We start from the raw sequence: 57,671 nt of genomic DNA, 5'->3' as shown, positions 1-57,671 counted from the left end.
GTTCGGGCCGTTCAATCGGGATGCGTGATCGCCGAGGATTTGCTGTCAAAACTCAACACGTACGTGAACGAAGGTGATGTGCTGATGGTGGTTGCGACGCCGACGGACAAAGAAGTCTTGGCGGTGATCAATCAGTCTCAGGTCGAAGACGTACGACAGCAAATCGGGGAACCGGTGCGGTTGGTTTCGGCTGGACGGCAGACGTTTTGGGGCACGCTCGATCAACTTCAGCCACGAGCATCCGACCGAGTGCCCAACGCATCGTTGGCCGCCACTCACGGGGGACCACTGGCGGTTCGCATGAAGGATGAGTCCTCGGCGGTATCCTCGAGTGATGATCGTTTAGGAGAGGCAACGATCGATGCGATGCGATTGCTGCAACCGCATTTTCGAGGCGTCCTGAAACTGTCGGCAACCGAGGCCCAACGCGTGCCAGCAGGGATGCGTTTGGAAGCGCATTTCGGTTGGCATCAAGCTCCCATCGCCACGCGACTGAAACGCTGGTTCCAAAACGCTCTGGCGGAAGCCGCCGAGGCCACGAACTGAGCTGTTGTTGCAGCAGGAAGCAGGAATGGAGCCTGTTTCCAGTCCTGAATCACGGTTCAGATGTTGCGTGGGTTCAGCACCGGGAACGCTTCACCAGCCGCTGGCAGCGTCCGCATGGAATCGAATTGCGGGTGTTTGATCAACAGCAACGGCAGCATCGGGCTGCGGGTTTGAAGCAGTCTCGCCAATCGTTGCTCGGCCGGTTCTCGCGTTGGAACATCGGTGCGGCGGAGCTGCAGAATGGTTTCGTTCAAGGAAGGCCCGTAGGGACCATACGGGAGCGTTTGCAAACGCGTCTCGCGTTGTTCCCAGTAGCGATCAGCACCGTCGGTTGCAGTCCACTTGAGTTCTGGATCCAAGTCCGCCGCGGATTTGAAGTCGCTGCTGTGTTCGTATAAATCAATCAGCAGACCACGAGTGAAACTCTCGGGACCGATTTTGTCCCCGTCGCTCTTGGGCATCACGGCCTTGGCTTCATTGACCGCGCGAGTCTTGTTTGCAATGAACCACTGGGCACGTGCCAAGTCCGACTGCAACAACTTGGAAGAAGGGTGCATCGACGCGGCAATGCGAAGGGAACGAACACCGGCCATCTCCTCGTACAACATCAATTCGACCCAGCCGAGTTGGTGGTGCACTTGCCATGAGTTTCTCGTCTCGTTCGCCAAACCACGCAGAATATCGCGAGCTGGCATCAGATCGCCGAGACTCTGATACATCAACATCGCCGACGCCAAGCGAGCTTCCACGTTTGATGTATCGATTTCCAATGCGATCTGAACGGATTGCCGGGCTTGGATGATCAACTCTTGAGCCTCTTCGTCGCCAACGCGGCCTGCCAGGGTCAACGATGTCAGGCCTTTTCCCGCGTGTGCGGGTGCGTAATTGGGGTCTTCTCGAAGCGCACTGTCGAAGCACTTCAGTGCCGAACGCATTCCGTCGATGCTGTCCGGGTCGGCTTGAGTTCGTCCTTTGAGCAAACAGGTGAAGGCGCCCGGGTCACGCGGTTTGGATTCGCCGGGATGTTCGAGCAAGCTCCGATTGATCGCGGTCGCGACTTGCCGGGCGAGGTCGGTTTGTTCAATCAGGTTGTCGCCCGCGGTGGTGCGAATGACTTTGCCCCAAATCTGCGTGCCGGTTTCGGCACAAATGATTTGGACATTGACATCCATCACACCGCCTTGAGCGCCCGTTGCCTCGGTGAAGGTGCCGGCGACCAAGGCATCCACTTCGAGTCTCGATGCCGCATCGCGATATTGATCGGGGAAGCTGGCGGTCATCGGCACATACTTGGGTACCGACAACCCTTCCAAGCGGCTCAGTTCATTGGCGACCAAGCCAGCCAACAGTTCACCGCGTTGCAGCATGCGTCCGCCGGCGGGTTGAGGATCAACCTGCGCGGTCGATTCAGGTTGTGTGGCGGGAGTGAAGCTGAGCACGCCAATCGAGCGAATCTGGTTCAACTTGCTCCAGTTGCCGCTCAGTCCAGACATCCCAACCAACGCGCCCGCGAAACTTCCGCCGACCATTTCAGCGAACCGACGACGAGAAATGCCGCCAGCCATGTGAATCGGCTGCGTGAGCGACACGCCGTCCATTGGCAATGCCAGCGTCTCGCCCTCCTGAGGCGGCATGGTTGCACCGCCACTCGAAAGCGCGGTGACCACCGTCGCCGCCGTGGGACGTTCTGCAGGAGTTTTTCGCATCATCGCCATGATCAAATCTGCCAGCGCGATGTCGTCGCGACGGCGGCCAGGATCAGGCAAGGGAGTCTTCTCCAAAACCGCTGCGTAACGGCTAGCCGGTGATTTTCCGGTGAAGGCGGGGCGTCCGTAGAACGCTTCGAACAACACGCACCCGAGCGAGAACACGTCCGCGGCAGGCGTGACCGTTTCGCCGCGAGCCTGTTCGGGCGCCATGTAACCTGGCGTCCCCAGGATCATGCCCGCACGGGTTTTCGCGTCATCTTCGTCATTGCTGGCGTCGTCGTGTTGATTCTCAGGATCCGATTCCCCAGGGCCAAACACAGCGCGACCGACACGCGACAACCCAAAGTCAAAGAGTTTGACCGATGGCAAGGAGTTTTCGCTCGAAGGCTGTGTCGCCAGGGAATGACTGCTGATCGTGTTGGTGGTCGCTGCTGACGGCGTGGGAGAACCACTGCGACGTCCAACCAACATCACGTTTTCGGGTTTCAAATCGCGGTGAATCACTCCGGCCGCGTGAGAGGTTGCCAGGGCTTCGGCCAGTTGCCTGCCCCAGACCCGGACCATTTGCGTGGTGACCGGTGCCACATCCGTTCGCCGCTGTTCCATCCGTCGCATCAGTGTCTCGCCACGCAGATGCTCCATCACGGCGTAGGGCATCCCATCGTGCACCCCGACATCGAACAGTTCGACGATGTTAGGGTGGGTCAACGAAGCCACGGCCTTGGCCTCGCGTTGAAATCTTTCGACCAAGGTGGGATGCCCGTTGGTCGAGAGCATTTTGACGGCGACGCTGCGTTCCAGTCGGGTGTCGGTGGCACGGTACACCACGCCCATCCCGCCACGTCCCAGAACTCCATCCAAGCGGTACGGGCCGATTTCGGTGCCCATCGGCGGCAGTGAATCGACCGGGTCGTTGGACGATGCCTTCGCCAAGGCCTTTTGGACGCGTTCTTCCGCCGAGGCAGGCGATCCAAAGCCGTTGGAGGTCCCGTTCGCTTCCAGGGCGGGTGTGTTCAGCAATGCCAGGTTATGCGACGGCGTGTCATTGGAAGACGCCAGGACCTGCGTCAGCTCCCCTGAATCACCGTGGATACCCAGGTTCCCGTCGATCTCGGCTCGAATCGCTTCCAATTCGGAACGCAGCAGATCGGCGTGCTCACCGCCATGTCGTTCGACAAGCGATTGAATGCTGACCAAATCGGAGGTTGCTGGTTCTCCATCCGCGATTTGCCGAAGAGCGGACTCATATTCCAAGCACACCGCGTCGAGGCGGGCTAATTCGCGGGCAGGCAGATCACTCAAATTCATCGGGAATCACTTCCGTAGTGTGCTCTGATCGAAGCGTGTGTGCGAGGAGCTTGGCAACGCTTCTATGTTTGGTCCGGCACGGACTCCGCCGCTTCCGTCCATGTTTTTCGTATCAATTGCAGGCGTCGTTCGACCGCTCGCTTGCTCACGCCCAGTTTGGTCGCGATCTCATCTACCAAAAAACCGTCCATTCGCATCACTGCGATTTCCCGCAATTGCTCGTCCGGTAGATCATCCAATAATTTCTCACATGCCTCGGCCAGTTCCAGTCTCAAGTCGGGCGGGGCGTTGTCGGATTCGCCTCGTCCGGCGAACTGCTCCAACCCTGCACGACCGGAATCCCCCGAAGCGTCCAGAAAGACTGACTCACCTCGAACCTGGCCGCCACCCCGTTTTTGTCGCGTTTGACGACGCAAATGAGCGTTCACCTTGCGACTGGTCAACGTGATCAGCAGTCCCCAGAGATTATCCGGGCCTGACAAATCAGGGAACTTTTCTCGCCGAACCCCCGCAATGAAACTATGGAACGCCGAAAGCGCAATGTCTTCTTCGTCGCCAGACCGCCGAAGGTTCTTGGGCAATCTGGTTCCTGCCAGCCGAACGAGGGGTTGGAAGTAGCGTTCCCATAGAACGGCGGTGGCATCGTCGTCGCCTTGCCGAACGAGTTCCAGCAAATCGGCGAACTCTTCGAGCGTCAAATCGTTCATTCTGGCGATTCTCCTCGCACTGGCGGCAACACTTCTGCGGTGTAGGTCACTTCGCCCACATCTTCCGCCAATCTCGAACCCGCCAAAACGGATCCCGCCTCAAAGTGGCTGCGGCGAGCATATCCCATGGCCAAACCTTCCCCTTGATCGTTGATGCGTCCCACACTGGTGATTCGCCCCACCGGTTTGGCATCCGCGGCCGCGTCTTGAGCACGAAGTTTGTCGTCCGCCTCGGGCTGGGTCCCCGCTGGCAATCCAGACAGCTTCCAACGCACCAGTTTCTTCTGAACTTGCCCCAGTGCGTCCAAGCGAGCGACCGTTTCCTGCCCTAAGTAACAGCCTTTGGTGAAGCTGATCGTTTGCGTCTCTCGGTCGGCTTCCTGAGGCAAATGAGCGTCCGTCAGATCGATTCCAAACCAAGGGAACCCGGCCGCAAGACGATGAGCGTGGAAATCGTTTTCGTCCCCCGCAACCAACGAATCGGACTCCACTCCCAATCGTTCGGCAATCACCGAGGGGTGTTCCGGGGCGGTTTCCACGGGCAGCAAGAACAACGTGCCGGACTTCACCCAAGGCAAGCGATACGAATCGATGCCGTCTTGGGTCGTCATGCGTGGCGACGGAGTCGTCTGGGCCGGTTCTTCGTTGCCATCGATGACCATCCAAGCGGCCAGGTCTTCGTCGCGAATCACCGGCGCCGCGTCTTCGCGGATCGTGTAGCGGTCGGCGTGCTCGGCGATGGCTTGCGATTGCCGCATGCTGCTGACGCTATCCGCGGTTGCGATGACGCCAGGGGATCCGATCATTCGGTACCCGTTTTCAGTGGCAAAGGCGACGACGTGGCCCAAGCACTTGCCGCGAACATTCGTGATGAACGTCTCCAATCCGAAGCGGTTCGGACTTTCAGAGGTCAGCTTTTTGACATCGTTGGTGGTCAAGTTGTGCAGGATCGCGGTGGCGTCTGCACCGACCAAATCCACAACGGACAAGGCGGGCAAACGGATCAGCAACGAAGAAGATGGCATATTGGCGAATTGAAAAGAGGGCTGATGAGGCTGTTCATCTTACCGTGAAGGTGCCCATTCGCGATCCAGGAACAGCCAGCTGAGGGGGCAATGTGTCTCATTTGACCACCCAAAAGCTGATTCTCACGCCAAACCTAGGTCACAACCGCTTTTGCGACAATCCAACGCAGAGTGGGCGTTTCCGCTGACCCCCATTTCATGGACTTGGACCATCACCTCCGAGCTGGTTCGCAGCCGGACGGATGATTTTCAATCCGGGCCACACTTCGCCCCCCGACGCTTTTCTCACCTGAACAATTGTGTGACAATTTGAACGGCGTCCCCGTTCGGGTCGACGCCCAGCTCTTTTCTAAAAAACGAATCAAACAACAGGTGCGGCATGCGTTGGCGTGGACGACGACAAAGTGACAATGTGGAAGATCGTCGGACCAGTGGCGGTGGCGCGGTCGTTGGCGGTGGGATCGGCGTGATCGTGATCGCGATCATCATCGGCTTGCTGGGCGGCAACCCTCAGCAGTTCCTGCAACAAGCCGCCCAGCAACCTGCCCCGGGTGGTGCTGGTGGCGAGGTCGAGCTGACACCGCAAGAAATCGAAGCCGGTGAATTTGTCAGCACCGTCTTCGCCGACACCGAAGACGTCTGGACGGATCTGTTTGCCCAGGCCGGCCGCGAATACAAGAAACCGACACTGGTGCTGTTCAAAGACCAAGTCAACAGTGGATGCGGCATGGCCAGCAGCGGCACGGGACCGTTCTATTGCCCGGCGGATGAAAAGGTTTACCTGGACACCTCTTTCTTTGGCCAGCTCGCTCGCCAACTCGGTGCACCGGGGGATTTTGCCCAAGCGTATGTGGTCGCTCACGAAGTCGGCCACCACGTCCAAAACCTGCTTGGCTACACCGATCAACTGGATCAAATTCGGCAACGGGTTCCGGAAGTGGAATACAACAAGTATTCAGTCAAGTTGGAACTGCAAGCCGACTTCTTCGCCGGCGTGATGCTGCACCATGCGGAAAAGAAATACCGCATCATCGAAGACGGTGACATCGAAGAAGCGATGACGGCCGCGCGCGCCATCGGCGACGACACGCTGCAAAAACGCAGTCGAGGTTATGTCCAACCCGAAACGTTCAACCACGGCACCAGCGAACAGCGTCTGCGTTGGTTCACCAAGGGCCTGCAAACCGGCGACCTGAACCAAGGCGACACCTTCCAAACCGACCAGCTTTAGAGTGCCACGATCAAGCCGCTTCGGTGCCGCTCCGGCAGTTCAGAGTAGAACAGTTGTCCCCAACTGTTTGCGTGCCAGCTTCGAAGCTTCGAAAGGCTTAATGCGATTGCGATTGAAATTGGACGCAAAGGCGGAGAATCGTCAGGGACATTGCCCCTGCGATGGAAAGAAACAGGATTGGGTTGGCCGATGGCCTTCTGGCTTCTCGACGCGTTGACTCGTCAGTTCATCTCTTGCGTCAAAAATCAGTGTCAATAAAAACCAGTGTCAATCAATTCACCTTGATCGCGAGTGCCGAGTGCACCCCACAATCCAAAGTTGCTGGGATTCCCTGGAGCCTGCTCGCCTTCTCCGCCAAGAATGACCGAGGGGATTTCGTAACCGGCGTCGATCGAGTCGGTGATGAACTTGATCGCGCCGTCCGCCATCGCGACATGCGCGCCACCCTGGTGACGGCTGCTCATCGTCAATGTTCCAATCGTGGTTTCGTCCCCTCCAAAACATAGTGCTGCATTGGGAGGCAGCGTTGTGTTGAATCCAGTCATCAACGGCAGTGCGTCGGCCCAGCGGAAACCACGCCCCTGAGCTTGGTTGGATGAAAGCTGAGCCGAACCCGCTGAAACATCCCAAAACATGGGCCGGTCTACATCTTGCTGTGACCTGCACATCCCCGCGTCATCCAGCACGCCACCGCCCCAACCATTGTTCAACGAAGGAAACGTTCGGATGTCTTTGTCGCCCAAGTCGGTGCAGATCTCACCCAACATGATCGTCGAGGACAATCCGTCCCTCACGTCGTCGTAAGAGGTGATCATGCGTGGCACGAACATGCCGCGACCGGTCGCTTCCATTTGCAATTTGCCACTGGGTGACCAAGCGGTTCCGTCGTGTATCCACAAGCCTTCGTCCAACCCTTGGATCGCGTCGCCAAGACACGCGGCGTAGTTCGTGCGTCCGAGTGCAGGGAGTCCTATTCCCGGATCGGACGGACAACGAAATGTCCCCACCTCATTCCGCCACGGTTCGTAGGCGGAGATGGAAGGTGCGGGGCCCATGGGCGGGTAGGTGTGTCGCACTTCGCCCTCGCCCAGGTCTCCGAAGTCCATCTCGTCGTAGAACTCCATCTCGTCATAGTCATATCCAGAGTAGTAGTTCTCTCCCTCATTGCTGTCACCCTGCGGCGGATCACCCTCATGGCTTTCGTTGATCGCTTCCCAGAGAGGAACCTGGCCAACGAAGGGTGTGATGGAAACCAGAAAGCTCAATCGAAACTGATTCGTTGTCAGCGGATCATTGGCGTTGTTGAAGGTCCCCGTTCCATGCGGCGGCAGATGCCCGAACGCATCGTGGTACTGCGCCACGCCCAAAGCGATCTGACCGAAATTGTTGGAACAACTCATCCGTCTGGCTGCCTCTCGTGCCGCTTGCACCGCTGGCAACAACAGCGCGATCAAGATCCCGATGACGCCCGTCACAACAAGCAACTCCAACAGCGTGAATCCGTTTCGACGTTGTGATCGCGTCATGTCATCCTCGCACAGATAGAAAGTGGGATCGGCTTCCAGCCTGTCGTTTTGTTCGAAACTTTTTAGGCTCATCGCATACTTCCCTCGGGGGAATCCGCTAGTCTAACGTTCCGCGGCGCGTGGCGGTTTCGTGCCCAAGATTTTCGCAGGAGAACTTTCATCGGTGATCAGCCCCGCGTCTCGTCTGTCCCCCATGGATCCGAACTTCGCCACCGAAGTGATCCAGAACTGCTTGACCTCCGCGATTCAGCGCGGTGCCAGCGACGTGCACCTTCAGCCTCGCGCGGAGTCATGGGAGATCTCCTTTCGAATCGATGGCGTTCTGCAAACGGTCGAGTCGTTTCCGAGAAGCGAAGAAAGCGATCCGGTGGCACGACTGATGGCGCTCGCGGGATTGCCGTCCTATCGAATGGGCGTGCCCCAAGAAGGTCCGCTGCGATGGCGAAGTGGTGACGCAGATCGCAACGCAAGCGACACCGAACGTGAAATGCGTTTGGGTGTCTTCCCGACCGTGCATGGCAATCGGGCTGCCATTCGAATCATGGAAGACCGCGAAAACGTTCGGCAATTGCATGAACTTGGTCTCGATGAAAACACTCGGATTCGTCTGCAAACAATTTGCAACGCTCGCGACGGTTGGTTGTTGGTGGCCGGTCCTGCGGGAAGCGGGAAGACGACGACTCTGTACGCTTGCCTGTCACACATCGCCAGCGGGGACTTCCGACGCAGTGTGTTGACGATCGAAGACCCGATCGAATCGGTGATCGACTCGATCAGTCAAAGCCAGCTGCAGTCCAGCAGCGGTTTGACGTTGGCGTCCGCCATGCGGGCCGCTGTTCGCCAGGACGCGGAGGTGTTGCTGGTCAGCGAAATCCGCGATGTGGAAACCGCCGAGGCTGTGCTGGCAGCGTCGATGACAGGTCACCTTTGTTTCTCGTCGATTCATGCGGGAACCGTGGGAGGAACTTTGCGTCGGTTGGTGCAAATGAACCTGCCAACGTTCGCGATTCAAAGTGGGCTGCGTGGCGTGATGTGCCAACGCCTGCTGCGGCGACGATGTGATGCCTGCCATGCCGACGCAAACCGTGATTGCCATCAGTGTCACGGAGCGGGCTACGCCGGGCGGATTCCGATCGCTCAAATCGTGGAGCTGAACGATTCCCAATGTGGATGGGCCATCTTCGACGCGTTGGCCAATCAGCTTCCCGCATCCGAGCTGGATCGAATCATCGAAGACGCGGGCATCGATTCCCTGCGAGCCCAAGCCGAACGCTTGATCGAAGCGGGTGTGACGGATCGAGAAGAAGTGTTCCGCGTTTTGGGACACCGTTCATGACCAGCGGCCCCGCTCCAACGCCTGCCTCCACCGCCGACTCGATCCAACTCAACGACGAGTCACTCGCGATGTTGTTGGAGGAAGTTTCCGCGATGGCCAACTCTGGACGTTCGCTCGTATCAGGATTGGCTGGATTGAATGACGTGGCGCTCGGGCGTCTCGGTCGTGCAGCGGATTTCGTTCGTGCGCGAATCGAACAAGGTCAGTCTCCTTCGGTCGCCATGGCTTCGCTGTCGTTGCCCTACCAAACGTCCATTCGAATCGCCATGCAGATCATGGCGGAAACGGGATCGACGCTGCCCATTCACGAAACGGTTCGCTTGATACGGCAACGCGAGGACCAACGACGACACGTTTGGTTGGCTGCGATCAACCCGCTTCTCAACATGTTGGTCGCTTCGGTCGTGGCGTTCTTCGTGTTGCCATGGATCTTGATAGCGATATCGGAATCGGAACCCATTCCATCGCCCTTTGCTCCTTCCGTCACAGAAATCTGCCAGACATTTGCGCAGAACTATGCCCTCGCCGCCGTGGTTGTGATTTGTATCCTGGCGTGCTTTGCCGTTTGGATTCACTGGGGAATCAGACGTTCGATTCGACGAGCCCAGCCCTCTCGCGTCCTGGCGACGTTCTGTCGATGGTTGGCCATTCAAATCGAGATCCCTGACGCGAAAATCGACACCGCTCGAGCGATCGAGTGCGCCGCAGAAGTCGCTGCTTCCGGAGCACCGGGAGGCTGGAAGGCCGTCGCCACCAACGTTCGCCGTGGCGCTACCTCCGAGCACTCGCTCGAGATTCCTCAGCAGGCTCCCGCTCCTATCAAGGAGTGCGTCGTGGACTTGGTGGCTGGAAAACGCGATCCGCAAGCGATCGCCCATGACTTGCGCAAACTCAGTGAACTGCACGAACAAAGAGCGAATCAACAGCAAACTTGGTGGCTGCAGAACGTTCCTCACTGGATCGCTTGGATCCTGATGATTGCCATCATCATTGTTTTGTTGCAGGCCGCGATTTCGCCACTGCTCCATGCCATCGGGGAGGTCCCCCGATGAATTCCTGGAGCATTGCCGACCAAGCCGAAGTGGAGACCTGGGCTGCCATCCGTGACAACGGGCGTTCCAGCCTCGCTCGAGCTGCCACACTCAGCCTGCTGTACCTGCTGGCGGCGTTGGCAGTCGGAGCGTTTCTACTTTTCGCGGTCGCACAGATTTGCGAAGGAGCGGTCTACTACGTCGGTTGGGAAGAGGAAGAATTCGTGGTCACTTGGATGTACACCCTGATGTGGATCTATGCGGGGGCGGCGGTGATCGCATTGGCGGGATGGTTGTTGGTTCTGCTTTCTTTGCAAGGTCGTTTGCCCGTTTTCCTTTCAGTGGTTGCGGCGAAGATCCCTGGTGTCGGACGAGCGATACAAACGATTGCTCTGGCGGATTTTTGCGAATCGATTTACCGGTCCGTGGTTGGGTCGCAAACCTACGGAGATGCGTTTCGGTTCGCCGCCCAGGAAGCGCGTTTCACTCCGCTTCGGAACTGGGCCGCTCATTCGGCTCTGCAGCTCGATGCCGGACAGTCTTGGGAACATGCCCTGAGTCACCCGCCGATCAAGGATCATCCGTTGGCAGCCGTGACGGCACTCGGACAAGGTCAATTGTCGCGGGAGGAAACCATTCGTATGTGGTATCAGGCGGCCTCGGACAGTCATTCTCTGATTGAGTCCAGATCCCAACGCAGTGTCAGACATCTGTTTCGGATCGGACTGATTGGGGCAGTGTTGACGGCGGGTTTCGCGATTTTGGCTGCGAACACAGCCATTGTCTCGGTGATCGAAGGCCTGACCTACTTTGGATGGTGGTGAGAAGCAGTGTCACATCAATTCATTTTCATCGGCATTGCCATCGTCTGCGGACTGTTCGCTGCGACCTTGCGGACCATCAAGCGGAATCTGATCGCAAAACCAGCCTCGCAGTTCCGCCCGAAAACGGTTCGTATTTTTGCGTTCTTTGAATGGTTGTTTTGGTTGGCTTGCGTGGTGGCGTTGGCAATTTCAGCGCCTCATCCCGTCACCTTCGTGTTGTTGGCCATGCTGATGGGGACGCTGTTGGTTGCCCGGCGTTGGACTTACCTTGACGAAGCGGAATCGCTGAATCGTTGGATGCGATTGGCGGCGGGCACACGCGCGTCCTACCCCGTCTTGGCGGAATCGCTCGCCAATGGTTCGACCAGCCGCATCGCCTGCCAAGCCAAATCATTCTCTGCCCGATTGATGCGAGGCGAGTCGTTGGTCAAAGCCGTCCGGCGATCCAAACTGCCGGTTTCCGCCGACACGCTGGCGGCGATCCAGCATGCCCAGCCGCAATCGACTGCCGCGTCCGCGAAAGAAACGTCGCGATTCGAAGACATCGACGCCACCACTCCGGCGTCCGCCCCCATCATTGCCGAACAATTCATTTACTTGCTTGCCACCATGTTCTTGGCATGGGGCATGGGAAGCTTGTTTCGGTCAAACTTGATCGAACTGTTTGATGAATTTGGGGACGAGTTCGTCAGTACGCGATCGAGTTTCGGTGGTGTGCTGCAAACGATCACGACGGTCTATGAAGCGATGATGATCGTCCTTTCAATCTGGTTCTTGATGGCGATCCTAATTCGTTGGCAACCGACCTGGTTGATCCGCTGGATCCCTTGGTTTGGGAAAGACGCGATCGAACGCTGGCGTTGCGAGATTCTGCGGTCGCTGGCCATCGGCATTCGTGCCGGGAACGCCGAACCAGAGTTGTTGTCGCTTGCGTCGCAATCCTCTCGGGTTCCTTGGATTCGGAATCGATGCCGCAAGGCATCCCGGTTGATCGAAAATGGCACCACCTTGCCGGATGCTCTCCACCGTTCGCGAGTGGTCACTTCAAAAGAGCAAACATGGCTGACCAGCGCCGCCGGCAACCATCATCTGCCCTCCGCGATCAATCAATTGGTTGACAATCTCACGCGTCGTCGATCGTTACGATGGAAACTTCGCATGTCGTGGTTGGTCCCGCTGGGGACCGTCTTGGTGGGAGTCTACGTGATGGCCCACATCATGGCTGTGTTTTTGTTTCTGACCACCCTCACCCAAGCACTCAGTTGAACGAATGAGAGCGGCTTCTTCCAACCGATCACGCACGAACGCACACCATGGTTTCACGTTGATGGAAACCATGGCTGGGGTTGCGTTCCTCGCCATTTCGACTGGGTTCGCGGTGCAAATGCATCACAGTGGACGAGCGTTCGATCGTGTCTCCACCGATCGTTTGGAACGCCAGCTTGCGATTGAAAATGAAGCCCAACGATTGTCATTGATTCCCTACGAAGACTTGGCGGGCGTCGTCGAGCAACGTGACCCGGATTCCAGTGTTCAGATCCAAATGGAGCCCTTTGAAACGGATTCCCGAGACGGTTTGCATTTGACGATCCAAACCACCGTCCATTCGCAAACGCTGCAGCATCATGTGTGGCGAATGGAGCCGAACGAATGAATCATCGACACGGCTTCACCCTGATTGAAACGCTGGTCACGCTGGCCCTCGTCATCGCCATGCTGGGCGGGACGTTGGGGTTGGTGTCGTTGATGCGCACCAGCAGCCAGCACGCAACGACGGCCGCGCTCGACCGGCAAGAGATTCGACGATTGGCGAATGACATCCGGCGGGATGTTGCGGATGCCAACCAAGTCGAAGTGGAGGGGGCGCAGTTGATCCTCGACTTCAGCGATTCCGATTCACGAATCGTGTACGACTTCGGTTCCGAACCCGCTTTCGCTCGCACCGTTGAGTCCACTGCCCAATCGATTAACGATTCGTTGATTGCATCCGACCGCTACCTGATCAGTGAACGTTCGCAGGTCCAACTTCAACTGCAACTGCTATCGGAGGATGATGCCGACTCCGATCGAGAAGCATCGCTCGTCGAGCTAACCGTTGCACTGCCTGACCGCCCCACGGAACCGATTCAAATCCTAGCCGCCCCGAGGATGTCCCCTTGATTTTGACACACGCCCGTCGCCGGATTCATCGCCGACATCCTTTGCCAATTCGCCGCGGTTTGGCCGCCATGGGGTTGGTGCTCGCGCTGGCCTTGTTGGTTGGAACGTTCGCCATCGCGACGGGAGGACGAGCCACCCAATCACGACGACATGACCTGCATCATCAATCCGTCGCGTTGCTCGAATCCGCGATCCGGACCGCTCAGACGCTGGGCGACGAGCTCGAATCCGACCTTCGGCTGCCTGTTGACGAAGACGCCGGAGTTTGGATCGATGTGAAAGTCATCACCTCCAGTGAACCACCCAACCAAATCGAAGCCACTTTGGTTCGCAACAACCGGCCTGGCATGTCGATCCGACGTCTACAACGAGGCAACTCATGAACGTTCGCCAGTCAAAACCTCTCGCTTGTTTCGGCAGCACAAAGCACGGCTTCACCTTGGTCGAATTGCTGGTCACGATCGCGATCATCGGGGTCCTGGTTGGGATGCTCACTCCGGCGCTCCAATCGATTCGCGAAACGTCCCGGCGTGCGTCCTGCCAATCGAAAATGCTCCCGATTGGTTTGGCAATCCAAAGCTATCACGATCGTTGGATGCACTTTCCCGTGGGAACGGTCTTGGATCCAAACGATGGGATCGCCGGACCAATCGCCAGCACCGCGGTGGGGAACCATCACAATTGGTTAGGGCGGTTGATGGACTTGATGGACCAACCCGTCATTGGTGATCGCATCCTTCGTTCGGTCAGTGTTTACGACGAGGCCAATCGGCCTGTGTTGGCATTGAGTGTCCCGCATGTTCAGTGTCCATCTGCCGCGAGAACGCCGGACAACGCCAGCAGTTATGTTGGGTTGCACCATCCGACTGAAAAATCCATCGATGAGAGCGACCATGGCGTCTTCCTTCTCAACGTCGCGATCACGCGTGACGATGTGACGGATGGATTGGCGAACACCGCCTTCGTTTCAGAGAAGTTGTTGCCACTCGATGATCTGGGATGGTTGAGCGGGACCCGCGCCACGCTGCGGAATGTTGGTGGGGGAATCCAAACCGTCGACGATCGCTTTGCCAAACCACCTGCATCGGCGGTGGGTTCGGTCGGCAGCCGCCATCCCGGCGGTGTCCACTTTTTGTTTGGATCTGGCGAAGTTCGTTTCCAGTCGGCGCAAACCGACCCGCGGATCTTGCAGCAAATGGCCGACCGTCGTGACGGTGAATTGCCCCTGCAGTTTCAATCGATCGAGTCGCTTCGCGAGCAGAGTTTGGAATGAATGACTCGTTGCCGGAGGAGGATCCAGTCGATGGGGTGCTGTTGGGATGGTGCTTGGTTTGGTCGGTCGTTCTCTCGATTGTTGCGGCAAGCTTCGGCGGGTTGCAGGATCTGGAGGATTTAGCGGACGAGAACCAGTTGTTTCTGGCGTGTTCACTTGGTGGACTCACCGCGAGTTGGGCTGCGTTGGGCACTTGGTGCTCGCTGATTCATGTGCCTGCCGAAGGCCGTTCCAGAAGGCGTACACGACGTTGTCAAATGGGCGTGGGGTGCTTCCTGCTCGTCGATGCGATCGTGATTGCATTGGCGTGGCTGGCCATGCCATCGATCGCGACGCAGTTGATGCTTGTGGCCGGCCTTTCATGCTTGGGGCCATTTCTAATTTGGCAATGGTTTCGGCGTCCCATTCATCGAGGGAAGACTCCTCCGACCGGCCAACGCAACATCCGGCAGATTCTGGGGATGGCGTTCACGATCGCGGTCGCCAATGTGCTTTTCAAAATCGCCGGTATCTGGATGGATTTGTCCCAAGGGATGATCACGCTGGTTCTCAGTCTCGCCGTCGGTTGGACACTGCTTTTACTCACACTGTTGAGCCGCCAATGGGCCTGGATCTTTGGGCTGATTCCGATTTTCATCGGCCAACCCTTTGTGGTCCTGTTGATCGTGGACATGGAAAGCGGCAACGCCGACGAGCAAGCGATGATCGTCAGCGGCACCTTCATCGGTTTCTATCTGTTCGCGATGCTGTACGTGTTGCTGCTGAGATCAAGCGGACACAAGTGGTTTCGTTCGATCTGAAATCAACAGCAGACCAACGACCGGCACAAACCGGGGATCATTCAGCGACGGGGCGAACAACTGTCGTCGCTCCGCGACTTGAGGACTTGTGTGTCGTTGGTGTGTGACCTTGGGTTGAAAACCCAAGGCTTCCGGCTTCCGTCGCTCCGCGACTGGTTGTGGGGGTTCGGTGTTCTAGCAACCGCGGAGCGGTGACAGTTGTTAGCCTCGGGTTTTCAACCCGAGGTCTTCGGTGTCACGATCTCGCTCGACAAGCCGCGGAGCGGCGACAGGTGGCGAGGGTTGCGATGGGGGAAGGATTGAAAAAGTGAAATTGTAAATTGTAAATTTCAAAATCTTGGCGGTGGAGGCGATGACGGGGCTCGTACCGAAGGAGCATCATGGCGGCGATCCTCGCCCCGGACGGGGCCGGCGTCGGGCATTCTGCGTGGGCCTCGCTGACCGGTTTGTCGAATTTGCCGTCGGTTGGCCACTCTTGGCCGACATCCGCCAATCAGACGGGCAAGAGTGCCCATCCTAAAGGCGTTAGAACGTCGTGGACGACTCAATCGACGAGCCGTGACGTGTTGGGGTTTCATTTCGACGGGCTTGGAAGCCCATCGTACGAGGATGCGAACCGGTGGGTCGTTCGGTGGCGGGGCTGCAATCAACTGTCGTCGCTCCGCGACTTGAGGACTTGTGTGTCGTTGGTGTGTGACCTTGGGTTGAAAACCCAAGGCTTCCGGCTTCCGTCGCTCCGCGACTGGTTGTGGGTGTTCGGTGTTTTAACAACCGCGGAGCGGTGACAGTTGTTAGCCTCGGGTTTTCAACCCGAGGTCTTGGGTGTCACAGTCTCGCTCGACAAGCCGCGAAGCGGCGACAGGTGGCGAGGGATGCGATGGGGGATGGATTGAAAAAGTGAAATTGTAAATTGTAAATTTCAAAATCTGGGCGGTGGAGGCGATGACGGGGCTCGTACCGAACGTGCATCATGGCGGCGATCCTCGCCCCGGACGGGGCCGGCGTCGGGCATTCTGCGTCGGCCTTGCTGACCGGTTTGTGGAATTTGCTGTCGGTTGGCCACTCTTGGCTGACGTCCGCCACTCTGACGGGCAAGAGTGCCCATCCTACATTCGTTGAAACGTCGTGGACGACTCAATTGACGAGACCGATTGAAACGATCGAATTTCGTCGCGTCACTCTGCCGCCTGCAGTTGGCTGCGTTTCAACGTCATCTCATAGACCTTTTGGTCTTCCATTGTGATGCACTGGAACGCCATTTCTGGATCGGCCTTCTCCAAATCAAATCGCAACATCCCAAAGAAGTTGCCTTCGTTGTAAGAGAAGACGGCTTTTTCTTTGGTGGGATGCGTGTGATCGTTCGTCATCTTCGACGTCTCGAACTCGAACAAGTCGTAGCCGTTGGGACGCTCGATCTTGTACACGTCGGTGCGGTGTCGATCAGCCGACAGCAGAATCACGCCGCCGATTTTCTCTTGGTCGATGAAGTCAAAGATTTCGTTGCGTTCTTCCTTCACGCCCCACCAAGAATCTTTCCCGCCTTTGTCAGCGTGCTCCGTCCACAGCGTCCCTGAAGCGAGAACTTTGAACGTGGCATCCGATGCTTTCAACTTCGCCAACAACCATTCCTTTTGTTCCGGGCCCAGCATCGTCCCGTCTTCAAACGATCGATAGTAGCGATTGTCGAGCATGAAGAAGTCGACGTCCCCAATCGAGAAATCAAACCAGCAACCGGGAAGTTCATCGCCGCCCCCGTACGATGGGTTGTTCCAGTTTTCACGGAAGACTTTCCAGGATTCGAATTTCCAACTCGGTTTGAATTTGCGGGGGCCACCCGAGGAGTCATCCACGCCCAAATCGTGATCGTCGTAGACCGCGTACACCGACGTCGACGCGGTCAGGCGTTGAAACTCAGGTCGCAGTTGCCGACGGTAGTAGTGCACACGCTGCTTCGTGCGCGACTTGGGTTGGTCGATGTAGACATTGTCACCGAGCAACAGGATCGCTTCCGGCGAACGCCCCGCAATCACATCCCAGATCTTTTCCTTCGGCGGGTTGTAGCGGGCTCCGCCGCCAAACGCGACGCTGAACGTTGCCTTCTCGTCCTTGGACGGATAAGTCTGGAAGGTTGGTTGCTGGTCGGCGAAAACGCTTTGTCCATCGACCAAAACGTCGTAGGTGTACGACGTCGAAGGCTGCAGATTTCCGAGGTCCAGGAGTGCCGAGTAGTCCATCTCCGCCGAGGTTTGGACGACTTCGCTGGACTGCCCATCCATCACGACTTGCACGCTGGCGGGTTGCGTTGTCCGGACCCAGATCCGGGCACTGTGATCGGTGACGCAGCCCAACATGGGGCCGCCCAGAAGCTTGAGGTCATGCTTCGCCACCAACTCACGAAACGCAGGTGAATCGACCACGTGTTGCAACCCAGCGTCCGACTCCTTGAGGTCGTACATGGACTCGAGGAAGTAGTGGTCCATGTCGCCCACCACCGGCGTTTCGCGGGGCGTTGGGATCGGTGGTTTGGCGAGGGAAACCGTTGCGGCAGGAAGGATCGCAAGGAGGATCCCGGACAACATTCTCTTCATGGTGGCGTTCTGGGAGAGAGTCTGGCGTGGCCCGTTTCAAGGTGGGGCAACCATGTTATCACAGCCGGATGCGCGAGAATGCCAGTGGGCCGAATCAAGCCGCTCCGGCATCGTCAGAGTAGAACAGTTGTCCTCAACTGTTCCGTCTCGCAAGGTACCGACCCAAGGTCTGTTTCGAACTGTTTGAGTTTGGATTGGGTGGAGGCGGGCGCTGAAGCGTTGGGTTTCGCACACGGAACAAAAGTCGGCAGGAATGATCAAGCACAACCATGTGAGCCGTTTGGGCGTTAGCCCCGGTTGTGCGTGAAAACCGTGGCGAACGCCAACGGCTCACATACCCCATGACTCCTGCGTACCTGCTTTGAACAGTTGTTCTCCACTGTTTGCGTGCCAGCTTCAACGCATCGAGAGGACTGATGCGATCGCGATTGAAATGGGACGCAGAGGCGGAGAGACGCGGAGTCGCAGAGGGGTGAGAACGCGCCGGTCGCCTCCTCCACTGCGTTTGAACTTTCTCGTGGTCGAACGCTTGGGCTTTTTCGCGTTCACGGCAAGCAGGCGTCCAGCGTCATCAGGACAAACCCGGTGCCATACGGTTGATGGTAGTCGTACAGCGGGTAGTCCCACCACGAGCCATCGGATTCTTGACGGTCGAGCATCAGCTTGGCCAACATCGACTGATACGGCGCACGTTCCTCTTCGGGCAACAAGTCCATTCCCACTGCGGCGTAGTAGTGACCAAAGTAGTAGAAGTAGCCAGCCACCTGCATCCAAGCTTCGTGGGGAACCGGCCGCTTGCGGCCGATGTCGAGCCAGCCGTTGCGCAGATAGAGTCGACACAGCCAGACCTTCACGACGTCGTCGGTGATTTGGGAATCGCCCCACAATCGCATTGCTGCATTGCAGCACTGGGACCGACCGAGACTCCCGCCGGGGCGGTTGATCTCTCGCATCGGTCGGTACTGAGAGTCTTCGCTGTACAAGTAGCTGAAGTCGGGTTTCTGTTGTCGGCCCAAAGCTGCGACGGCGCGATCCACCATGCGTTTTGGCGGAGTCACCCCGATGGAATCGGCTTCCTTGAGTGCCACCAACACGGCACCGTTGACAAAGCTGGTCGACGAGGAGGTTGGTTGGTCGGCTTGGTAGCGGAAGTCGTAATAGCCCCAGCCGCCGTCGACCGATTCGTAACGCTGCAGCATTTCGAATTGGTCTTCGATCAGGCTGACGATGCTCGCTTGGCGATCCGCATCGCCTTTGTGCCAACCATGCAACCGCACGAGTGCTTGGATCGAATAGCCATGACCCCAGACGTTGTACATGGCCGAACCATCTGCTCGTCGTAATTTCGGCAATTCGCGGTACAGCCACGTCTCAGCTCGTTCGACTGAATCGCGGACTTGCGCCCGTAGATTTTTTTCCGGTGTGTTCTCAGGCAGGTGTTCCAGTGTGTCGATCAACCCCGCGATTCCCAGCGACGTGGTCGCGGCTCGGAACGCATGGTGGGCTCCGGGCGTCGGGGCGTAAATGTTCAGGCCTTTCGTCCGCGTGGGTGATCCCCAGGAACCGTTCGGGTTCTGGTCATCGAGCATGAACTGCACCCCGCGAACGATCGCGGCGCGGATTTCCGATTCGGTGGGGGCGTCGATTTCTGGCGGCACCGGAGTGCGTGACAAATCAAAGGGCTTCACCGCAGCCACGTCTTCCGCTGGCAATGTCTCGCTGTGTGCCAACAGACACAAGGCACTCAGCATCAAGACGACGCGAAGCGACAAATGGCGAACTCGCAGAGCAATCCTGGTCGTCGCGACCGGGCGATCCGTTTGCTTGATATTCATAGCATTTTCCCGAGGATGATCACGATCATTTCGTCAACTCAACGGTCGCGGTCATCGTCGGTTTCACCGCTTCGGGCAATTTGCCTGTGATCTTCACTGTTGCATCAAACTTCGTTCCCATGAACGGCACCGATGCGATCGAATCAATGCTGCCCTTGACCTCCTCCTTCGGGGCAATCGCTGGCTTGATAACGCATGAGTCGCCCACTTGAATGCCGGCCAGATCAGCCTCGCTCAGCGTCAAGCGAATTCGCATCTTGTTTGGCTGAACCACGGTGGCGATGACCTGATCGGTGGAGACTTTCGACCCCACCTTGATCGGGCTCGGCTTGGCATTGAGTGCGCCTCGATTCAGTTCTCCATACAGCAGGATCCCTTTGCCGGGAGCCTGGATGACAATCGACTTGCGTTGTTCGCGGAGTTCTTCGAAGTCCGTTTCCTTTTCGGACAAGGCATCCGCGGCCTTGCGGCGTTCCAGGTCGCGTTTCTTTTTCGCACTCTCGAGATTGCGAAGGGTTTTCTCGTACGCCATTTGGGCGCGTTCCCAGGTGGCCTCGGTTCGCGCTTCTTCGGCGGGAATGGATTGTTTCAGGGTTCGATTGGAACGAATCTCGGTGCTTTCCAATCGAAACTGAGCGGACTCGACGGACTGCTTGGCGCGTTTGAGAACGATCTCCTCGGATTCCTCGGTCAAGTCGTCGGCGTCGTACATTTGCTGAAGTTGCTTCAGTTCCTCGGCCGCGTTGTCCAGTGAGGCTTGGGACATCTTGATGTCGAATTCAGCACTTTTGATTTTTCGATCGCGATCGAATTGCATGTAGTTGTCATAGGCCTGCTTGGCAGCCTGACGTGCCCGCTCTGCATCTTGGCGATCGAGTTTTTGAGCGGCAACGAATTGATCATGAGCAAACTGTTCGTCGTCGGCAGCAATTCTGGCCAAGCGAATGTCAATCTCGGCGGCGGACAGTTTTTTGTCGATCGATTCGGTGTCGAACCAAATGACGGTCTGGCCTTCTTTGACTTCGGTGCCATGCGGAAGGATTTTCTTGATTTCAAGTTCACCAAACTGATCCAACCCGTGGCTCAGTTCCCAGCTTTGAGTCGACTCGAACGTCCCTTGCACTTTGACGGTGACCTCGTCTGTGTCGTCCGTCGTCTTCTTTGTCTCAGGCTGAGCGGCCTTCTCAGGAGTGTCTTGGGCCAAAATTGAGTTGGACGCAAGGCTCACGCAGAACGTGACGATGACGGCTCGGGTCATCAGATCAAACAAACACTTCATGATGCCATTCTCTCAGGGCGATGCGGGACGACAGTAATTGGCGGGATGCTTTTCGTCGGCTTTAGGGTGCGGTTCCAACAGAGGCGGCACACAGCCGAATTCGAAGCATGGCTGTTCAGAGTATCTCCATCCACCGCCAAATCAATCAATTGAAATCCAAGGAGTCCGTTCAGATCCCCTGAAGCAAGCCAGTGCGGGCCATCAGCGCGTTGCGGTTTGCGGCAAGGGGCCGGCCCCCTCTCTCGATTCCGTGTCATCCGGTCCGCAAACGCGAGGAGGCATGCAGGCGTGGGCCCAAATGCCAAGCAAGGTCCACACGACCGCCATCGGTGTGAAGGTCCGATAGAAAGTGGCCACGCCTTGTTGCCCGGCTGCGTTCTCAGGCATGAAGATTTCCGCGACTGCTATCGAGGCAGCACAACTGAAACCGACCGCCACACAAACACCAAGGAATGCGATGCACTGCACACGTGTTTTGAAAGGATTTGGCATGTGGAATCCCCGCTCAGTTTGGACGTTTGAAATGAAATCCGAATGCCGTCGACGTCGTTCAGGCTCAATCTTTGCAACCGCCGAAACGAAGACCGCACCGTCCATTGTACTGTTTCCAGCACGCCATTCACCGTTCTTCGATATCGGGCAAATCTTGATCGGGCAAATCTTGCGACAATTCCAGCCAGTCTTCATGTCTCCGCAGGCATTCGATCACGGCAGGATGTGGCGTCTGCCAAATCTCATCCAGGTCCCGTTCTCCTGCCATGTCAGTTGCAAACGCCAACTGTTCTCGGGGAGGAATGAATTGAGCGTCCACACCGGGTTTGTTTCCGCGAGCGTCGATCCGATACCAACCATGGTCGGGCAAATGGACCGCGTTGAGCCCGTGCAAGCAAAACGGAGCTCCGTCGCCTTCGATGGAGAGACGCTGATAACAAAGCCCCGCGGGAATCTGATTGGCACGCAAGAAGGCACACAGCAAATGGCTCTTGGCGTAGCAGTATCCGATCCCATGCCACAGCACATCCGAAGCTCGGCACGTCACCGGATTTCGCTCTTCGTCTCCCGTGTGCTGGATCGAATCACGCACAAACTCAAAGCAGTTTTTCGCGGTCTCTTCGATCGACGCACCCGCCAATTTTTGGGCGCGTTCGATGATGTCTGGATGGTCAGCATCAATGTCCTCGCAATGCCCCAGGTAGTCGTTTGGATTGGGAGATGAACTCATGTGGGTTCCGTTGGAAGGTCTTGGAAGAGGAAACATGTGCGAGGGACTGGCGAATGTTTAGTGGACAAATCAGCAAGGTGTCGATTGCCCACAAGTGAGAATCCTATCCCGTGAGGGATTTAAGACGGTAGCCGTAGGTCGCGTAGCGCACCTACGGATCATGGGAAGACACCATCGCGTTTCGACCCCGATAGGGCGTCGCAGAATTCAATCTGGCCGATGTGCGACCACCTTCGGGGTCGGCCAGGGAGTCTTTCACCGCGTCTCCGGCGGTGTTCGCTTCGCTCGACCGCCGGCTACCTGCTGCAACGCCTCCGGCGTAAAAGAACTGCGAGCAATCAACAGCTCGTCGCCTCGTCCATTGCGTCATTCGTTTCTCACGCGTTTCCCATTTCGGTCAACTGGAGACGTCCTTCTTACCCAGCACTTGTCGGTTCGCGAAATGGTAGCCCCACCAAGTAGCTGACAGTACAAGCAGCATGGTTCCAATCCAACTGGTTGCCCATGCTCGGAAAACGTGATGGGCCAGCGGTTCGGTCGCCTGCTGCCAGAGTTGCATTTGTCCGAATGCGAAGACGGCGACTCCAAGAGCAGCCACCACGGCTCCCAATCGAAGCGGATTCGTCCAGCTCGATTGTGATTGGTCGACGTCCTTTTCCATCGTCTCGTCTGTCTTCACCGGATGCTTGGAACGCGTGCCAAGTTGGAAACACAGAAAGAACGCGATGGTGAAGATCAACGTTGATGCGAGGTCCGCGGGCGATAGCAAGGTCGCACCGCAGGAACAGGCAAAGGCAATCGCCGCCGTTTGCAGATGCTTGCTCCGACGCCACCGCAAAAGCAGTGAAAGAAGCCCGAGAACGAAGGGCACGATGAGCTCAGGGATACCGACAGAAAGGTGCATGGCTGAATTCTCCAACAAACAAATGGACTGGAAAGTTCGCCGAAGGCACTTCGTCGACCATGGTCACGAAAGGGAAGCGATCACAGGATCTTATTGCCCCGACTGGGACGAGTCAAATTGCCCGTCGTCAATGCATTGATGTTCGATCACAAACCGAACAAACCCAAGAGGACGACCATGGTGATGGCCTCGCGATAGGCGATCAGACGCACGGTGAACAAATCCGCGACCAAGCGATTCCAGAATTCGCGAATGAACCATGCGGAAATGAACATCATGATCAGGTAGCGAACAAAATCGATCAACGATGTGAGCACCAAGCCTTGGATGGGAACGTTCTGGGCTTTGTCCGAAAACGCGAACGTGATGAACCCCGTCCCCGCCGAGTACAAAATCAGCAGAACATTGAACCAGAGAGTGATGGTGGGGCGGGGGGCTTTCAAGATTGGCTCCGATGCTGAGCTCAGGGATTTCCGGTGGTCGATGAATGGAACTCAGACGTACTCGCTCGGTCCCAGCATGACCGTCTCTGAGACACCGCTTTCAGTTTCAAATCGGACGTGGCCATCGGACTCGACCAGCGAGCGTTCTTCGTCGGTCAGCTCTTCTTCAAACTGTCGCTGAATCAATTCGGTGTCGATGTACTTGATCGCCAACTTCGCAGAAACCGTGGTGGCCACGATCACCACGGAAAGAATTCGCATCCCAGGATATGGCAAGAAGAACACTCGTGGGCCAATCATTCCCGACACGATTTCGTAGCCTCGCAAGGCAACGCGATAGCGTTCCAAGTTTTCGGTCGAAGTTTCTTCGACGGCTTCTTCGACCTCCGATGCCACACGCTCCGCTGAAGCGACAATCGGCTTCGTCACCTCGCCTGAACCACAACCGGTCACCGAGGCAGCGGCCGTCATGGCAGAGATCGAAAGGAAGTGTCTTCTTTGCATGAGAACATCCAAGGGGAAGGTGGGAGCCGTTTCGCTAAAACATGATCCTAGTGGTCTGTCACAGCTAAAAGTGAGGGTTGATCGTAGTGGACGAGGCCACGAGTCCTTGAATTTGACGCCAGTTCAGGACTCGTGGCCTCGTCCCACTACCCTAAAAACAAGTCTTGACAGAACACTAGTGCCGGACGGCAGGAATGATCGGGCATAATCATGTGAGCCGTTTGGGCGTTAGCCCCGGTTGTACGTGGGAGCCACAACGCGTACCAAAATATCTCAAATGCCGAAAGACTCTTGCTGACCTGCTCTATGCCGGACGCTTGCTGACTGACGCTTCCTTGTCAGGCTGGATCACTCGAGATTTTGGGCGCTGGCCGCTTCGGAAAGCTGTCACAGCTAAAAGTGAGGGTTGATCGTAGTGGACGAGGCCACGAGTCCTTGGATTTGACGCCAGTTCGGGACTCGTGGCCTCGTCCACTAGCCTAAAAGCTCGTTCACTACCCTAAAAACAAGTCGTGACAGACCACTAGGGGGATTGGGTGGGGAAGTGCAGCAACCCAGCCAAACCAATTCCCATCAGAACGATCGCCAGCAGAACCGCATTGGCCGCCCACTCCCGGGCGTGCACCACGATGGCGAACGGCCCCAGCCGAACGACTTGCCAGGCCGAAACCGACGTCACCGTCGATACGGTGAGGGTTTGCGAACGGGTCCCATCATCATCTTCGACCAACGGACCTTCGTAAGTTGTCTTGGGAGTGAAGTCGGTCGTCGCCATCAGTTCACGCGACTGCTTCCGAGTACTCCAAGCCACCCCCGCCAGCGGAATTGAGATCAACGCAAACAGCAACCAGATCAAAAACGGTTGGTAGCTGGTCATGACATCGATCCATCAAATCCGCGACTGCGATACGAAAACGTCCACTGCTAAGAGGACAGACTTACTCTTCGACGGCTTCGAAAATCGCGATTTGACCGTCGTTGGGTTTGCCATTTGCATTCTCGCCACCGTTACGCCATGACAAGACAATGCCGAACAGTTTGCCATCGATTTCGACAGGGCAAAATCCGTGCATGTGCTGCATCAAGTTCAATGTGTCGTAGGTCGCGGGCACCAGGGCACCGGCTGGTTTGCCGTTTTCCAACACCAACACGGGCGCCGATCCATTGGTCTTGGGCAGTGAGTTCAACAGCGGCAAAAACATGTTGTCGCCCACATTGAAGAGGTTGCAAGGGTTCGAACCCTTGGGCAGTTGGATGAAGTAATCCTTGTCAGCACCCGGTGTTCGGATTTGTGCTCCATTGGGTGTGAACGAGAAAATGCGTCCGTGAGAACGAGAAGCAATTTCAACGATTTCACGCCCGCCTTCGGTGGCAATTTGCACACCATGGCCGGTGTTCAGCATGCCACCGTTGCCTTCTCGTCCGCCCCATGCCGGGCCGCCCCATTGCCACTGGCCGTCCACCAATTCGGCTGACAACGCAAAGTCGCCGGGAGCGTATCCGATGACAACCACCAAACGCTTGGCTTCAGGTAGAAAGACCACATCACAAGGAGTGAATCGTCCGCCAGCCTGGAAGTATTCGTTGACGGTTGGGTTGTCGAATTCGTCTCCCTTGGGCTGAGACAGAGTCGCAAGAACTTTCCCGCGTTTGGTCACGAACACTTGTTGGGTGTTCGTCGATGCGAACGCCCAGTGCGATTCGCCGTCCAGTACGAAACAATCGGTTCCGTGAGCGTTCATGCCGCCGGAGAACACTGCGTCTTGGTCGTCGACCAAAGTCCATTCTTTCAACTTGGGATCAAGCGTCACCAGCCCGTGCTTGGCAACCACGGTCACGATCTCACCCGTCAGCAAATCCCGGTCGGCGTTGTTGTGCAGACCGCCTTTTGCGGCGTTGAACATGTCTTCGGATTGCTTGCCAAGATCAGCCCGGTGTTCCCAACGATACGTTTTGCCGTTCGCTTGGAACTTGTTCGTTGGAGCGGTTGGGTCAAACGCAGCGGCGGATTCCGTGGATGTCTCGGCGGCATCGCCATGGTCGTGACCTTCGTGGGCCATTCCATTCATTGGAATTCCGGCGAGTAACGCAAAGACGGAGCAGATGAAAAATCGGGTGTACGGCACGATAAATATCTTTGGAGGGCAATGGATTTGACTGGCAACGGGCGTCATTTTGGATTCCCGTGAACAACTCTCGGTGCACCATGCTAGTCAATCTCGGGGTTTCGGGCAGGGAGCCTTCTGGCGATTCGACGGGGCCACTGCCTGTGGAAACTCGAATGGCGCCAGGCATCGAAAACAACCTTCACAACCAGATCGCCCCCATCCGGTCAGATCTGATGAAACGCACACAAGAAGTCACGCTTCTTCTTCTCGAATTTGCGGTGTTCCTTGTGATCGATCGGCCTTCGCTTTTCAGTGAAGCCGGGCGTGATCACGCCCCAGTTGCCATTGCGAACCATGAAGACGACGTAATCGACCGGGCAAGGAGACCAGCAGTTGGTGAATTCCTGTCCCTTTTTTTTCTCGAACGTTTTCACTTGAATGCGATGGAAATGGGGGCCGTCTGAAATCAATAGATCTGTTTTGTGCGCATGGTCCAGCATCGGCCTGAAAACCTGCCAGCCATCGTGCATCAACCAAGAAGCAATCAAACTCTCGACCGCGATGTTTTTCAGTGTTTGGTGAGTTGCGGCGAGGATGGTCGTTTTGCGAACTGGCAAGGATTGGGTGCGCTTTCCATTGAGTGTCTCGATTCACGCGGGACCGGTTCGCCAAGAAAACGTCGAACGCGAATCATCCACGGATGACAGGCTGACCCGCAGTTCTGCGGTCGCACGCAAACCTACGTTCCCCTCTCAAGAGAGGAGAAAGGAATCCTGTTCGGGGAGACCTGAGGTGCCAGGATCGCCAAGGAACAAATTCCGATTTTGCGGTCTGGAATGGTCGTGAGAGCCAGATCAGAAGCGTCGGGCGAGCCGCCATGGCACCACGGAGGCAGAGAAATCCAAACGCAAGAAGCACGCCCAGGTGGATTCGAACCACCGACCTACGGATTAGAAGTCCGTTGCTCTATCCAGCTGAGCTATGGGCGCGAGTGCGGCTTGTGCGTTGGATGGGCACAGCGTTCGGCTTGGCAAAAGGAGCCAGCGAATGCAAACCAACGCGACAGATGGAGTGAAACCATGGTCGAGTTGGCAAGGCGGAACACGGCCCGAATGGTGTGTTCGGGCCGTGCAGCGACAGTCTATCGACGCTCCCCATTTTGGGCAACGTCAGCGGTTTCCCCCCGTTCCAGCAAGCCCGACAATGGAAATCCGTAGCGTGACGGGTTGTCGATGTTGCTGTCGGTTGGCCACTCTTGGCCGACATCCGCAACTGTGACGGGGCAAGAGTGCCCATCCTACATTGACGACTCAATCGACAAGCCGGTGAGCGAGGCACCACCCAGCGTCCCTGCAAGGGCCCTTTCCCTCGCGTCCGCCTGAACCACGTCCCTCAATGCCCCTCAACCTTCCCCGAAATTTCAATTCTTCGTGAAAGGTTCCTGGTTCAGAAACCCAACCAGACACGACGCCAGAAAACGCGGCACGAAGCCGATCTGCCGGGATGGCTCAGCGCGTGTAGATCAAAACCGCGTAGGCACCGAACGAAACTTCGGCTCTCGCTGCCAAACCGTCGTACGGTTGGTCCGTCGCATCGACATGTTCAACCGGGTGATCGTCGAAGTCTTGATCGTAGCCCGACCAATCGGTGTTCAGTTTCAATTGCCAATCGCCTGAATCGGGAAAACCGATTTCGTATTGATCCCAAGAACGATTGGCAAAGTTGGCCAGCACCAAAACGTCGTCTTGAGGATCCTCAGCCCGCCGCACGAACGCGACGACCTTGTCATTTTCATTGACGTGATGCATCACGATGTGTTGCCCCGTCAATCCTTTTGAAAAACCGTCTTTGTTCAATCGCAATTGAATGAGATCACGGAACAGACGTTTGATTCCTCGAAGGCGGCGAGTCCGTTCCCACTCGAGCGGATCTGTGTCTTCGAACCAGTCGTCTTCCAACATCTCTTGGCCTTGAAACAACATCGGAACTCCCGGTGCAGTTAGCGCCAAAGCCGCTGCCAGGATTGTTCGTTTCTTTGCAAACCGGCTTTCAGGATCCTCCGCATCGATCTCGCTGGGAACGCGAGACTTGCCGTTGGCGACTTCATCATGCGATTCGCTGTACACGACTCGTTGGAAAGCGTCGCCGTTGTATCGATGACACAACGCGTCTCGCACCGCCCACATGTCTCGATGTGCATCGTCGATTTCTTGCACCGCGGTACGGATCGGGTGGACAAAGGCCGCGTCCCACTGGGTTGTGAAGCCCGCACCGCCTTGATCTTCCGTCTTGGTCAACCAGTTGTTGGTCTGCAAATCTTCCGCGATCAAGTAACACCCCGGGAACTCGTTTCGCAAATCGCGGTTGATCCACTGCATCAATCCCCAGCCTTCCGCGATGTCGTCGTTGCCGATACCGGAGACCGTGCGAATGTAGGCGGTCATGTCATACCGCAAACCATCAGCATGGTATTCCCGCATCCACATCATTGCGTTGTCGTGGATGAACTGGCGAACTTCGCCGCGACCGTAGTCGGGTCGCGTGTCGCCCCAAGGCGTGTTGGAGCGATGGTCTTGATAGAAGTAGATGCCGCCCTTGTCGTTCTCACTCCAACCGTCGAACTGCCACAAATCCAAATCGCTGGGGCCAAAGTGGTTGTAGACGACGTCGATGATCACCGCAAAACCAGCTTGATGTGCTGCGTCGACAAACGCTTTCAACGCGTCCGGACCACCATAAGCCTGCTCAACCGCGAAGATGTGCGCTGGGTTGTATCCCCACGACAAATCGCCAGCGAACTCGGCGACTGGCATGATCTGGATCGCGTTGATTCCAAGCTCTTTGAGATGCTTGAACTTCGCAACCGCATCGGAGAACGTCCCCGGTTGATCGGGATCGTCTCGATGAAACGTTCCGATGTGCATCTCGTAGATCACCAACTCATTCTGTGCTGGCCGGTGAAAGGTCGGATGCTTCCAATCGAATGTGTCTTTGTAGACGACCGCGTTGCCGATGGAGTTGGTGACTTCGCGGGCGTACGGGTCAATGCGATCAAAGGATTTGTCGCCTCGGGTGATTCTGTATTTATATTCGTCACCCGCTTTCGCCTTGGCAACGTCGACGTACCAAGTCCCGTGCTCTTCTCGCTTCAGCGGCGTGGCTTCTGATTGCCAGTCGTTGAATGTACCGATCACGCTCACGCGATCCGCGTTGGGTGCCCAAACTCGGAAGGCAACTCCGTCGTCGTGAACGATGGCCCCCATTCCTGACTTGGTGACTTGCGACGGTTCAGCCGCCTTATCTTCCATTCCATCCAACAACGCAGTCTGTCCCATCTCACGCCCTTCAATGACGATCAAACGCTGAGCAACTGTCCGGTGCAGCGAATCAAACATCGCACGACTCAACCGGAGCCAATTTTCTCGAGCCGGATTGGAGATGGCAATTCTCGTGCCACGTCTTCGCAACCGCGTCACTTCCTCGGAACGGAATCGATCGCATCCGCGGATTCGGATGCTGGTATGCCGCTTGCATTGGCATCGAACCTCGAGCGTGGCGGTCCGTCGTCACGTCGCACTCCAAACTGAATCAAAATCGGCCACCGAGAAAGCCTCGGCGGGCCAGCCATCCTACCTCACCAAGAGAAATCCCATGCGTGCCCTCATTTTCGTTGTCGCAATCGTTCTGCTGATGGCGGTCGTTGGTTGGTTGCGATTCACATCGGACGATGGCGATCCATCGGTTCGAGTCGACACGGATAAAATGAAGCAAGACACATCGTCCCTCGTCGAGACAACCAAAGATGCTGCTGACGGTGCCGCCAACGCAATCGACCGTGCGGCAGGAAATATCGACGCCAGCATCGATCGCGAACCAGTTGAGACCAACCCGTAGTCGAATCTTCTAGGAAACAACTGGCTGCGATGAGGTTTCAAGCCCGCGGACGATCTCGCGTTGAAACACGCGTTTGGACTATGCTCATCGCTTTGCCCCGTGACACCGGAAGGACGGCAAGTCCCGCCGCCGATGAGCTCCGCCCAAGCAGTCTCCAACCAAATCGATCGCATCTACCGAACCGAGTCGAGAAAAGTTTTCGCGACGCTGGTTCGGGTTTTGGGCGATTTTGACTTGGCGGAAGAAGCGATGCACGACGCCTTCGCCGCCGCGATGGAGAAGTGGGGCCACGATGGAATTCCGGACAACCCAGCGGCTTGGTTGATATCGACGGGGCGTTTCAAGGCAGTCGATCGCATTCGCCGCCGACGACGCTTCGATGATTTGCAACCGGAACTGGTTCGGCGAATCGACCAAATTGAATCCGCCAACCATGCGGTCGCCGAGCAGGACATTCAGGACGATCGATTGAGACTCATCTTCGCGTGCTGCCACCCTGCGATCGACCAAAAAGTCCAGGTCCCGCTGACCTTGCGAGAAGTTTGTGGGATGACGACCGAGGAAATTGCGAGAGCGTTCTTAACCGCCCCGTCCACGTTGGCTCAGCGGATCGTCCGTGGCAAAGCCAAAATTCGCGACGCGGGGATCCCATTTTCGATCCCGACACTGTCCGAGCTGCCTTCGCGTTTGGACGCGGTGTTGTCCGTCATTTATTTGGTGTTCAACGAAGGTTATTCCGCCTCGAGCGGCGACTCACTCCTGCGAACCGATCTGTCAGCCGAAGCCATCCGGTTGGCTCGGCTGTTGTTGGAACTCCTGCCCGATCCCGAAGTCGCAGGTTTGCTCGCGTTGATGTTGTTGCACGAGTCGCGTCGCAACGCACGAGTGAATGAAGACGGCGACATCGTTTTGCTGGAGGATCAAGATCGTTCTTTGTGGGACCGGAACTTGATCGAAGAAGGCAGTCAGTTGTTGCAGAGTTCGCTCCGTACTCGGCGGATTGGAACCTACACGATTCAGGCAGCAATCTCGGCCGTGCATGCCGAAGCCGAACGAGCCAGTGAGACCGACTGGTCACAGATCGTTGCGCTGTACGACGTGTTGCTGCGAATCCAGCCCTCGCCGGTCGTCGAACTCAATCGCGCCGTCGCCATTGCAATGCGAGACACGCCAGCGGAAGGCTTGCAGCAAATCGAAGCAATTCTCGATGCCGGCCATCTTCGCGATCATTACTTGGCCCACTCCGCGCGAGGCGAATTGCTGCGAAGGATGGGCAAGCCGGAAGACGCCATTCAAGCGTTCGAACAAGCACTCTCGCTAGCAATGAATGCCCCGGAACAAAGATTCTTGAGTCAGAAGCTGGCAATCCTAAAAGGCGCCCTCGGCAGTTGATCACGCATCCGAGAATCAACGCCTACATCAGCCGTTGGGCGATAGCCGAATGCGATCTACTTTGTAGCGGAACGGCGCGAGCCGTCCGGTGACACGCCGGAAAACACCCACGATTTACCAGACGACTTGCGCCGTTTCGCTAACAAAATCCCCTCGATTGGTTCTAAAGCAAGTGCCATTGGGCGATAGACCCCGGTTCCCACACACAACTCTCATAACCGCCTTCGATCACTCGTCCCACCACGCACGCTTGAACTGTCGCAACGAGCCGAACTCAACCCGACCGATGTGGCACCGGCAGCGGAAACAATGGCCGAATCTCCGCCGTGCCTCGTCTGGCCCCCGGGATCCTCGACGCGACCGCGATCGCTTGATCCAGATCCGCGACGTGGATCAAGAAGTAGCCGCCGAGTTGTTCCTTGGTTTCCGGAAACGGACCGTCGACAACCTCCTGAATGCCGTCGCGCACCCGCACGCATGTCGCGGTCGTCGGCGACTGCAACGGTGCCGCATCTCGATAGCAGCCTTGTTCGTGCAGTTCATGGCACAGACGAATGGATTCCTCCAACGCGGCCGAATGTTCTTCCGGTGGCCAGGCTCCTTCGGCAGCGTAAAGCAGAACGATGTAGTCTTTCCCGGCATTGCTCTCCTTCGTTCGCAGCGAAATCAAATCCTCGCTCAACGATGGCATCGGCATTGGAACTGGCAGCAAGGGACGAATCTGAACGGTTCCCTTCTTTGCTGGTGGCAACCGACGCGCGATCGCGACCGCTTCGTCGCGCGAGGGCACATCGATGATGTAGTACCCACCCAACTGCTCGGTCGTCTCTGCGAACGGACCGTCCGTCACTTCGCACTTGCCTTCTCTCACACGAACACTGGTTGCCGTGGTGACGGAATGAAGCGGCGAAGAATCCAGCCATTTGCCCTCCACCGCCAACTCATCGCAGATCGCCATCGAATCCAGCATGCAGCGTTCACGCTCGTCTTCCGTCCAACCTTCCTCCGCCCCGTAAATCATCAATATGTATTTCATGTCATTCTCTCACTTCGCTTGAATGTGTGTGCGTCAAGTCAACAACCCGCTAGCAACGTGTGTGCTTGCCACTCATGAACTCAATCCACTGACCGTTTTCGTCTTGCAGTTCGCTGGTCATCATCCACGTGTCTTTATCGAGGATGTGAATCGTGTCTCGATAGTTCGCTTTTCCTGCCCCGTCGAAAGCAGGACCACGCGAGCTCAGCAGCAACTTTTGGCCGGACTCGTCCAAGCAGCCTTCGTACGGCCAAATGTTCGACATCATGGATCCTACAAAGGTCCCGACGTAGTGACCGTCGGCTGTGTCGAACCCCAGCGTCATGATTGACGACCAAGGTTCGCCTTCGGCAGATTCACCGCCGCTCTCGCAAATCACCCACATGCCTCCCAGTGATCGGCAAGACATTTTGCCGTGCGTGGTCGTGGTGGATCCGTCCGGCATTTTGCAGTCGTGGTCGAATTCCCATTCGCCGAGGATTTGCTCGAGCCATTGATGCTCGGATTGTGGTTTGGCAAACATAAACAGACTCAATGTTGAAGGAGGTGTGGCAAACAAAAACAACCATTCAAACCATCGCAACGCGGACTCGCTGCGTCACGATCGTCGGTTCTCAAGTGCAGGCATCTGCACCATACGAGGGCTCATCTAAAACAGCGGGATCTTTGATCTTCCATGCCTCGTTGGTCATCGGATTGAAGGGCAACGACACGTGTTCGTGCAACACCTTCCACTGCCCGTGCATTTTCCGAAAACAAGTCGTCACTCTCATCCAAGATTGCCCGGCGGGATGATCCGCCGGAGAGGTTTGGAATTGATGCAAGCCATGAAGGAAAGCGACATCGTCGCCGACCTCGAACGTCAGATTTTGGTGAACCGATTTGAATTCAGGAAAGTGCGGCAAGCAACCTTCCCAAAGCTTGCGAATGTTCTGTGCCCCAACGGTCTGGTACGGTGGAATGCCCCCGTACAGCACAGAGGTTTCGGTGTAGTTGGCAACCAAACCATCGTAGTCGCGAGCTTCCAAAGCCGTGTTCCATTGATGAACCATTCGTCGTACGTCGGCTTCCGCGTCGTCCTGCGTTTTTCGCTCAATGGCAGCTTCCTGCTTTCGCAACTCCGGCGTCATCTCGTCGCCGAAATCTGCCATCTCAAAGATCGGACGAATCTCAATGTCCGAGTCTTCCATCATCGGATTCGGACAACGCCGCACCCAATCGATCGCTTCGCTCATCGAACTGACTTCCCAGATCCAATAGCCAGCGATCAGTTCTTTCGTTTCCGCGAATGGTCCGTCCGTCACCGTCCGGTCGCTTCCTTGAAAGTGGACGCGAACTCCCTGGGAGCTCGGCTTCAATCCTTCACCGGCTTTCATGATCCCGGCTTCGACCAGTTCTTCGTTGAAGTTCCCCATGTCGGTCAGCAATTTCTCGTCGGGCATCTTCCCCGCTTCTGAACTTTCGGACGCCTTCACTATCACCATGACTCGCATTGATGTTCCTCCATCGGGATGTTTGCTTCACTCGAAAAATGTTCACGTGAACCGAATGAATCACCTTCCCAACCCAGTGGATTTGGCGGTGACTCTTAGATAGTCGATTTCGTCTGTCGACGATCGACATCAGCGGCAAAAAGAAAGCAAACTTTTTCTGCGAAGGTGGTTCCGGCCGGAGGAAGAGTGAATCAGCGTGGCCAGCGTCCAGACGCCACGGCGTGGTAGTAGTCTGTCTCGACTTATTTTTAGGGTAGTGGACGAGACGACGAGTCCTGGACTGGCTTCAAAACCAAGGACTCGTGGCCTCGTCCACTACGAACAACCCTAACTTTTTTACTTTGACAAACCACTGGACTGGCAAAGGTGACTCACCCAAGCAACTGGTATCCCACCAAGCCAAACGTGGCCAGCGCGATGCAGACAGCAACTCCCGCTAGCAAACCATCGCGAGCCAGGATCGACAACGCGAACGCGAAAATGGCTCCTCCGGCCAAGTTGGCGCTGAATGGAATGAATTCCAAAACCGGCGTGCTCATCGCCACCAGAATCGCGGCCACCGCCAGCGTGCTGATCGTGGCGTGATTCATCATCCAAGTCCATCGCTGAGCGGTCATGCTGTCGATCCAGGAAGCAGGCTTCCGCAACCAGTCCAACATTTTCTGGACTTTGCTTTGACCGATCTCCCATCGTTCCATCCAACCAGGGATCCAAACGTGGTCGGCATCAGCCAGCATTTGGCCGCACAGGATGACCACCAGCAAACCCAGCAACACGGGGACGCCCGGAATATCTGCGGGGCCAGGCAACACCATGATCGCGCCCACAATCAGCAGCAACGAGGCGAACGACTTTCGTCCAACAGCGTCCATGACCTGGCCGAATTTCACTTGTTCGTTGTTCTCGGCGACTTCATCGATCTGATGGATGATTTGTTCAATGGGGGCGTTGTGATCGGTACTCATCTCCAATCCTTTGAAAGCAATTGTGATTTGAAAGGGCTCTTGAACCAGGCTGTCCGTGCAAACCGTGAACCAAGACGCCGTTCGCTCTGCCGCACGCTTTCGGCAACTTCGGATTTTGGCTTCATGCCGACGCTCATTGATCACGAGGCGGACACCCTGAACATCTGCTTGGCGCGGAAATCGCTGGGGTGTCTTTCGAAAAGCTGGTCGAGAATCGATCAGGATCGAAACACTTTCTCCAAGGAGACCTCTATGTCCGTTTCAAAAGACTCACCTCAAGTCGGCGACATTTATCGATGCGTGAACTGCCAGATGGAGATTCATGTGACCAAGGGCTGTGACTGCGAGGGCTGCGAACCGGAATTTCGCTGCTGCGGCAAACCATTGGAAAAAGTCACTGAGCCACCGGCCAACGACTGAAGTTGCTGCTCGCATGTCCGCGGAAGATCTGTCGGAATCTGCGTCTGACAAAAAATCCAACGGAACATCGCGAAGTTGCTTGTCAGCAAGCTTCGAGAAAAAACATGTGAGCCGTTTGGGCGTTAGCCCCGGTTGTCCCCAAGTACCGCCAAGAGCCCTCGGAATCAACACTTTCCCGAATGAATTCCGCATGCTTGCCTCGCGTTCGCCCCTCTGTCTATGGACAAACGCAACCGCGGTAGTTTTAATCGTTCGACATCGGCCTGCTCGACAACGCGTCTCAGGCAAGTCGCCTATCCAACTCAGTCACATCAGAGAAACAACATGAAGAACCTTGTTCATTCGCTCCGCTATCCGATGGGGCTCGCCCTTGCACTGTGCGTCTCTTTTGCAGGCCTCAGCGTTTCAGGGGAAGACGACGCGAAAGGCGACGAGTCGGCCAAGTGGACAACTCTGTTCGATGGTGAATCGCTGGAAGGCTGGGAGAAAGTCGGACGAGACGACAGCAAGTGGGAAGTGGTTGACGGCGTGATCAAAGGCACTGGTGGTGTGTCGATGTTGGTCAACACATCGGGCCCGTACAAGAATTTCCGCTACCGCGCGGAAGTCAAAATCAATGACGGCGGCAACTCGGGAGTTTACTTTCGCACGACACGCAAACCCGGTTTCATGGATGGTTACGAAGCCCAAGTCGACAGCACGCATAGCGACCCAATCCGCACCGGTTCGCTGTACGGTTTCTGCCACGTTTACCCGGAACTGGTCAAACCAGACACCTGGTTCACCTACGAGATCGAAGTCAAAGACGACAACTGGCGCGGACGCGACATGACTCGCATCAAGATCACCGTCGATGGCAACGAACTGTACGAATACATGGACTTTGAAAAGACCTACGGCCCCGGCCACTTCGCATTCCAGCAACACGACCCGGGCAGCATCGTCCACATCCGAAAATCGGAAGTCATGCCACTGGACGACTAGTTCATTCTTTGGACTACAAAAGAGCGCCGTCTTTCAAGACAACCGCTCCAGCATCGTCTAAATCCAACAGCGGCGATCACTCCGCCGCTTGTTGTTGGAACCATCGCTAGCGATCCAAATCGGACTACGCGTAATAGATGGCGATGAAGCGTTGATCCTTGAACGTCGTGGCGGCATCCAAAACTAAGATGCCACCTTCGTCGTTGTAGATCGCTGTTCCCAGGCGGCTGTAGATTGTCTCATTCGCCTTGAAAAACGAATCCGAAATATCGATCACGCCGGTGGCTGCATTGAATACCGCGCCTCCATGCAAGTTCGCTTGATTGAACATTAGGTTCGAGTTGACAATCTCAGACGAACCTTCATTGTAGATCGCTCCACCACGGTAGGAGCTGATGTTGTTATTGAGGACGGAATCAACGATTGTTGCTTGCCCGCCCATGATCGCCAAGCCGCCGCCGTATGTTCCGGCACTGTTGCTGTCGACTCGGCTATCGAGCAAGTCAAGTGTGGCGCCATCAAAGAAGATCCCACCACCATGCCTAGCCGTTTCGTTGTTCTTGAACTTGGTGTCTATGATTTGCGCAGTCGAGCCGCCAAGGATACTTGCGCCTCCACCATCGCCATAGACAACGGTGTTCTCGATGACGCGACTGTCTCCCATTTCGAGTGAACTATCGAAGCTAAAGAGGCCGCCGCCTGCGTAGTACGTGGAATTATCAACAATCAAACTGTCGGACATTTCGACGCTCGAGTAATTGTGGATGTAAATGCCGCCTCCTCCGCTTTGCGAGACGTTGCTTGCAATGTCGGTCTGATCGATGGACGCAACGCTGTTCTCGATCATGATTCCACCAGCGTTGTTGGGAGCATGATTCGCAGCAACTCGGCTGTCGGTCATTTGGAGTGTGGAGTTTCCGAGAACCGCTAGGCCCCCAGCGTCAAGCTCCCAGACAGAGTTTCCCAAGATTCGGCTGTCATCGATTGTGAGATCAACGGCATAGACAAAAATCGCACCACCGATGTATCGAGTTTCATTGAACTTGATCATGGTGTTCTGGATATCCACTGTTGACAAATCCTCAGCGTAGACACCTCCACCGGCACTGCCGGATTCGTTCTGGTTAACTCGGCTATCAACGATTGTCACGCTGCTGTAATTGACGAAAACGGCACCGCCATCGATCGCGGAAGTGTTGTTGCTCAAGTTGCTATCAAGAATTGTCGCGGTGCTTTGGCCACGCAGCGAAATCGCTCCACCACTTTCCTCAAGGGTTTCGTTCCCGGTCAGAGCGGATCCGTCGACCGATACGTCGCTGTCATACACAAAGACTCCGCCTCCCCCATACCTGGCCGAATTGTTGACAATTCTTGAATCGAGTACGGACAGACTCGACCCTCGTTCGGCATAAACTCCGCCACCGGCGCTCCCCGAGTCGTTGTCCTCAATTTGACTATCGACGATCGACAACATTGCATCTTCGGCAAAGATGGCTCCAGCGTTGAAGCCGGCAGCATTGTCTTTCAATGTCGAGTCGATGATCTCAACCGAGGAGTTCGGGATCGTCCGGATTCCGCCTCCGTCTCCTTGAGAAGCAATGTTGTTTTTGAGGACCGAGTCTTTCACACTCAGAGCACCAGTATTGAAAATGGCACCGCCCGCATAGGTTGCGGCATTGTCAGTCAAAACAGAATCCAGAATCTCAAGTTCACCTTGATTGAAAACGGCACCGCCCACACCGGCTGAGCCGCCGGTCAGCTTGAAACCTGCAACTGCAGCGTGACTGATTGCTGAGACATCAATCGCACGCTTGTCTGCGACGGTGGCCTGGCTCGCATCAAGTGTCGCAACGCCACCAACACTCTGCAGATCGAGCTGACCGCTGGCATCATTGATATTCAACGGGCTATTCAGGTAATAGGTACCGGCTGGTACCTGCACAAGATCATCGCCGGATGTGTTCGCCGCCAAGTTGATCGCTTCGCGGATGCTTGTGACTCCATCGTTTGGATCGATGCTGTCGCTGAAAGTATCAACGACGACTGCCAACAACCTTCGCTCTTCCATCGCTTCGAGTTTCAATTTGCGACGCCGTTTGACGTTTTGCTTCGAACCGCGAGCCTTGAAACGTCGCTGCATCATCTTCGAAATCTGCATGTGAATCCGATCTCGTGCAAAGAGGGGTGTGGGGACAACCATCTGGACGAACCTATCGGGCAGGGTTTCACAAGTCAAACAAAAATGCTCGATGTGAACACGTGGCCATCGAGCAGGACAGCGGATGTTCGATGGTCCCTATTTGACGTGCGGCAGACCGGTGCGAACCTCAGTGCTTGCATCAAATACTGGCGAGAGTACTGACCCACTTTGGATGCGCGAAACTCACTGAATAACAAACCGATGCACCGATTTCGAACGGCGAAAATCGCCATCTCATGGCTCAATCGCTTGACCCATCGGACTCATTTAGATTCTTTGAAAAACCGTGAGGGGATCCTTGGGGTTTTCACGCAGGTTCGTCTGTTCCGGGCTTTCGCTGATTGCGAATCAGGCCCTCCATCGCATCAGACCCTGGCTGTGAAAAGACGATCCCATGACGAACTTCATCGAAACAAAATTGCGTGGCACGTCAAAAAACAGGAAGAATCGCCGCGGCAAGAAGAACCGACGTCGTGAACGCGTGCTCTCAATGGAAGCACTGCAATCTCGCGAATTGATGGCGGCGGACTTTTCCTGGCTCGGTGACACGCTGCAAGTCCGAGGGACAGACGGCAACGATTTCATCGCCGTGCAAAATGACGTCTCCGGAACCCGAGTCTTTGCGGGCGACACGATTCAATCTGAATTGGAAGGTCGCCCGTTCGCGGAGGCTTCTCGCATCGAAGTTGCGGGCGGCGACGGCGACGATGTCTTGTTCAGCTATCAGTCCGAGATCCCTGTCAGCCTGTTTGGTGAGTCCGGAAATGACTTCCTGTTCTCCGACCAAGCAACCGCGGTGATGGATGGCGGCGAAGGTCTGGATTGGATCTACGGTTCACAAATGGAGGGTGTCTGGGAAAACGCACTCGGGGTCGAAGGTTTCGATTTGGACCTGAGCGATCTGGATGCGGTGCCCCAGTTTGACTCCGACGACCAAATCAGCTTGCAAGTCGAACTGAACGGGCAAACCAAAATCGCGGGTCAACTCATCGACGTCTCTGGCGCGGTTGAGGTCAGCGAATCAGGAGTCAACGTTCACGTCGCTGGATCCGTGGACTCTTGGTCGGATGCGTTTGGCGTCGCTGGATTGGAACTGAAAGACACGCAAATCGTCCTCGACACCAGTTCGGATGAGTTGGCGGGAGATGCCTACCACGTTCACGTCGAATCGCACCTGGATACCGACGGCACTTTGATCGGAATCGCCGGCACCGTTGATCTGGCTCCCGAGACCGTGGATGCAACGTTCACCGGAAGCATTGAAAACTGGGACGACGCCTTTGGCATCGATGACTTGGATTTGCAACAAGCCGAGCTTTCGATCAGCGGCTCCGTTGACGAGCAATCGGGTTCCGAATTGCGCATCGAAATCGGCGCCGACATGTTGATCGATTCGACTCTTGTGGCCGTCGCGGGCGTTTTCGACATTTCCCCCGAACGCATCGACGCTCAACTGGGTGGCTCCGTCGAAAACTGGGCAAATGCTTTCGGAATCGAACAACTCTCGCTGAGCAACGCTCACTTGAACGTCGTCGCATCCACGGATCGCAAAGAAGACCATCGCGTTGCGGTTGGCGTTCAGGCGGACATGCGAGTGGAAAACACGGACGTTGAAGTGGCGGGAAGTGTCGAGATCACACCGGACAACATCGACGTGGTGATGACAGGCAACGTTCCCCGCTGGGACGATGCCTTTGGGTTCGATGACCTTGATTTGGAGGATGCCAGTTTGACTGTGCTGGCGTCGTCTGATCGAGAAGGATCGCAAGAACTGTATGTTGATGTCGACGCGGACATGGATCTGTTCGGTACCTATGTCGGCATCGGCGGCCTGATTCAGTTCACACCCAACGGAGTCAGCACGAACTTGTCAGGGACCGTTGCGGGAGATTGGGCCGGGGCGTTTGGCATCGATGCGTTGCAACTGAGAGACACCAAGTTGTCGATCGCACACGATTCCACCGACGGTGACGAGTCTGGATTCAACATTGAGCTGGACACGGACTTGGAGCTGTTTGGGAGCTACGTCGATGTGATCGGAAACATCGATTTCAGCTTGAGTGGCGTGTCAGTGAGCCTTTCTCCTCCGGGCGAATTGGAACTTGAGAACTTGCTGGGCATCTCCGGGTTTTCGCTCAGCGGTGCCGACGTCACGCTCGACGCTGGAACCGAGGGGATGAGCCTGTCCTTGGACGCGACGATGGACATGGGAAGCGTGGACGTCGACTTCGAAGGCCTGTTCTCAATCAGCCAAGAGAAAGTTTTCGCAAGTCTCACGGGCAGCATTGACCGGTGGGACGATGCGTTTGACGTCTCCGGTTTGAATCTCGAAGACGTGGTCATGACCGTGGAAGCCGAAGAGAGTGCGGCTGGCGCAAGCATGTTCATCGGCTTGGGAGCCGGCATCAGCATTGGTGCCAAAGAGATCGAAGTCGCTGGGTTGGTCGGCATCGGGACGACGGGATGGGAAGTCGGCTTCCGCGGCAGCATTGATGTGCTGGCGAGCACGGACCTCGTTGTTTTTGCCAACACGATGACCCAAGCAGGCGATCCGGATGCGAAGCCCATCCCGAGCGATGCCCTAGGCGATTTTGAAATGCAAGACGCTTACATCAACTTCGCTCCGTACGGTGGCAACGAGGCTCTCGGCATCACAGACGGCTTTGGGATTGGCGGCGAGTTCTACAAAGACGGCGAACTGCTCGCCGCTGGTGAGTTCGTCGTCGACCTGGAAACGCTCTCGTTCGAAGTTGGCTTGAACATTCCCGAGATCGAACTGGGGCCGGTGGATCTAAGCGACGTCATCGTTGACATCCGCATCGCGACGGGCGACTCGTATTTTCGCGTTGCCGGTTCGGCTGAGATGATGGGAGCGGAAGTCAGCTTGGAAGGCATGATCCAATCAGATGGCGACTTCTCGCTGACTGGAAGTGCGAACGTGGACGTTGCTGGGCTGGATGCTTCGGTGACATTCACCGTGGACAACTCCGGCATGCAGTTCGAAGCGATCGTTCAAGGGACGCTGTTCAACAACGTCACCAATGCGGTCACGGGTGAGATGCTCGATGCGGCGAAGAGCGTGCAAACGAAGATCGACAATGCTCAAGCGGTGGTGGCGGCTGCGAAAAGCAACGTGGACAAACTGAACACAGAACTGACCGAAGCGAAGGCGGAAGCACAGGAAGAAATCGACGAGATCCAGTCGAAACTGGATTCGGCCAAAAGCATCGTGGACAGTGCTCGAGCCAGCAAAGATTATTGGTACCGAGTCCGCAAGTCACGCTACAACGCATGGCGAAGTGCTCAGTCCGCGACCAAACGTGCGGCTTGGTACAACTACGCATCTTACAAAGCAAAGGAAGTTGCCAAGTACGCCAGCTACAAATACGCCGCAACGGTTTACTCCGCGAAAGTGGTGACGTATCACGCGACTTCGGCAACGTACAACACCATTCGCAACTCGGCGGGTTGGGTGCTGGACAACGTTGGTGTCGAAGCCAATCCCGAAGTGTTGCGAATCAAAGCTCTGTTGGCAGCCGGGAACTTGGCCGTCAATTCAGCGGAAGCGATTCTGAATGGAATCGAAGATGCCAACGCACACGTCCTGCGAGGCTTGGAGATCGCCAATAGCCTGGAGGTCAATCACGTTTTGCTCTCCGGCAATGTCTCCAACTACGTCAGTGCTGGAGTGCACGCGGAGATCGACTTCAGCTTCAACGGCTACAACCAAACGATCGGGCTGAGCCTGAACACCGATCGTTTGGTGCAAGACCTGACGAAGAAGTTGGCTGGATCGGCCCTGGGTTTCTAAGCAGAACGGGGTGCCAGAATCGGCCTGCCGCGGGCGATGCTCGTTGCAGTCCGAGCGGTTTATTGGGGCCAGCATCTGAGAAAACTGAGCGTAGTGGTCTGTCAAAGCTAAAAGTTAGGGTTGGTCGTAGTGGACGAGGCCACGAGTCCTTGGATTTGACGCCAGTTCAGGACTCGTGGCCTCGTCCACTACCCTAAAAACAAGTCCAGACAGACCAGTAGGGACTTCGAAGTATCCACACGTAACGGGGGATGCGATCCTGATGGCCGCGGGTAAGGGGCAATGCGACCCCTTTCCGGGTGCGTCAGACCGGCTAATCGAGTAGGATGGACCGCGAACTTTTGGTCGTGGGTGCGGTCGCTCCCTCGTCCCAAAAAAACGGCGAGCAGAGTGCGTCCGACGACTCGCCGGTCATTCCTGTTCTCGTTTCATCCGCTTGGATCCTCCCCAAGAGAACTCCTTTGCCTCGTCTCGCATCTGTCCTAGCCATCGCATTGACATTGGCGATCACCGAAACCTCGTTGGGGGACGATCCGAACGGTGTGCCTCCAACTTCCGAGTCGAGACCAAACGAATCGGACAAGGGCCGAGTCACGCATCAGGATGAAGCGGGAGCATCCTCGCCACCATTCAATTCGGTTCCGAAAACACGGGCGATATCGAACGACCTTTCGGAAATTCGCGAATTTGTTTCCGATCAGTGCTTGGATTGTCACACGGGAAACGATGCCGAAGCCGGATTGGATTTGCAGGCGTTTGATTTCGGTGCCGATCAGTTCACGCGTCCTGACTTTGCGACGGCGGAGTGGGAACAGATCCTTCGACGCATCAACACCCGGCAGATGCCGCCGCCAGATTACGGCCAACCCGACGAAGCAACCTACTCTCAAGTAACAGCCTCGTTGGTTTCTGTTCTCGATCATCACGCCCAGCGGTTCCCACGTCCGGGCCGAGTGGGAGCGATGCGGCGGATGACCCGCGTGGAGTATCAGAACGCGATCCGTGATTTGCTGGCGGTGACCATTGATGCATCGGACTACCTTCCCAAAGACGAATCCAGTCACGGTTTTGACAACATCACCGTCGAGGAACTCTCTCCGACTCACCTGAACCGCTACGTGTCGGCCGCGCAAAAGATCGCTCGCGTGGCCGTCGGAGGCATGGGCAACGGCCCCGCCGGAGTGACGATTCGGTTGCCGGCCGACCGTTCGCAAGAAAAGCATGTTGAAGGATTGCCGTTTGGAACCCGCGGCGGTGTGTTGTTCGATCAACACTTCCCGCAAACGGGTGAGTACGAAATCGAGTTGAAGTTGACTCGCGACCGAGACGAACAAGTCGAGGGTTTGCATCGCGAACACGAAATCGATGTGCTGGTCGATCGTGCTCGAGTGCACCAGTTCAAGGTGTATCCACCCAAGAAGACCGGCAAGTACGGCGGTCCCGATTACACGCATTCGGATTCTCACCTGAAGCAGCGTCTGCACTTCGACGCCGGCCGGCATTCGATTGGAGTCACGTTTCCGAAGACCTTCTCGTCGCTGACCGAGGGCAAACGACAGCCCTTCGATGCCAACTTCAATCGACACCGCCATCCACGACTGACGCCAGCGATCTATCAGGTTTCGATCGTGGGACCGTTTGCTCCTGACGGTCCCGGCAACACTATCAGCCGCCAAGCCATTTTCGGCGAGAACTGGCCCGGCGAAAACGACGACCGGGACGAAGCCCAAAAGATCCTCACACGGTTGGCTCGCCGAGCCTATCGCCGTCCCGCCACGGATGAGGAACTGGCGTTGTTGATGGATTTTTTTGATGACGGTTTCTCAGCCGGCAACTTTGATGAGGGCATCGAGTCCGCTCTCACCGCGTTGCTCGTCAACCCAAACTTCCTGTTCCGGATTGAATCCGTTGATCCGGATGCCTCGGCAACACAAGAAAAGAATGTTGTCGCCGTCAAGGATCATGAGTTGGCGTCTCGATTGGCGTCGTTCTTGTGGAGCAGTTTGCCCGACGAAGAATTGTTGGACCTCGCCGACGCCAAGCAATTGCGAAACGATGACGTGCTGGCCGGACAAGTCGCAAGAATGCTGGGTGATCCTCGTGCCAATTCGCTCGTCACGAATTTCGCTTCGCAGTGGCTGCAGTTACGCAACTTGGATTCGATCACGCCTGACCTGCGTTTGTTCCCCGACTTCGACGACAACCTTCGGCAATCTTTTCAACGCGAGACTCAGTTGTTGTTTCAGGATGTATTGACGAACGATCGAAGCGTCACCGATTTGATCGCTTCGCAAGACACCTTTTTGAACGAACGTTTGGCCACGCATTACGGGATCCGAGGCGTCGCCGGAAGCCATTTCCGCCGCGTCAAAGTTTCACCGGAGTCGCACCGGGGCGGCATCTTGCGGCACGGCAGCATTCTGATGGTCACCTCGTACGCCACACGAACTTCGCCAACGATTCGCGGCAACTGGGTGATGGAAAACATCTTCGGAACTCCGGCTCCTCCACCACCGCCGAATGTTCCCAACTTGAAAGAGAAAGACACGCTCGCGGCGATGACCGTCCGGGAAAGGCTGGCCATGCACCGAGCCAATCCGACTTGTGCGAGTTGCCATGACTTGATCGATCCGCTTGGGTTCGCACTCGAAAACTTTGACGCGGTCGGGCGTTGGCGACAATTTGAAGGCACGCTGGATGTCGATTCGTCGGGCCAACTCCCAGATGGTACCGAGTTGCAATCGGTCGATGAACTGGAAGCCGGCATCGTCGCTCGCCCGGACATCTTTGCTCAAACCGTCTCTGAGAAACTGATGACATACGCACTCGGACGAGCTGTCGAGCCACACGATGGACCGGCGATTCGCCGCATCGTTCGTGGTGCGGCGCAGTCCAACTACACGCTGGCTTCTCTGGTCAACGGCATCGTTCTGAGCGAGCCGTTTCGGTACCGAGAACTCGCGTCTGAACCGAACAACCGCCACTCATCCCGATGATCCGTCACGCTGCCCACTTCTAAACTGGAAGCTCGATGAAACGATCCCATCTTTCCCGTCGAACGCTGCTGCGAGGCACCGGTGCCGCCGTCGCGTTGCCACTGCTGGACGCGATGATCCCGGCGATGACCGCAACCGCGGCAACGGCAGCCGCCCCCAGTCGCCTCAAACGCATCGGTTACATCTATATACCGATGGGATACAACCCGGCCGAATGGACTCCCGAAGGCGAAACGCTCGACGAATTGCCGTCCAGTTTGTCGCCACTGGAAGACGTGAAGGATCACTTGACCGTGATCTCCAACACGGATTTGCAAAACGCATATCCCGGTTCCCACGCGACGTCCAACTCGGCGTTTTTGAGTGCGGCGCGAGCCAAGCGAACCGAAAGCAGTGACTACTACAACGGGACCACGGTCGATCAAGTCGCGGCTCGGAAGATTGGGGCCACCACTCAGTTGCCTTCTTTGGAACTGTCGATGGACCTGCTGTCCACCGTCGGCCAGTGCGACAACGGTTACGCGTGCGTGTACCAGAACAGTTTGTCTTGGGCTTCTCCGACGCAGCCGTTGCCTTCCGAAGCTCACCCGCGAATCGTGTTTGAGAGCTTGTTTGGCGAAGGCGGGACTCCTGAGCAACGTCGAGCCGCGATGCAAAAACGAGCCAGCCTGCTGGATTCGATCAACTTGGAAATCAAGCGGATCAAGAATCGCGTGGGTGCCTCGGATCGCAACAAGATCGATGGTTACCTCGAAAGCATTCGCGAAGTCGAACGCCGGATTCAGTTGGCGGAACAAAACAGCGAGGAGAATCCGCTGCCCGATTTGGATCGCCCCGTTGGTGTGCCGACCGCGTACGCCGATCACGCGAAGCTGATGTTCGATCTGCAGTTGCTCGCTTTCCAAGGCGACATCACTCGAGTCGTTTCTTTCCAATTGGCTCGCGAGGCCAGCACGCGAACGTATCCTGAGATCGGCGTGCCTGATCCTCATCACCCCGTGACTCACCATGGTCGCAATCCGGAGAAACTGGCCAAGGTTGCCAAGATCAACCAGTTCCATGTTTCCTTGTTCGCTGACTTCCTCAAGCGGATGAACGAAGTCCCCGAAGGCGACGGAACATTGCTCGATCATTCGCTCTACATGTACGGAAGCGGCATGGGCGATCCGGACGCGCACGACCACAGCAATCTGCCGATCTTGGTGGCTGGTGGTGCCGCCGAAAACATGTGTGGCAACCGTCACCTTCGGTTCAAAGACCCTGAGCCACTGTCGAACCTGCACCTGACGTTGCTCAACAAAGTCGGTGTGCCTTTGGAATCGTTCGCGGACAGCACGGGAACGGTCGATGACCTCTTCGATCCGGTGACACTGTGATGTTGCGAATGATCTTGCCGATCGCTGGATCGCTCCTGGTTTGTCTTGGCGTCGTCGCGGCGGATCCATCCGATCGGGATGCGGCCGCGGTTGCTGGCGTCGAGGAATCAGCACTCGATCACCAGTTGGTTGCCGCGGCGGAACAGCAACGTTGGGATTTGGTTCGAGAATCGTTGGCTGGCGATCGGGTGAACGTCGATGCGTCTCAACCCGATGGGATGACGGCGTTGCACTGGGCGGCCTACCACAATCACGTTCGCAGTATCGCGGCACTGGTCGCTGCCGGTGCGGACGTGGATGCAGGAACGCTGTATGAGGTCACGCCACTGAGCCTGGCGTGTGAGTATGGCAATCTCAGAGCGGTGCGAGCCTTGTTGGACGCGGGCGCCGATGCAAACGCGGCTCGACGCGGCGGCGAATCGCCGTTGATGTTGGCGGCGCGACAGGGCAACGCGAATGTGGTCAGGTCGCTGATCAAGTCCGGAGCTGACATGGAAGACAAAGAAGCCCGTGGGCAAACCGCGTTGATGTGGGCCTCCGCGGCCGGCAACCTGGATGCCGTCGACGCATTGATCGATGCGGGATGCAACGTTGAAACAACACTGAAGCAGTCCGGGTTGTCAGCACTCATGTTCGCGGCACGACACGGACAATCGGCGGTGGTGATGCGGTTGCTCGACTCGGGTTTGGACGTCAACACCGTCGCGAAACCAAAACGCAGCGGCGGCCGAAATCCGCGGAACGGAATGTCGGCGATGATGTTCGCGATGGAAAGCGGGCACCTTCAGTTGGCTTGCGATTTGGTCCGTCGCGGTGCCGATCCAAACGACCAACGCAGCGAATACGCTCCACTGCACGCGATCACTTGGGTTCGCAAAACAGAACTGGGCGACAACCCAGAAGGCGACCCGGCACCTCGCATCACGGGATCCATTCACAGTTTGGACTTTGTCCGCCAAATGGTGGAACTGGGTGCCGACGTGAATCTGCAACTGAAAAACGGCAAGTCACGTGGCCAACGCCTCAATCCCAAGGGCGCCACGCCGTTCTTGTTGGCCGCTCGCGGTGCTGACGTTGAGCTGATGCATTTGTTGCTGGAACTCGGAGCCGACCCCACCATCCCCAACGATGACGGAACCACCGCGTTGATGGCTGCGGCAGGAGTCGGGGTGATCGCGGTGGGCGAAGAACCGGGCACACCCGCAGAGGTGGACCGAGCGATCGAGATGCTGGTTGATCTCGGGATCGATCCCAATGTCGTCGATCGCAACCGAGAAACCGCGATGCACGGCGCCGCGCTGCGAACCTTTCCGACCGCGGTTCGAAAGCTGACTTCGGTCGGCGCGGATCCCAATGTTTGGAACCACAAGAACAAACGGGGGTGGACGCCGCTGGACATCGCCGGTGGCAAACGTCCCGGCAGCGTCAAACCGTCACCGCCAACGATCGAAGCTTTGAAAGAAGCGATTGAAGCTTCTAGCTTCTAAGTCGGGATCGTCGAGTTCTCGGTTGTTGATCGATGGCTCGGCGTCACCCGCGATTGCAGCTTGGAACCGGGGCTAACGCCCAAACGGCTCATTTGGATCGCAGACCTTCCCTCCCTCCCACCTACCAATCTCGTGAATCGCTCTATTCTTTCGCTTTCGTTTGCATTCTTTGCATCAGTACTCTTTGCTGCCGAACGTCCCAATGTCGTTGTGATTTTGGTGGACGACATGGGGTATGGAGACCCGGGATGTTTCAATCCCGACTCCAAGATTGAAACGCCGAACATCGATTCGCTTGCTCGCGATGGGATGCGATTCACCAACGCCCACGCACCGGGACCTCTGTGTCACATGTCACGGTATGGGCTGATGACGGGACGCTATCCGTTCCGAACCAACGTCAGCGTTTGGCCCCGTGAACCTTTGATCGAACCCGATCAAGTCACGCTGGCATCGCTTGCGAAATCGCAGGGGTATCGGTCCACGATGATTGGCAAGTGGCACTTGGGATTTGAAGAGCGTGCCAACGAAACCTACGACCGTCCGTTGTTGGGTGGCCCCGTGGACCGCGGCTTTGACCACTTCTTTGGCATCCGAGCCTCCACCGACATTCCGCCTTACTTCTACATCAACGATCGGAAAGCGGTGCATCCGCCGACGGATCGCATCGAAGCCAACGCCAGCGAAGGATGGTCGCCGATTCAAGGTGCGTTTTGGCGAGCCGGCGGCATTGCTCCGGATCTGGAACTGTCCGATGTTTTGCCACACTTCACGGACTTGGCGATCGACACGATCGAAGCTCATCCAAACGCTGACGATGCGACGCCATTGATGCTTTATCTCGCCTATCCCGCACCCCACACTCCTTGGTTGCCCAGTCCTGAATTTGCTGGCAAGAGCCAAGTGGGATCGTACGGCGATTTTGTGATGATGGTCGATCACGAAATCGGACGCGTGCTGGATGCGCTGAAACAGCAGGACATGGAACGAGACACCATCGTCATCTTCACCTCGGACAATGGGCCGGTCTGGTACGAGAACGACACGGAACGATTCCAGCATGATTCGGCCGGCGGTTTTCGAGGGATGAAAGCCGACGCCTGGGAGGCTGGGCACCGGATGCCGTTCATCGTTCGCTGGCCAGGTCACGCCAACGCATCCAGCAGCACGGATCATCTGGTTTGCTTCACCGATTTGATGGCCACGTTTGCCGATATCTGGAAGACAGAACTTCCCCAGGACGCTGGACCGGACAGCCACAGTTTTTTGCCGGCGTTGCTTCAACAGCCATTCCAGCAAGGCACAAAGAGAACCGAATTCGTGATGCGAGCTGGAAGCAAATCCACGATGACCATTCGCGAAGGCGATTGGAAATGGATCACCGGACTGGGGTCAGGGGGCTTTTCCAAACCATCACGCATCCCGCCGCAGTCCGGTGGCCCAACTGGTCAGCTCTACAATTTGAAAAACGACCCCGCCGAGACCAGCAACGTTTACCAAGACCATCCTGAGATCGTTCAGCGGTTGCAGAAACGCATGAAACAGATCGTCGACGATGGCCGCAGTCGCTGAACTCGACGCCCTTCTGAACAACGCCTCCCACCTTTGATTTCCACCAGGTCCCCATATGAAAACCATCTCTCTTTTTGCCTCCGCAAGCGTCGTGTTGTTGGCTTGCTCGGTCCTGCCATCTCCGGCGGCTTCAGCGGCCGATTCCAACCCAGCAGATCGTCCCAATGTGATCGTGATCATGAGCGATGACCAGGGAGTCGGTGACTACGGGTTCATGGGCAACCCGATCATTCGCACGCCTTCGCTGGATCAAATGCGAATGCAGAGCGGCTACTTGAGCCGGTTCTATGTCAGCAGCGTGTGTGCCCCGACTCGAGCCAGTCTGATGACGGGGCGATACAACTACCGAACGCGTTGCATCGACACGTATGTTGGTCGAGCGATGATGGATCCGGACGAAGTCACGCTGGCAGAACGGCTCAGCAAAGCGGGTTACCAAACCGGCATCTTTGGCAAATGGCATCTGGGCGATAACTACCCCATGCGTCCCATGGACCAAGGTTTCGACGAGAGCTTGATTCACCGTGGCGGCGGTATCGGGCAGCCTTCGGATCCCATTGGAGCCGAAGGCAAGTACACCGACCCAACGCTGGTTCACAACGGCGACGAAGTGGCAATGGAAGGTTACTGCACCGACATCTTCTTCGACGCTGCGATTGACTTCGCTCGCAAACAAACCGACTCGAACGAGCCCTTCTTCACGTACATCGCAACCAACGCACCGCACGGCCCGTTCCATGATGTGCCGGAGGAACTTTATCAAGAGTACAAGCAAATCGATTTCTCGCCGATCCTGGTGAACAAACTTCCCGCCAAACGCCGCGTGGCTGAGTTCGATAAACTGGCTCGGATCTCTGCCATGATCACCAACATCGATCAAAACGTCGGCAAACTTTTCGCATCACTCGACAAACTCGGAATTCGCGAAAATACGATTGTGCTTTACCTCAATGACAACGGTCCCAATTCGCGTCGCTTTGTCGGCAACATGCGAGGCAGCAAAACACAGGTGGATGACGGCGGCATTCGTTCTCCATTGTTGTTTCATTGGCCCGCGAAAGTGGAACCGGGTGATACGTCGGACGTGATGTTGGCTCACATCGATTTGATGCCGACGTTGCTCGATGCTTGTGGAGTCGCGGTTCCGGAATCGCCCGGACTCGATGGCAAGAGTTTTCTGCCTCTGCTCACCGGCGAAATGGATGACTCCCAGTGGGAAACGCGATCGATTGCCTTTCAAACTCACCGAGGCAACGTGCCGCAAAAATTTCATCACTTTGCGATGCACGAACATCCGTGGAAATTGGTTCACCCCAGTGGCTTCGGCAAAGAACGCTTTGAAGGCGAACCCAAGTTCGAACTGTACAACTTGGAAGACGACCCCAAGCAGCAAAACGATCTTGCCGACAAACATCCTGAGATCGTTCAGCGGCTCAAAGAGGCTTATTCCAATTGGTTCGATGATGTTTCCTCGACTCGTCCTGACAACTACGCACCGCCTCGGATCGTCATCGGCACCGAGCATGAACCGCAAACGGTTTTGACACGGCAAGATTGGCGACACTCCAGCGGTCGTCCCTGGGCGAAGAACTCCACTGGCTTCTGGTTGTTGGACGCTCCGGAGGAGAAACGCTACGAAGTCGAATTGATCCTGACCGACAAAGATCATCGCGGCGGAACCGCAACGCTCCACCTGAATGATGAGACGCACACCTTCGATGTCGCACCGGGCGAACGGCGTGGTCATGTAATGGAAGCAACGATACCGGCAGGCCCGCATACTCTCTCGGTGACCTTGTCTGATTCCATCAGCGCTGGCGTCCACCAAGTCTTCCTGACGACGCAGGATTGATCGCAAGAGAGTTCTAGTGGTCCGTCAAAGTTAAAAGTTAGGGTTGATCGTAGTGGACGAGGCCACGAGTCCTTGGATTTTACGCCAGTTCAGGACTCGTGGCCTCGTCCACTACCCTAAAAACAAGTCCTGACAGACCACTAGTGGCGTTCGTTCAGTCAACCATCAGGGAGCGACACACCACTGGACCAATTCCAAAAGATCGGTTGTCTCCGTTTCGACGCGCAACCGATCTTTCGCATGTTTCTGGACAAAGCCCAGTGATGATGCGATCTGATCGCTTGTGGCCGTTTCTCGCTGGTGCGTTCGCGGCTGCACAACCGCGACACGTCGTGGCGTGATGCTCGCCAGTAAATCGGGCAAGTCGTAGGCGGTCAAAGCTCCAGCGACCAACGAGTTGGCGTTCACGTCGTACAGTTCATGATTGACGATGCTTTGGTAATCCATCAGAGAATCCGCGAGCACCAACCATTGGATTTGCTGTTCAAACGCCGCCGCGTGTAACAACGCCGGCCCCACATCACCAATCGCGATGGCACCGATTTGGTCTGGTTTCACGTCGTCTCGGTCCTGCAAGAAATTCATGACGCGTACGGCGTCTCCTGCGTTGATTCCCGCCACGCTTCGGCCGGACATCAACGCATTGAAGAATGGTTGCACGGGAGCGTGCCCTTGCCGGAACTTGTACGTTGTCTCGCCGTATCCGAGCAGGTCCGGTGCCGCGACCACGTACCCGCGACGCACCAGTTCTTCGATCGTTCCACCCGCCGCGGCATCCGTCGTCTTGCCCTCGCCGTGCACGTAGATGATCGCCGGCCGAGTGCCCGGTTCATCGGGAGCAAACACCAACGTCGGAATGATGGTTTCGCCTTCACCCGGCACTCCCCATTTCTCAACCCGGTAACCTTCGCGTTGGTATTGGCCGCGGAAGACCGGAGCCACTGCCGCCTCGGGGTTGCGATAGCCGGACAACCTTGTCGCTTCGCTCAACGCCTGCGGGAGATGCTGGTCCAAATCTCGCCGGCTCTCTTTCAGTCTCTCCAGCAGCGGTTTGGCCTCCCGCCGATTGATGCTGAAAACGTTCTCACTTTCGAACGCCGTGGAAACCTGACCGGTTTCCGTGACAGTCAATTCCGCCTCCGTCAAAAACGGATAAGACTGTTCTTCCACCCTACCAGGCAGGTCCAGAAACGTCTGGAAGAACTCGTAGGTGGATTCGTTGTTCTGCTTCGTGAATCCGTGTCCGAAGTCATCTTCCACTTGATCAAATCGCTCGGGATGACCGAGGGTTTGAAAGGCACGATGCACTTCGGCGGCCGTTTCACGAGCCCCCTGAATACTGAAGAAGTCTCGCGTCGTGGTGACTTGCAACGTCGGTTTGGGAGCCCGGACTTCCAGCAAATCGGCATGATCGATTCCCAGCATCGGCCCGTGATAGAAGACTTGTTCGGCATCTTGCGGCCCGATCGATCCCAGTAGGCGACTGATGCTGGTGATGAAGCCGGTCGGTGCGACGGCGAGAACCCGTTCGTCCACCGCCCCGATGTAACTGCTTTGCGTGCCACCTCCCGACAATCCCGTGACACCGATGCGATTTGGATCGACTTCGGGCCGAGTTGTCAGGTAGTCGATCGCACGGATGCCGTCCCAGATGAAGTAGCGAGCAATCGATTGTCCCGTCAAAAAACACTGCACGCCAGCATGCGAGTGTTCTCTGGTGGCGGAACCGACCGTCGACTTCCCGGTTTGAGGATCAAAGTATTGCAATCGTTCGCCTTGTCCTAGCGGATCGATCGCGAAGACCACAAACCCCTTTTGAACCAGGTTCAAGATGACGTTTTGATAGAGGTCTCGTCGGAAAGCAGACGCAGAGTGGCCAATGACTTTCAAGATGGCAGGCCGCGGTTCTTTGAGTCCCTCCGGAATGAAGAGTGCTCCCGTCACGTAAAAATTGGGCATCGACTCAAAGACGATCTTTTCAACTCGGTAGCCGTCTTTCTGCAGTGTGCCTGTGACTCGAGGATTCAATGGCGATCGATCGGGCCACGGTCCGAGGATTTGATCGAGCGTCTGCCGAACCTTGATTTGGCGAGCCTTCCATTCCTCGGCTGTTTTCAGTTTGCCGACTTCGTCTTCACGCGATGCCAAACATTCGCGGGTCAAGCCGTTGAGATGATGCACCAACATCAGTCCGGGATCGTTCCAATCGATCCAAGTTGGACCGTTGGGGTTGCCGCCGTCCAGAACGTTCAAATCCTCAACGACGGGTGGCCCAACAACATGAAGCGTCAGAATCAGACAGAGTGCGTTGATCATCAAGGTGTCTCCCGGTTGGCATGTCGGTTCGCAGTGCGGGCCGATTTTATCAGACAGGAGTCCGGCCTGGCGTTTCCCTTCGCCTGAATGGTGCCAGCCACCCTGTTTTCGTTAACCGCCTGAATGGTGCCAGCCACCCTGTTTTCGTTTGTTGTCGAACGTGAACGGGTACTGGGGCACGCACTGGGGCGACGCGTGTTACGATCGTTTGGCTCAAAGAATGCGTGCCGAATTGGTTTCGGTGACGTTGGCCAACTCCAATTGATTTGTCTGATGAAGAGTTCAACCCACGACGTTTCCAAAGCTCTGTTTCGCCTGTTCGCGTTGGCGTTTGGCTTGCTGCCTATTGTCGCTCTCCATTCAGTGCATGCGGACGAGGGGGGCGAGACGGGAACCGTCCCGGCGGCCCAGTCTCGTTCGCTACCTGCACTCCCAGGACAAATTGCATTTTGGGATTTCCAGGAAGACCCAGGGACTCGGCGGCGGGGTGGAGATTTTGAACTGGTCGAGCAACATGGCCCGATCAAACGCGTCGAGGATGGAATCTTTGGTCCCTATGCCGCGGAGCTCAAACGAGGCCAGTGGTTCAGCATTCCTCGCGAAAAACTGGGACGTCTGAACATTCATGGGCCGGAGGCGGAAGTGACAGTGGTGGCCTGGATCAAGCGTCAGTCAACAGAAAGTTGGCAGGCGATCGCAGGTGTTTGGGGAGAGACTCGTCGCAAACGCCAGTATTGCCTGTTCGTTGACGGAGCCAAGGCGGCATACTTGGAGGAGGAGGGTGTGCTGGTTCGACACCCGATTCGCAACCGAGTTCACGGGCATGTGTCGGCCCCACCCCGGGACGAGAATACTGCACCACCTACAGCACTGGCGCCACCGTCATCCCGCAAAATCAGTGGGTGTGCATTGCCATGCGATACGACGGCCAGCACTCAAGCGTGTTCGTCAACGGCAACTTGGATTCGCTGGCACTCGCAAATCCATTCCGCTACCAGAAAGGACTTTTTGATGGTGGCACGGATGGAGAAGCATTCACCGTCGGGGCTGTCGATCGCAATCACGAATGGGGGAACTTCTTCGGAGGGCGAATCGCGGGCTTGGTCGTTTATGATCGTGCGCTCAAGGATGAGGAACTGCATGCCTTGGCCACGGAAACTGGATTTTCGACGGACAGGTTGGAGCGAAAGTGATTCTCGGTTGGCGCGTCTTTCACAAGGCAGGCGACCGTTTCCGGGAACGGAATTCAATTCCCCGTTTCCGAGCGAAATCGCGTCGGTGACGCGGTGAAGCATTTCGATGCGAAGCTCGTCAAGCATTTCGGGAGCGATTGCCGTGGAGAGCAGGCCGCTCGACATCCTCTTCGCGTCAAACGTCGATTACAATGTTGGCGTTGATCCTCCCTCCCTCTGCCCACCGCGTCTCGAGCAAGCGACCGTCATGACTCGATTGATTTTGAATTCTCTCTTTGCGATCGTCTTCGCCGCATCGCTCGTCATTTCGGCACCGAAAGGTTCGGCGCAGTGGCCCGATCGACATGGACCGACCCTGGATGGCGTTGTCGCTGACGCGGATGCCGATCGGCTTCCGATTCACTGGACGGATACCAAGAACGTTGCCTGGAAGGCTCCTTTGCACGATGAAGGTCACTCGTCGCCGGTGATCGGTGAGGGCAAGATTTGGCTGACGACAGCAACCTCGGATGGGAAGCAGCAATTTGTCATCGCGATCGATGAGCAAACTGGCGAGATTCTCCACGACCGATTGCTGTTTGAGAACGAGGAGGTTGAAGAACTTGGAGGTGCTGTCGGATTCAATAACTACGCGGCACCAAGTTGTGTGCTGGGGCCAGGCGCTGTTTACGTTCACTTCGGTAGCTATGGGACCGCGAAACTGGATGCGAAGACTGCTGAGGTGATTTGGCAACGACGCGATTTGCCGTGCCAGCATTTTCGGGGACCAGGTTCCTCGCCAGTTTTGTATGGTGACAAATTGGTGTTGACCTTTGACGGCGTCGACCAGCAATACACGACGGCACTCGATGCGGAAACCGGCAAGACTCTCTGGCGGACCGATCGCAGCACTGACTACGAAGATCTCGGTGATGACGGGAAACCACTGCGTGACGGCGATCTGCGGAAAGCCTACTGCACACCCGCGATTGTCCAAGTTGGCGAGCAAACGCAAATTCTGTCCGTCGGTGCTCGAGCGATGCAGAGCTACGATCTGGAAACCGGCAAAGAACTCTGGACGCTGCGACACAAGAGTTACAACGCAGGCATCCGACCGTTGTGGTTGCCGGAAAAGAAGCTCGCGATCATCAACACCGGTTCCCGTGGGGCGCAGCTTGTCGCGGTTCGGCTGGATGAGTCCGCCCAAGGCGACGTCACCGACTCGCACGTCGAATGGGTGCGTGAACGCGGCAACCCTCGTTTCGCCAAAGCGATTGAGCACGATGGACTCATCTTTCAGGTCACCGACAACGGTGTGTTGTCGTGCATCGATGTGAACAACGGTGAGGAACTTTGGAAGAAACGTATTTCCGGCGATTACTTGGCGTCGCCGATTCTCGCTGGCGATCGTCTGTACTTCTTCAACCAAAGTGGACTGGGAACAGTCGTGAAGGCTCAACGAGAACCCGAGATCAACGCGACCAACGACGTGCCAGAGATGGCGACCTCCGCGTGCCCCGCCGTCTCCAACGGCGCGATCTTCGTTCGTGGAAAAGAGTTCCTGTTCAAGATCCAAGCACCCTGAACAACCACGTAGCCGACAGAGGCCCTCTGTCGGAAAAAAAAACTTTTCCGCAATGATACCCAGTCAGGTACCGGCCCCTTTCTGTGGTGCAACTCTCATTCAATTGCCCCCAATGTCTGATCGTGTTCGCCGCAGACGATTCGAACGATGGTTCCTCTGGCTTGTAGGTGTCACGCTGGCATTCGGCCTGCGTTACATCCTGAGCAACGCCAGGCATTTTGGTGCAAACGACGCGGCTATTCAACAAGAGTGGAAGAAGCAGCGATTTTCGGAAGACTATCATTCCACCCAAGAGATGTTGGATGCGGCCGGTGAGCTTCTTTCTCGCCCGACGACCAAAGATGGCGACGCACGGAAACCCCCAATCAATTATCACTTCTTATAAGGTGCCAGCCACCTTCTCACTTCTTATAAGGTGCCAGCCACCTTCTGATTTCTCTGCTTGTTTCTATAAGGTGCCAGCCACCTTGTTGGTTTTGGCGTCGCGAGACTTCCGGCATTTTCAATGGCTGATTGGGAACGACTCCCATGGTTTCAACGAGCATTCGCGGGAACGATCGTCTGCCGAGAGGTGTCGACCTCGTGATTCTGGTGGAATGAGCGCATCAGAGTCGAACCGTTGTCCCCAACTGTTCCATCGCCTCATGAGCCGCGATGAAGGCCTGCGATTGCTTCGGGCCTGCTCAACCGAAGCAGGCTGCGGCTTGGACCTGGCCTCGGTGGTGGTGGCGGCCGGTTCGTTCGGCATCCGCTTTCATCGA

46 protein-coding genes and 1 tRNA gene (1 of these 47 running past the window's edge) are annotated in these 57,671 nt (G+C 56.5%); 25 read left to right on the top strand and 22 right to left on the bottom strand.

Annotated elements, in window-relative coordinates:
- Positions 1-546: the 3' portion of an efflux RND transporter periplasmic adaptor subunit gene (locus RISK_RS25760; RefSeq protein WP_236696710.1), read on the top strand. Its footprint begins 1,710 nt before the window's first position; only the last 546 of its 2,256 coding nucleotides appear in the window; the start codon falls outside the window, past its left edge; it ends in the stop codon at positions 544-546.
- 56 nt (positions 547-602) lie between these two features.
- Here RISK_RS25760 and RISK_RS25755 read toward each other — a convergent pair whose 3' ends face one another.
- From RISK_RS25755 to ygfZ, 3 genes are all read right to left on the bottom strand, one after another.
- On the bottom strand, positions 603-3,563 hold the full coding sequence (locus RISK_RS25755; RefSeq protein ID WP_047817202.1) for a protein kinase domain-containing protein: 2,961 nt from the start codon (positions 3,561-3,563) through the stop codon (positions 603-605).
- A gap of 62 nt (positions 3,564-3,625) precedes the next feature.
- On the bottom strand, positions 3,626-4,270 hold the full coding sequence (locus RISK_RS25750; RefSeq protein ID WP_047817201.1) for an ECF-type sigma factor: 645 nt from the start codon (positions 4,268-4,270) through the stop codon (positions 3,626-3,628).
- Positions 4,267-5,295 (bottom strand): CAF17-like 4Fe-4S cluster assembly/insertion protein YgfZ, encoded by a 1,029-nt coding sequence (gene ygfZ, locus RISK_RS25745; RefSeq protein WP_047817200.1) that lies wholly within the window; start codon positions 5,293-5,295, stop codon positions 4,267-4,269. The genes RISK_RS25750 and ygfZ overlap by 4 nt, the downstream gene beginning before the upstream one ends.
- Before the next feature lie 379 nt (positions 5,296-5,674).
- On the opposite strand from ygfZ, the gene ypfJ reads away from it, so the two are divergent.
- Positions 5,675-6,526 (top strand): KPN_02809 family neutral zinc metallopeptidase, encoded by an 852-nt coding sequence (gene ypfJ / locus RISK_RS25740; RefSeq protein WP_047817199.1) that lies wholly within the window; start codon positions 5,675-5,677, stop codon positions 6,524-6,526.
- 251 nt (positions 6,527-6,777) lie between these two features.
- Here ypfJ and RISK_RS25735 read toward each other — a convergent pair whose 3' ends face one another.
- The gene (locus RISK_RS25735) at positions 6,778-8,052 is read right to left on the bottom strand and encodes a DUF1559 domain-containing protein (protein WP_047817217.1); all 1,275 of its coding nucleotides are present in this window, start codon (positions 8,050-8,052) and stop codon (positions 6,778-6,780) included.
- A 130-nt stretch (positions 8,053-8,182) separates the two neighbouring features.
- Between RISK_RS25735 and RISK_RS25730 the strand changes: the two genes are divergently transcribed.
- The 9 genes from RISK_RS25730 (at position 8,183) to RISK_RS25690 (ending at position 15,476) form a co-directional block, all read left to right on the top strand.
- Positions 8,183-9,388 (top strand): GspE/PulE family protein, encoded by a 1,206-nt coding sequence (locus RISK_RS25730; RefSeq protein ID WP_236696709.1) that lies wholly within the window; start codon positions 8,183-8,185, stop codon positions 9,386-9,388.
- Positions 9,385-10,440, top strand: coding sequence for a type II secretion system F family protein (locus RISK_RS25725; RefSeq protein WP_047817198.1), 1,056 nt, complete (start codon positions 9,385-9,387; stop codon positions 10,438-10,440). The genes RISK_RS25730 and RISK_RS25725 overlap by 4 nt, the downstream gene beginning before the upstream one ends.
- A complete protein-coding gene (locus RISK_RS25720) occupies positions 10,437-11,243 on the top strand; it encodes a hypothetical protein (RefSeq protein WP_047817197.1) in 807 nt (268 codons plus the stop codon). The genes RISK_RS25725 and RISK_RS25720 overlap by 4 nt, the downstream gene beginning before the upstream one ends.
- A 6-nt stretch (positions 11,244-11,249) precedes the next feature.
- Positions 11,250-12,509: a type II secretion system F family protein gene (locus tag RISK_RS25715; RefSeq protein ID WP_236696708.1), complete on the top strand. Its 1,260-nt coding sequence runs from the start codon at positions 11,250-11,252 to the stop codon at positions 12,507-12,509.
- A 70-nt stretch (positions 12,510-12,579) separates the two neighbouring features.
- Positions 12,580-12,897 (top strand): hypothetical protein, encoded by a 318-nt coding sequence (locus tag RISK_RS25710; protein WP_047817214.1) that lies wholly within the window; start codon positions 12,580-12,582, stop codon positions 12,895-12,897.
- Positions 12,894-13,403, top strand: coding sequence for a PulJ/GspJ family protein (locus RISK_RS25705; protein WP_236696707.1), 510 nt, complete (start codon positions 12,894-12,896; stop codon positions 13,401-13,403). Before RISK_RS25710 ends, RISK_RS25705 begins: the two co-directional genes overlap by 4 nt.
- Positions 13,400-13,786, top strand: a complete 387-nt coding sequence (locus tag RISK_RS25700) for a hypothetical protein (protein ID WP_047817195.1) — start codon at positions 13,400-13,402, stop codon at positions 13,784-13,786. The genes RISK_RS25705 and RISK_RS25700 overlap by 4 nt, the downstream gene beginning before the upstream one ends.
- Positions 13,783-14,676, top strand: coding sequence for a DUF1559 domain-containing protein (locus tag RISK_RS25695; RefSeq protein WP_047817194.1), 894 nt, complete (start codon positions 13,783-13,785; stop codon positions 14,674-14,676). The genes RISK_RS25700 and RISK_RS25695 overlap by 4 nt, the downstream gene beginning before the upstream one ends.
- On the top strand, positions 14,673-15,476 hold the full coding sequence (locus tag RISK_RS25690) for a hypothetical protein (RefSeq protein ID WP_102017673.1): 804 nt from the start codon (positions 14,673-14,675) through the stop codon (positions 15,474-15,476). The genes RISK_RS25695 and RISK_RS25690 overlap by 4 nt, the downstream gene beginning before the upstream one ends.
- Before the next feature lie 1,175 nt (positions 15,477-16,651).
- On the opposite strand, the gene RISK_RS25685 is transcribed toward RISK_RS25690, so the two are convergent.
- The 10 genes from RISK_RS25685 to RISK_RS25640 form a co-directional block, all read right to left on the bottom strand.
- Positions 16,652-18,055, bottom strand: a complete 1,404-nt coding sequence (locus RISK_RS25685) for an alkaline phosphatase D family protein (RefSeq protein ID WP_047817193.1) — start codon at positions 18,053-18,055, stop codon at positions 16,652-16,654.
- 554 nt (positions 18,056-18,609) lie between these two features.
- The gene (locus tag RISK_RS25680) at positions 18,610-19,899 is read right to left on the bottom strand and encodes a prenyltransferase/squalene oxidase repeat-containing protein (RefSeq protein WP_047817192.1); all 1,290 of its coding nucleotides are present in this window, start codon (positions 19,897-19,899) and stop codon (positions 18,610-18,612) included.
- A gap of 25 nt (positions 19,900-19,924) precedes the next feature.
- Positions 19,925-21,178, bottom strand: a complete 1,254-nt coding sequence (locus tag RISK_RS25675) for an HlyD family efflux transporter periplasmic adaptor subunit (RefSeq protein WP_047817191.1) — start codon at positions 21,176-21,178, stop codon at positions 19,925-19,927.
- Between the two features lie 201 nt (positions 21,179-21,379).
- Positions 21,380-21,670: a hypothetical protein gene (locus tag RISK_RS25670; RefSeq protein ID WP_150122705.1), complete on the bottom strand. Its 291-nt coding sequence runs from the start codon at positions 21,668-21,670 to the stop codon at positions 21,380-21,382.
- Positions 21,671-21,797: 127 nt separating this feature from the next.
- Positions 21,798-22,400: a transglutaminase-like domain-containing protein gene (locus RISK_RS25665; RefSeq protein ID WP_047817189.1), complete on the bottom strand. Its 603-nt coding sequence runs from the start codon at positions 22,398-22,400 to the stop codon at positions 21,798-21,800.
- A 397-nt stretch (positions 22,401-22,797) separates the two neighbouring features.
- On the bottom strand, positions 22,798-23,304 hold the full coding sequence (locus RISK_RS25660) for a hypothetical protein (RefSeq protein WP_047817188.1): 507 nt from the start codon (positions 23,302-23,304) through the stop codon (positions 22,798-22,800).
- A gap of 146 nt (positions 23,305-23,450) precedes the next feature.
- Positions 23,451-23,747 carry a hypothetical protein gene (locus tag RISK_RS25655; RefSeq protein ID WP_047817187.1) on the bottom strand — a complete coding sequence of 99 codons (297 nt, stop codon included), beginning with the start codon at positions 23,745-23,747 and terminating at the stop codon, positions 23,451-23,453.
- Between the two features lie 51 nt (positions 23,748-23,798).
- The gene (locus RISK_RS25650) at positions 23,799-24,218 is read right to left on the bottom strand and encodes a hypothetical protein (protein WP_236696705.1); all 420 of its coding nucleotides are present in this window, start codon (positions 24,216-24,218) and stop codon (positions 23,799-23,801) included.
- A 556-nt stretch (positions 24,219-24,774) separates the two neighbouring features.
- Complete coding sequence (locus tag RISK_RS25645; RefSeq protein ID WP_047817186.1) at positions 24,775-25,128, bottom strand: hypothetical protein; 354 nt, start codon at positions 25,126-25,128, stop codon at positions 24,775-24,777.
- A gap of 61 nt (positions 25,129-25,189) precedes the next feature.
- Positions 25,190-26,311, bottom strand: coding sequence for a hypothetical protein (locus RISK_RS25640; RefSeq protein WP_236696704.1), 1,122 nt, complete (start codon positions 26,309-26,311; stop codon positions 25,190-25,192).
- Between the two features lie 221 nt (positions 26,312-26,532).
- On the opposite strand from RISK_RS25640, the gene RISK_RS33295 reads away from it, so the two are divergent.
- Entirely contained in the window at positions 26,533-26,823 is a 291-nt protein-coding gene (locus RISK_RS33295) for a hypothetical protein (RefSeq protein ID WP_236696712.1), read from the top strand.
- Positions 26,824-27,274: 451 nt separating this feature from the next.
- Here the strand turns inward: RISK_RS33295 and RISK_RS25630 are convergent.
- Both RISK_RS25630 and RISK_RS25625 read right to left on the bottom strand, forming a co-directional pair.
- Positions 27,275-27,348 (bottom strand) — tRNA-Arg (locus tag RISK_RS25630).
- 519 nt (positions 27,349-27,867) lie between these two features.
- The gene (locus RISK_RS25625) at positions 27,868-29,754 is read right to left on the bottom strand and encodes an alpha-amylase family glycosyl hydrolase (RefSeq protein WP_047817212.1); all 1,887 of its coding nucleotides are present in this window, start codon (positions 29,752-29,754) and stop codon (positions 27,868-27,870) included.
- Between the two features lie 256 nt (positions 29,755-30,010).
- Between RISK_RS25625 and RISK_RS25620 the strand changes: the two genes are divergently transcribed.
- Both RISK_RS25620 and RISK_RS25615 read left to right on the top strand, forming a co-directional pair.
- Positions 30,011-30,253, top strand: coding sequence for a hypothetical protein (locus tag RISK_RS25620; protein ID WP_008658394.1), 243 nt, complete (start codon positions 30,011-30,013; stop codon positions 30,251-30,253).
- Positions 30,254-30,385: 132 nt separating this feature from the next.
- Positions 30,386-31,645 (top strand): RNA polymerase sigma factor, encoded by a 1,260-nt coding sequence (locus tag RISK_RS25615; protein WP_047817211.1) that lies wholly within the window; start codon positions 30,386-30,388, stop codon positions 31,643-31,645.
- A 274-nt stretch (positions 31,646-31,919) separates the two neighbouring features.
- Here RISK_RS25615 and RISK_RS25610 read toward each other — a convergent pair whose 3' ends face one another.
- The 4 genes from RISK_RS25610 to RISK_RS25595 form a co-directional block, all read right to left on the bottom strand.
- Positions 31,920-32,681 carry a YciI family protein gene (locus RISK_RS25610; protein WP_047817183.1) on the bottom strand — a complete coding sequence of 254 codons (762 nt, stop codon included), beginning with the start codon at positions 32,679-32,681 and terminating at the stop codon, positions 31,920-31,922.
- 49 nt (positions 32,682-32,730) lie between these two features.
- On the bottom strand, positions 32,731-33,204 hold the full coding sequence (locus tag RISK_RS25605) for a DUF1579 domain-containing protein (protein ID WP_047817182.1): 474 nt from the start codon (positions 33,202-33,204) through the stop codon (positions 32,731-32,733).
- Positions 33,205-33,295: 91 nt separating this feature from the next.
- On the bottom strand, positions 33,296-34,165 hold the full coding sequence (locus tag RISK_RS25600) for a YciI family protein (protein ID WP_261340236.1): 870 nt from the start codon (positions 34,163-34,165) through the stop codon (positions 33,296-33,298).
- A 380-nt stretch (positions 34,166-34,545) separates the two neighbouring features.
- A complete protein-coding gene (locus tag RISK_RS25595; protein WP_047817210.1) occupies positions 34,546-35,139 on the bottom strand; it encodes an exopolysaccharide biosynthesis protein in 594 nt (197 codons plus the stop codon).
- Positions 35,140-35,391: 252 nt separating this feature from the next.
- On the opposite strand from RISK_RS25595, the gene RISK_RS32740 reads away from it, so the two are divergent.
- Together RISK_RS32740 and RISK_RS25585 are read left to right on the top strand one after the other, a co-directional pair.
- Positions 35,392-35,559 carry a hypothetical protein gene (locus RISK_RS32740; RefSeq protein ID WP_173442730.1) on the top strand — a complete coding sequence of 56 codons (168 nt, stop codon included), beginning with the start codon at positions 35,392-35,394 and terminating at the stop codon, positions 35,557-35,559.
- Between the two features lie 324 nt (positions 35,560-35,883).
- Positions 35,884-36,543, top strand: coding sequence for a 3-keto-disaccharide hydrolase (locus RISK_RS25585; RefSeq protein ID WP_236696702.1), 660 nt, complete (start codon positions 35,884-35,886; stop codon positions 36,541-36,543).
- Between the two features lie 124 nt (positions 36,544-36,667).
- Here the strand turns inward: RISK_RS25585 and RISK_RS25580 are convergent, their stop codons facing one another.
- The gene (locus RISK_RS25580) at positions 36,668-38,701 is read right to left on the bottom strand and encodes a right-handed parallel beta-helix repeat-containing protein (RefSeq protein WP_236696701.1); all 2,034 of its coding nucleotides are present in this window, start codon (positions 38,699-38,701) and stop codon (positions 36,668-36,670) included.
- Positions 38,702-39,137: 436 nt separating this feature from the next.
- Between RISK_RS25580 and RISK_RS25570 the strand changes: the two genes are divergently transcribed.
- The 6 genes from RISK_RS25570 (at position 39,138) to RISK_RS25545 (ending at position 51,837) form a co-directional block, all read left to right on the top strand.
- Complete coding sequence (locus RISK_RS25570) at positions 39,138-42,554, top strand: hypothetical protein (protein ID WP_047817177.1); 3,417 nt, start codon at positions 39,138-39,140, stop codon at positions 42,552-42,554.
- 326 nt (positions 42,555-42,880) lie between these two features.
- Positions 42,881-45,550, top strand: coding sequence for a DUF1592 domain-containing protein (locus RISK_RS25565; RefSeq protein WP_236696700.1), 2,670 nt, complete (start codon positions 42,881-42,883; stop codon positions 45,548-45,550).
- Positions 45,551-45,585: 35 nt separating this feature from the next.
- On the top strand, positions 45,586-46,926 hold the full coding sequence (locus RISK_RS25560) for a DUF1552 domain-containing protein (protein ID WP_047817176.1): 1,341 nt from the start codon (positions 45,586-45,588) through the stop codon (positions 46,924-46,926).
- The gene (locus tag RISK_RS25555) at positions 46,926-48,413 is read left to right on the top strand and encodes an ankyrin repeat domain-containing protein (protein WP_047817175.1); all 1,488 of its coding nucleotides are present in this window, start codon (positions 46,926-46,928) and stop codon (positions 48,411-48,413) included. Before RISK_RS25560 ends, RISK_RS25555 begins: the two co-directional genes overlap by 1 nt.
- A gap of 132 nt (positions 48,414-48,545) precedes the next feature.
- Positions 48,546-49,985, top strand: coding sequence for a sulfatase-like hydrolase/transferase (locus RISK_RS25550; RefSeq protein ID WP_047817174.1), 1,440 nt, complete (start codon positions 48,546-48,548; stop codon positions 49,983-49,985).
- A 55-nt stretch (positions 49,986-50,040) separates the two neighbouring features.
- On the top strand, positions 50,041-51,837 hold the full coding sequence (locus tag RISK_RS25545) for an arylsulfatase (RefSeq protein WP_047817173.1): 1,797 nt from the start codon (positions 50,041-50,043) through the stop codon (positions 51,835-51,837).
- A gap of 165 nt (positions 51,838-52,002) precedes the next feature.
- Here the strand turns inward: RISK_RS25545 and RISK_RS25540 are convergent, their stop codons facing one another.
- Entirely contained in the window at positions 52,003-54,153 is a 2,151-nt protein-coding gene (locus tag RISK_RS25540) for an alpha/beta hydrolase family protein (RefSeq protein WP_236696699.1), read from the bottom strand.
- Between the two features lie 914 nt (positions 54,154-55,067).
- On the opposite strand from RISK_RS25540, the gene RISK_RS33715 reads away from it, so the two are divergent.
- The 3 genes from RISK_RS33715 to RISK_RS25525 all read left to right on the top strand — a co-directional run bounded on the left by RISK_RS33715 (position 55,068) and on the right by RISK_RS25525 (position 57,295).
- The gene (locus RISK_RS33715; RefSeq protein WP_053061307.1) at positions 55,068-55,346 is read left to right on the top strand and encodes a hypothetical protein; all 279 of its coding nucleotides are present in this window, start codon (positions 55,068-55,070) and stop codon (positions 55,344-55,346) included.
- Between the two features lie 247 nt (positions 55,347-55,593).
- Positions 55,594-56,910 carry an outer membrane protein assembly factor BamB family protein gene (locus RISK_RS25530; protein WP_047817206.1) on the top strand — a complete coding sequence of 439 codons (1,317 nt, stop codon included), beginning with the start codon at positions 55,594-55,596 and terminating at the stop codon, positions 56,908-56,910.
- A 112-nt stretch (positions 56,911-57,022) separates the two neighbouring features.
- Positions 57,023-57,295, top strand: coding sequence for a hypothetical protein (locus RISK_RS25525; protein WP_047817172.1), 273 nt, complete (start codon positions 57,023-57,025; stop codon positions 57,293-57,295).
- Positions 57,296-57,671 lie beyond the last annotated feature (376 nt).

It is taken from the genome of Rhodopirellula islandica (assembly GCF_001027925.1).
Taxonomy (GTDB): Bacteria; Planctomycetota; Planctomycetia; order Pirellulales; family Pirellulaceae; genus Rhodopirellula; species Rhodopirellula islandica.
The sequence above is the reverse complement of the archived record's forward strand: the minus strand, read 5'-3'. Positions and strand labels throughout refer to the sequence as shown.

Coding starts and splice junctions, on each gene's coding strand:
- RISK_RS33295 (WP_236696712.1), top strand. CDS start 26,533: ATGGCGCCAGGCATCGAAAACAACCTTCACAACCAGATCGCCCCCATC.
- RISK_RS25525 (WP_047817172.1), top strand. CDS start 57,023: ATGTCTGATCGTGTTCGCCGCAGACGATTCGAACGATGGTTCCTCTGG.
- RISK_RS25685 (WP_047817193.1), bottom strand. CDS start 18,055: ATGTTGTCCGGGATCCTCCTTGCGATCCTTCCTGCCGCAACGGTTTCC.
- RISK_RS25560 (WP_047817176.1), top strand. CDS start 45,586: ATGAAACGATCCCATCTTTCCCGTCGAACGCTGCTGCGAGGCACCGGT.
- RISK_RS33715 (WP_053061307.1), top strand. CDS start 55,068: ATGCGATACGACGGCCAGCACTCAAGCGTGTTCGTCAACGGCAACTTG.
- RISK_RS25565 (WP_236696700.1), top strand. CDS start 42,881: ATGGACCGCGAACTTTTGGTCGTGGGTGCGGTCGCTCCCTCGTCCCAA.
- RISK_RS25645 (WP_047817186.1), bottom strand. CDS start 25,128: ATGACCAGCTACCAACCGTTTTTGATCTGGTTGCTGTTTGCGTTGATC.
- RISK_RS25725 (WP_047817198.1), top strand. CDS start 9,385: ATGACCAGCGGCCCCGCTCCAACGCCTGCCTCCACCGCCGACTCGATC.
- RISK_RS25530 (WP_047817206.1), top strand. CDS start 55,594: ATGACTCGATTGATTTTGAATTCTCTCTTTGCGATCGTCTTCGCCGCA.
- RISK_RS25705 (WP_236696707.1), top strand. CDS start 12,894: ATGAATCATCGACACGGCTTCACCCTGATTGAAACGCTGGTCACGCTG.
- RISK_RS25710 (WP_047817214.1), top strand. CDS start 12,580: ATGGCTGGGGTTGCGTTCCTCGCCATTTCGACTGGGTTCGCGGTGCAA.
- RISK_RS25580 (WP_236696701.1), bottom strand. CDS start 38,701: ATGCAGATTTCGAAGATGATGCAGCGACGTTTCAAGGCTCGCGGTTCG.
- RISK_RS25680 (WP_047817192.1), bottom strand. CDS start 19,899: ATGAATATCAAGCAAACGGATCGCCCGGTCGCGACGACCAGGATTGCT.
- RISK_RS25625 (WP_047817212.1), bottom strand. CDS start 29,754: ATGTTTGATTCGCTGCACCGGACAGTTGCTCAGCGTTTGATCGTCATT.
- RISK_RS25675 (WP_047817191.1), bottom strand. CDS start 21,178: ATGAAGTGTTTGTTTGATCTGATGACCCGAGCCGTCATCGTCACGTTC.
- RISK_RS25600 (WP_261340236.1), bottom strand. CDS start 34,165: ATGGTGATAGTGAAGGCGTCCGAAAGTTCAGAAGCGGGGAAGATGCCC.
- RISK_RS25665 (WP_047817189.1), bottom strand. CDS start 22,400: ATGAGTTCATCTCCCAATCCAAACGACTACCTGGGGCATTGCGAGGAC.
- RISK_RS32740 (WP_173442730.1), top strand. CDS start 35,392: ATGTCCGTTTCAAAAGACTCACCTCAAGTCGGCGACATTTATCGATGC.
- ypfJ (WP_047817199.1), top strand. CDS start 5,675: ATGCGTTGGCGTGGACGACGACAAAGTGACAATGTGGAAGATCGTCGG.
- RISK_RS25610 (WP_047817183.1), bottom strand. CDS start 32,681: ATGAAATACATATTGATGATTTACGGGGCGGAGGAAGGTTGGACGGAA.
- RISK_RS25640 (WP_236696704.1), bottom strand. CDS start 26,311: ATGGCCCACGAAGGTCACGACCATGGCGATGCCGCCGAGACATCCACG.
- RISK_RS25585 (WP_236696702.1), top strand. CDS start 35,884: ATGAAGAACCTTGTTCATTCGCTCCGCTATCCGATGGGGCTCGCCCTT.
- RISK_RS25735 (WP_047817217.1), bottom strand. CDS start 8,052: ATGACGCGATCACAACGTCGAAACGGATTCACGCTGTTGGAGTTGCTT.
- RISK_RS25650 (WP_236696705.1), bottom strand. CDS start 24,218: ATGACGGCCGCTGCCTCGGTGACCGGTTGTGGTTCAGGCGAGGTGACG.
- RISK_RS25660 (WP_047817188.1), bottom strand. CDS start 23,304: ATGCACCTTTCTGTCGGTATCCCTGAGCTCATCGTGCCCTTCGTTCTC.
- RISK_RS25595 (WP_047817210.1), bottom strand. CDS start 35,139: ATGAGTACCGATCACAACGCCCCCATTGAACAAATCATCCATCAGATC.
- RISK_RS25545 (WP_047817173.1), top strand. CDS start 50,041: ATGAAAACCATCTCTCTTTTTGCCTCCGCAAGCGTCGTGTTGTTGGCT.
- RISK_RS25695 (WP_047817194.1), top strand. CDS start 13,783: ATGAACGTTCGCCAGTCAAAACCTCTCGCTTGTTTCGGCAGCACAAAG.
- RISK_RS25750 (WP_047817201.1), bottom strand. CDS start 4,270: ATGAACGATTTGACGCTCGAAGAGTTCGCCGATTTGCTGGAACTCGTT.
- RISK_RS25720 (WP_047817197.1), top strand. CDS start 10,437: ATGAATTCCTGGAGCATTGCCGACCAAGCCGAAGTGGAGACCTGGGCT.
- RISK_RS25755 (WP_047817202.1), bottom strand. CDS start 3,563: ATGAATTTGAGTGATCTGCCTGCCCGCGAATTAGCCCGCCTCGACGCG.
- RISK_RS25605 (WP_047817182.1), bottom strand. CDS start 33,204: ATGTTTGCCAAACCACAATCCGAGCATCAATGGCTCGAGCAAATCCTC.
- RISK_RS25620 (WP_008658394.1), top strand. CDS start 30,011: ATGCGTGCCCTCATTTTCGTTGTCGCAATCGTTCTGCTGATGGCGGTC.
- RISK_RS25690 (WP_102017673.1), top strand. CDS start 14,673: ATGAATGACTCGTTGCCGGAGGAGGATCCAGTCGATGGGGTGCTGTTG.
- RISK_RS25540 (WP_236696699.1), bottom strand. CDS start 54,153: ATGATCAACGCACTCTGTCTGATTCTGACGCTTCATGTTGTTGGGCCA.
- RISK_RS25555 (WP_047817175.1), top strand. CDS start 46,926: ATGTTGCGAATGATCTTGCCGATCGCTGGATCGCTCCTGGTTTGTCTT.
- ygfZ (WP_047817200.1), bottom strand. CDS start 5,295: ATGCCATCTTCTTCGTTGCTGATCCGTTTGCCCGCCTTGTCCGTTGTG.
- RISK_RS25570 (WP_047817177.1), top strand. CDS start 39,138: ATGACGAACTTCATCGAAACAAAATTGCGTGGCACGTCAAAAAACAGG.
- RISK_RS25615 (WP_047817211.1), top strand. CDS start 30,386: ATGAGCTCCGCCCAAGCAGTCTCCAACCAAATCGATCGCATCTACCGA.
- RISK_RS25670 (WP_150122705.1), bottom strand. CDS start 21,670: ATGCCAAATCCTTTCAAAACACGTGTGCAGTGCATCGCATTCCTTGGT.